Origin of the sequence: Natrinema sp. CBA1119 (genome assembly GCF_002572525.1) — an archaeon.
Lineage (GTDB): Archaea > Halobacteriota > Halobacteria > Halobacteriales > Natrialbaceae > Natrinema.
The window spans coordinates 3,668,563-3,724,545 of the sequence record NZ_PDBS01000001.1 but is presented as its reverse complement, the minus strand read 5'-3'; the positions used below and the strand labels follow the sequence as shown (position 1 = coordinate 3,724,545).

Here is a 55,983-nt window from a genome sequence, read left to right as displayed (position 1 = left end):
GTCGCGGATCGAGTTGGAGGGATTAGTATAATTAATCACGCAAGACTGTCTGGTCGCTGATTTTTTAACTGGCGTCTGGTCCGTCGGAGCAATCAGGCGAGTCACGAGGTAGAGTGTACCGAAACGGTCTGATCTGGAATAGTCCGGTAACCGCTCACCGTCTGCTGGCTATCGACGGTTACAGAGATTGGGGTGTAATTCTGTACGGTTAGCGATGGGTTCGTACGCGAGACGGTTCGTCGCGGTCGGCAAACGAACCGCCGTATTTGCCGTTCGGACGCAGATTCCTCTGTACTCGATTTCGTTCCGAATCCGCTCGGCTACTGACCGAAACGAACGATGTGTTCACGGTGTCCGAACAGGGTGTCGTATTCGTTCGTCTTCCAGTTCAAACATCCAGTTCCCGATGGGAGACACTGATCGGTCGATCAGGCGTGCAATGACTTTCAGTGGCTACTGTAGTGGTACAGACGTATCGCTGTCCCGATTGCGAGGGAAAACTCTCGTTCGAACGGCGATCGTGGGAGTGTATCGATTGCGGTCACGTTCCGCGTCACGCGGCGGATTGATCACGGATTTTCGGTACAGATCGGCTCTCTGACGGCGCAAATCGGCCGATCAGAAGCGTACACTTTTGTCGATCCGCTGGCGACACACGAGTACAACAATGGACGAAGACGCGCTCGAGTATCACCGTGCCGATCCGCCGGGTAAGATAGAAATTTCGACGACGAAACCGACGAACACGCAACGCGACCTCTCGCTGGCGTACTCGCCGGGCGTCGCCGCGCCGTGTCGAGAGATCGCCGCGGACGCGGACGACGCCTACCAGTACACGACAAAGGGAAACCTCGTCGGCGTCGTCTCGAACGGCTCGGCAGTGCTCGGACTCGGCGATATCGGTGCACAGGCGTCGAAACCGGTCATGGAGGGCAAAGGCGTCCTGTTCAAGCGCTTCGCCGACATCGACGTGTTCGACATCGAACTCGACCTCGACGAACCGGACGCGTTCGTCGAATCGGTCGCCGCGATGGAGCCGACGTTCGGCGGCATCAATCTCGAGGACATTGCGGCTCCCCACTGCTTCGAAATCGAGGAACGCCTCCGAGACCGGCTGTCGATCCCTGTCTTTCACGACGACCAGCACGGCACCGCGATCATCAGCGGGGCCGCGCTGCTCAACGCGGTCGAAATCTCCGGCAAGGACCTCGAGTCGCTCGAGGTCACGTTCTCTGGCGCGGGTGCGGCCGCGGTCGCGACGGCCAAGTTCTACGTCTCGCTGGGCGTCAAACGGGAGAACATCACGATGTGCGATATCGACGGGATTCTGACCACTGAACGGGCTGATTCCGGCGACCTGAACGCGTACAACCGGGAGTTCGCCAGCGACGTTCCCGAAGGCGGTATCGCGGAGGCGATAGCGGGCGCGGACGTCTTCGTCGGCCTGTCGGCCGGCGACATCGTCAGTCAGGAGATGGTCCGATCGATGGCCGACGACCCGATCATCTTCGCGATGGCTAACCCCGATCCGGAGATCGGCTACGAGGACGCCAAAGACGCCCGCGACGATACGGTAATCATGGCGACTGGACGCTCGGACTACCCGAATCAGGTCAACAACGTCCTCGGCTTTCCCTTCATCTTCCGCGGCGCGCTGGACGTCCGCGCCACCGAGATCAACGAGGAGATGAAGGTCGCGGCGGCGTCGGCGCTGGCCGAGCTGGCCAAACAGGACGTGCCGGACTCAGTGGTGAAGGCCTACGGCGACCAACCGCTGCAGTTCGGCCCGGACTACATCATTCCGAAGCCGCTGGACGCACGCGTCCTCTTCGAGGTCGCTCCAGCAGTCGCACGCGCGGCGATCGATTCCGGCGCGGCCCGTGTCGACCTCGACGTCGACGAGTACGTCGAAGCGCTCGAGGCGCGGCTCGGCAAGTCCCGTGAAATGATGCGGGTGGTACTCAACAAGGCGAAATCCGATCCGAAGCGTATCGCGCTGGCCGAGGGGACCGACGAGACGATCGTTCGGGCGGCCTCCCAGATCGTCGAGCGAGGCATCGCTGAGCCGGTTCTGATCGGCGACGAGGACGAGGTTCGAAGCACGGTCGCGACCCTCGGTCTCGAGTTCGAACCGGACGTCGTCGACCCCGAGAGCGGCGAGTACGAGGCGTACATCGAACACCTCTACGAGCGACGGAAGCGCAACGGCGTCACTCGCCGCGAGGCAGCGTCGATGATCCGCGACGACACCAACTACTTCGGGAGCGTTATGGTCGACCGCGGCGACGCCGACGCGATGCTGACGGGGCTGACGAACCACTATCCGTCGGCGCTCCGGCCGCCCCTGCAGGTGATCGGCACGGCCGACGACGCCGACTACGCGGCCGGGGTCTACCTGCTCACGTTCAAGAATCGCGTCGTCTTCGTGGCCGACGCGACAGTTAATCAGGCCCCCGACGAGGACGTCCTCGAGGAAGTCACTCGCCACACCGCAGCGCTCGCTCGCCGGTTCGACGTCGAGCCCCGCGCCGCCTTGCTCTCGTACTCGGACTTCGGCAGCGTCGACAACGACGGGACGCGGAAACCTCGCGAAGCGGCCCGTCGGCTCCGTGCCGATCCCGCTGTCGACTTCCCCGTCGACGGGGAGATGCAGGCCGACACCGCCGTCGTCGAGGAGATGTTGACCGGAACCTACGAGTTCAGCGACCTCGAGAAACCGGCGAACGTGCTGGTCTTCCCGAACCTTGAGGCCGGTAACATCGGCTACAAGCTGCTTCAGCGACTCGGCGGGGCCGACGCCATCGGACCGATGCTGGTCGGCATGGACGAGCCGGTTCACGTCCTTCAGCGGGGCGACGAGGTCAAGGATATCGTGAACCTCGCGGCCGTGGCGTCGGTCGACGCGCAGGAGGAGTAGCTTCCGCGAGCGACCACGGGGAGTGAGCGGTTTTTTGGTGGAGATTTTTGCACGAGCGGTGAAGGAGCGATGGGCGGTTCGAATCGAACGGAGTGAGTGAGAACCGCGCCGAAGCGAACGAACCCGAGTGGAAAAAGGTCCATGCGACATCGTGAACCTCGCGGCCGTGGCGACGGTCGACGCACAAGTCGACGAGTCCTGATCGGCGGACTGGTTCCCGTCGTCAGTCTACTCGAGCGCGACCGGTTCACCTCGTTCCGCGGAGTCGTGGAGCGCTTCGATGATACGCATGTCCTGCAAGCCGTGTCGACCGTCCGGATAGAGGTCGCCGTCGCCGAGGAGGCGGTCCGCGAAGTAGTCGAACTCCTCTTCCATCTCGCGCTCCGCGTCGAAGCTTCCGTGCTCGACCGTGACCGACACGTCGCCGCGCGAGAGGTGCAGCGAGCACTCCCCGTGGAACGCCGGCCGGAGCTCGATTCGTCCCTCGGTTCCCGTGATCTTGAGGTGCGTGTCTTCGTGGGCGTGCTGGCTCGAGGTCGAGATCATCTGCACGTCGTCTTCAAAGATCAGCAGCGACGAAGACCGCTCGTCCGGGACGTCGGCGAATGCCTCGTGGCTCGAGACCATCTCGGCCTGCACGCTGACGGGGTCGCGTCGGAGCAGGAATCGAGTCGTGTTGATCGAATAGATTCCCAGGTCCATCACCGAGGTACCGTACCCGCTCAGGTCGGCGTCGAGCCGCCATTGGTCGGGGTCGGGAATCATCTCGAGCAGCGACTGGGTGTTGTGACCGTAGACGGACACTGGCTCCCCGAGGAAGCCGTCGGCGATCAACTCGCGGGCCCGTTGCACTGCCGGATCGGTCTGCATACGATAAGCGATCATCAACGGCACGTCCGCGGCGTCACAGGTCTCCACCATCGCCTCGGCGCGCTCGACGGTCGCCTCCATCGGCTTTTCACAGAGGACCGCCTTGTCCAGTTCGGCCGCGGTCTCGGCGTACTCGAGGTGGAAGGCATTCGGCGTTCCCACGTAGACGGCGTCGTACTCGTCGACGGCCGCACCGTCGTGGAACTCGTCGTAGCTGATTCCGCTCGCGACGTCGTTCTCGTCGGCGAGTCGCGTCGCCTTGTCGGTCGAGCCGCTGACGAGTACCGACACCTCGCCCAGATCGGACGATTCGATCGCCGGCAGTGCGACGTCGATGGTCCACCACCCTAGGCCGATCAGAGCGTATCTGACGGTCCCGCTTTCTGTCGTCTGCCACGCTCGCTCCTCGTAGGTATCGATCCAGTCGCGCATACCGGTTCTATATCGCGATCTGATAAAAAATGACCGATGGCAACGTGTGACGACCGCGGGAATCCGGCCGCGACGACGTATGGTCGTCGCGGCCGAGGAGAGGGTTTCGACCGCACCGCCGGCGGACGGCTCGAGAACGGGCCGACTGATCGATTCCGCCGTCGATCCGTTCAAGAAAACCGTTCGCCGATACCGAACTACCCTACGCATGTTTCTCGACGTTGGGATCGGTGTAGTACTCCAGCAGACACAAATGAACGACCGCGAACGCCGATTCCCTGACCGATGAGGGCATCGCCTGAAAACGGTACGGGAACTATTCGTACGCGTGGGTGATTGTTTCGGTCGAAACCCCGCATCTACCCATTTTTGTCGTTATCACATAACTTCTGGAGAGTTCGTTGAAACGAGAACGTGTCCGGACGAACGATGGCCATCAGACGGCTCATAACCGGTTGAGAACGCGGTTTCCAGTCGAACCATCGATCGCTACCCGGTGCCGGCGATATTCCGATTACAGACATAGTGCTGTAAGTTACAGTGGGCGACCGCAACGACCGATCGATCCTGAGGAGATCCGATCAACTTCTATAATAGAATATCGACACTTCTCTGATAAGATACTATTATTGTTATAATATCGAGTTTGGTGTTTTTGATCACAGACGCTCCGCCGTAATATGCTGTTAGCGGCCATTTAGGGCCAATTCAGGGGCTACCAGTTCGGAGGTCCATTCCCAATTCATTGATTCCTCGTGCTGTCGGCGTTATCGCTGAGTGGCATTGGTTTTGAGCTCAAATCGGCTTGTTTCGTCTTTTTCTCCCCTCTATCGTGCGAACTTCTGTGATTGCCACCACATCGGCCGAACAAATATATAATAACTTTCATATTTTAATAGATAATCATTCAGAATAGGGTATTCGGGTCAACGCTTTCGAGGGCCAGTACGATAGCGATCGGCTCCTCGAAGCGATTCGTCCGATTCGAAGGACCGTTCCGTCCCGTACCGATATCGTTTCAACTTCACTGTACATCTGTGTCCCGTTGTCGAGATCTGTTCGCCACCGATTGGTATCGAGGGGGTTCGGCTGGATTCCCGGCCCAATCCAATTGTACAACGGGAAACAACTCACGGATAGTTTCTGACAACTGGATAGCGTACCGCCTACACTTTTATACTCGCTGCCACTACCGTTGGAACATGCGAGCAGCCGTACTCGAAGAACATGGGGAACCGCTGACGGTCAAAGACGTCGACTATCCGGAGCCGGGAGCCGATCAGGTAATCGTCGAGACAGAAGCGTGTGGGATCTGTCGAAGCGACTGGCACGCCTGGCAGGGCGACTGGAGCTGGATCGGCGCGGGCGTCCCGGAAGGACAGATCCTCGGCCACGAGCCCGCCGGCGTCGTTTCGGCGGTCGGAAGCGACGTCGAGACCCTCGAGGAAGGCGACCGCGTCGCGGTGCCGTTCCACCTGGGCGACGGCACCTGTCCACACTGCCGCGAGGGTCGGGCGAACAACTGCGAGACGGTGCTTCCGCTTGGTCTGTCGGAGTACTCACAGGGCGCGTTCGCGGAGGCGTTCCCCGTTCGGGAAGCCGACTTCAACTGCGTGAAACTCCCCGACGATGTCGGTTTCGCGGAGATGGCGGGTCTCGGCTGCCGGTTCATGACGGCCTACCACGCGCTGGCCGACCGGGCCGACCTTCGACCCGGCGACTGGGTCGCCATCCACGGTTGTGGCGGCGTCGGCCTCTCGGCGATCCACATCGCGGACGCGCTGGGTGCCCACCCGATCGCGATCGACCTCGTCGACGACAAACTCGAGCGCGCCGAGGAACTCGGTGCCCGGGAGACGGTCAACGTGACGGAAGTCGACAGTTCGGCCCAGGCGGTCCAGGCCATCACGGACGGCGGTGCCGATGTCTCGATCGACGCACTGGGCGTCGCCGATACCTGCAAGAACTCGGTCAACAGCCTCGGCACGCGGGGTAGCCACGTGCAGGTCGGACTGACGACCGGCGAGGAGGAGGGCCAGATCGAACTCCCCGTCGACATCATGACGATGCAGGAGATCGACTTCCACGGCTCCTTCGGGATGCCGCTGGTCCGCTACGAGGAACTGTTTAACCTGATCGCACAGGGCACCCTCGAGCCAGACAAGATCATCGGCGAGACACTGTCGCTCGAGGAGGCTCCCGAGACGCTCGCCTCGATGGACGACTACGGAACGGTCGGCATTCCGGTCATCACCGAGTTCTGAGCGCGAACTGGGATCATCGTCCCGCTCGTTTTTCACTGCTGGGCTCCGTCCCCGAGAGCTGCGGCTATCCGGTTTGCGTATCGTGAAACCCGGGCGGGCGGGAACCGCCCTGGGCGTGAGAGACATGAGCGTACTCGAAGCGGGGGCGAGTCCACGTCCGAGCGATCCGGGCACGAACGCACGCAATCGGCTGGTCAGCGCACAGATGGGCCGAGCGCGTACCCGGCGGGGAGTTACAACCCCGCAGGTCGAACGTTGCACGTGTTACCCATTGTTATGCATCCGCTTGGCTCCCGGTAGCGACTCCGAACCGAACGCAGGCACCGTCTACTCCGATCGTAGCACCCTGCTACCGGTTGGTACACCCCGGCCGTTGGTACTCGCTCGCGTTGACGAACGGAACGGACCTGCGTGGACGAACGGACTCGAGTAGCGGATCGGTCGAACCCTCGCCCGTCTCGAGATCGGACTCGAATGGTCGATCGGGTGGAGATACTTGCTTGCGACGCCTCCAGAGGGATGGGACTGCAGCCCGTACGGGATCGTATGAGTGATGACGACGGATCGCGGCCGATCCGGATCGGTATCGTCGGACTGGGCTACATCGGAACCACCGTCGGTGGCCAGTTTCACCGTCACCCTGACGCGACCGTCCGCGCGGTCTGCGATCTCGATGCGGCGCTCCGCGACGAGGTTGGCCGCGGGTTCGGCGTGTCCGCAGATCAGCAATACGCCGAGTACGAGGCGATGCTCGCGGAGGCGTCTCTCGACGCAGTGCTCGTCGGGACGCCCCACACCCTCCATTACGAGCAAGTCGTCGCCGCCCTCGAGCGGGGCCACCACGTCTACTGCGACAAACCGCTGACGACCGACCTCGAGCGGGCCCGCGACCTCGCGGATCGAGTCGATCGAAGCGATCGGACCGTGATGGTCGGCTACCAGCGCCACCTTCAGACGGCGTTTCGAACGGCGCGCGACCGGTTCGCCGACCGGAAACCGGAGTGGCTGACCGCCTCGATCACGCAGGGGTGGATCGACGATTCGCGAGGGACCTGGCGGCTCGATCCCGATCTGTCCGGGGGCGGCTTTCTCTACGATACCGGCAGCCACGTCCTCGACGGTGTTCTCTGGACAACCGGCCTCGAGCCGGCGTCCGTCGCCGCGAGCATGGCGTTTCACGACGACGAGCAGCGAGTCGACCGCCGCGCTCACCTCGACGTTCGGTTCGAAAACGGTGCGACGGGCACGTTTTCGTTTCACGGCGACGCGCCGTCGGTCCGCGAGCATATCCACCTCTGGGACGGTGAGGGTGCGATCTACCTCGAGGGAACGCAGTGGGGGTCTCGAAAAGTCGTCGAAATCGATCCCGACGCCGGGGAGTACGTTCCCTACATCGACCCCCGCGACGAACAGACCCGGGCTGACGCGTTCCTCGAGAGCGTCAGAAACGGAACCGAGCCGCCGGCGACGGTCCACGACGCGCTCCGGGTGACGGCGCTGACCGAAGCGGCTTACGAGGCGGCTCGAACCGGTGATCGGGTCTCCGTCGATCGATAATCGAATCTCCGTCGACCGATGATTGCCCCTCCGCTACCGTATCGATCGGTGCGTCCGTCGGCGCAAACCGGTCGCGCTTCCCTCGACCTCGAATCGCCTTTCCGCACCGGTCGTTGTCGCTCGGTTTCACCTCGATAAGTGAGACGATAACCGTTTCATTACGGCTGGAAAAGCGGCTTTTCGACGGTATGCTCGTCGTCGAGCTATCGGGACGATCCCGCCTCCGTCCCGGGGTACGAAACAGTTACTCTCGCTCGATCGGCCGCGAACGACGGGGCGAGTCGCCCGGATCCCCGTTCGATAGCGGTCGGTGGGTAAGACCCTCATAGTCGTCTTTGCCTTTCGGTTACAAGCCGGATAACTACATCTGGTGCTGGCCATCAAATGAGTATGATCACCTGCACTAACTGCGAGACCGCCCAGTTCCTGCAGATCACGCAGAGTCGCGTCTACTTCGAGGACGGCGAGATGATAAACGAGATCTCCGAGACGTACGAGTGCACCCTGTGTGGGGCGACCGGGCAGTACGTCTACGACGACGATAGCGAGGAAGAGACCGTCACTGGCGAGGTCGAGCACACGACCGAACGTCCAAAGTACGCCTGACCGTCCCCCTCTCGAGGGGAACGGAAACGAAGGAACCGAACTGGGTCGGACGGGTACAGTGCAGTAGCGCCGTTTCTCTCTCCGTCGATTGCATCGGCACGTCGTCGCTCCGTTCGATCGGCACGTCATCGCTTCGTCGATCGTCCCTCTCCTGTCAGCAGTCTCGAGTCGACAGTCTCGAGCCCGCAGTCAACTCGACGGCTCGTCTCCGGGTTCGGCGTCCTCGTGGGAGCGACCGACACCGAGTTCGTCGAACGAGTCCTCGTCGAGTTCCGACCGATCGTACTGGCGTCGGCTGACTGCCGCATTCCGGCGGGTGGCGTCCCACTCTTCGAAGAGGCCGTACTCCGTCATCGTCTCCATGCCGGCGATGGCCGCCGTGAGCTTGATCCCGACCAGCGGAATATCCGCGACGGAGACGATCACGTCCGCGCGGAGGATCGCACCGTCTCTGAGCAACACGTCGAGCACGTCGACGAGCGCATCGTCGTTCTTTTGCGGTCTCATGGCTGTGGATTCGCCCGCTCGTCCGCGGCGGTCCCGTCACCGCCGAGTTCCGGTGCGAACGTGTACGGCGGCCACGGTCCCGTGAACCTGACCTCGAGTCCGTCGTTCGCCGCCACGTCGTCGAGTATCGAGCCGATGGCTTCCTCGTCGTCCTCGTGGGCCAGCACCGTGAGCCGACAGAGGGTTTCGCCGTCACTGGACTCGTCCGATCCGTCGCTCGAGTCTCCGACCGTTTCCGACTCGGTGTCGGTTATGTCGTTCGAGAGTTTCGCGCTCGGGGATCGCTCGAGCGCGTGGACTTCCCGTGATTTTGCGGCCAGTCGCTCCTCGAGGTCGGCGGTCAGCGATTCCCGTCGTGCGGCTCGGAGTTCAGTCAGCCGCTGGTCGAACTGCTTCTCGAGCAGGAAGGCCGTTCCCTCCCCGGAGCCGCCGATCTGCTCGTCCAGTTCGCGCAGCCGTTCGTCGCGCTCGATCAGCGCCTCGTCGCTGATCGGATCGACTTCGACCACTTCGACGCGGTACTCCCAGTGGTCGGCCAGCCCAGAGAGGGCGCGCTCGAGGGTCTCGGACTCCTCGCGGAGCCACTTGCGGACGGCGGCGTCGTCGCCGCGCAGAATCGTGTCGAACTGGAACGGGATCGGCGTTCCGAAGGCCTGCCCCGCCTCGTCGACGACCGTCTGGTGGCGGACGAGCCAGCGGCGGATCTGTGTGAGGTCCGCCGAGTCGTAGATGCCGTCACACGCGTGGACGACGGCACTGATTCCGTTTTCAGTGACGATCGAGACCGGTTCATCGTCGACGCCTGTCGTCTCGAGTTCGGCGTCCTCGTCGGCCCGCACGAGACAGTACAGGTAGCGCCCCTCGTCGATAGCCGGCGTCTCGGTGTGCTCGCCGGCCGGCTGCTCGTCGAGCGCCTCGAGTCCCTTGGCGGCACCGTCACCGTCGTTCGCACCGTCGGAGCTCACTCGCCCTCACCTCCGAACACGGAGTAACCGGGTTTCTGCGTGGCGGTCGGCTCGCCGTGAAGCTGTTCGATCGCGTCGTTGACCAGCCCGTCCAGATCGCCCCGGAGATCGTCGACGCCGTCCTCGATCTCTTCGTCGGCTTTGAGCTGTTCGATCTCGGCCTCGATCGTCGCGAGTTGGCTCCCGAGGCGTTCGATCTCCTCGTCCGACAGGTTACCAGACTCCATTCGACGGACCGCCTCGCGCTCGAGGGCATCGATTAGGATTTCAACAACGGTTATGACAAGGGTAACGAGTCCCTGTCGCGCGTCCTCCCCGTCGCCGACGTCGATCGCCGTCATGAACTCTCACCCTCCGGCTCCGCTTCCGGGGTGGCCTCGTCGCTCTCGGAGCCGTCATTCTCGGAGCTGTCAGTTTCGGAGCCGTCGGCTTCCGATTCCGCGTCAGATTGGCCCTCGTCGGCCGAGTCGTCGCTGAGCAGGTCGAATCCGCCGCTGGTCGGTCTGTCGGGGTTCGGTCTGGCCCCGAGGCGTTCGCTCACCAGCGCTTCGTCGCTGCCGGCGGCGTCGCGCTCGCTCGCCTCATCGCTATCGACGTTGCGCTCGCCGCTGTCGGCGCTCGCTTCGCCGTTAGCGTCGTCTTCATCGGCGGTAACGTTGACGCCTCGAGTCGGATCGATCACCGGGTTCGGCCGGTCCATCTCCGCGAGTTCGGGATCATCGACCGCCTCGGCGACGCGGCGCATGTCCGTCCCCTCGGGGAACTCGAGGCCGTACTTCGCCGCGGTCTCGAAGGAGGCGATCGCGGCCCGGACTTGCACGCCGAGCAGTTGTGTATCTCCGATCGAGACGGCGATGTCGGCGTTGATGACGATCCCTTTTTCCAGGAGCATCTCGACGACTTCGGCGAGGTCAGCCTGCTGCCGACTGGGCTGGAACTCATCGACCATGGCGCTCACCTCCGGCGTTGCTCCGCTCGGGGTCGAAGTCAGTCGTCCTCCCCTCACAGCCGTTCGATCGCTGTAGTAATGGGTCACTCATTGTTCTTCCTCCGTTGTCGTTCCCGCTCGAGTTCGAACCGGCGTCCGTAGATCCGCTTTCGCGTCGGTGCCGTCGAGAGTTTGACCGCCTGTGGCACCGTCGAATAGCGGGTGCCGCTGCCGAGGTCGAGCCGATCGGTCGAAATCGTCGACGCCGCGGTCGGATTTCGCGAGTTCGTACTCGTATCCTGCCGGCGCATCTTCTCGCGGTTGAACTCGTAGAGCTTCTCGAACGTCTCGTGCGTCTCGAGCAGCGCCGTCCGGAAGGCGTCGATGCCTTCCATCGCCTGCTGCTGGATTGCGGCCTGATAGGCCTCCGGGTCCTCGGCGACATCGATGTCGCCGAGCGCTTCCTTCGCAGCGGAGCCGGCGTCCATTCCCGTGTCGAGCACGCCGTCCCCGTTTTCGTCTTCGTCTCCGAACAGGCCATCGCCGTCTTCGTCGCCGTTCGCGACGTCCGACACGGCGTCTTCGACCATCCCGGCGTCGTCGCCGTCCTCGAGTTCGTCGAGGGCGTCGTCGAGTTCGCGTTTGTTCTCCCAGAGGTTGGTCAGATCCGCCGCGTTCCAGGCGTTCAGCAGGTCGATCGCATCGAACAGCTCCGTGAAGTCGACGAGTTCGCTCACGCCGTCGTCCTCGTTCGCCAGCACGTCGGGAATCTCGCCGAGTTCGATGGCGTCGAGGAGTTCGTCCCCGTCGACCGCCTCCGGCAGGTCGCTGAGATCCATCGCCTCGAGCAGTTCGCCAACTTCCTCGGCGACTTGCACGAGAGTATCGACATCGCCGACGACCGTCTCGAGGGTATCGTCGTCGAGGTCGTCGATCGCCTCGCTCTCGCCGACCGTCTCCTCGAGTCGGCCAAGACTCTCCGTCGCGTCCTCGAGTAGCGCGTCGAACGTTTCCTCGGACTCGGTGTCGCTCATTCGTCGCCCTCCGTCCCGTCGGCGTCCGTCCGCTCCGCCGTCTCCGGCCTGATCTGGACGGTCAGCACCCCGTTCTTGATCGTCGCCCGGGACTCCGTCTCGGGCCAGGGGATTTCGATGCGATCGAGTTCGGATCCTTCGACGCCGATGACCAGCGTCGAGTCGTCGAAGCCCACCGTCACGTCGTCCGGATCGGCCCCGGCGACGTCCGCGGTGACGAGCAGTTCGTCCTCGTGCGTCCGGATCGCCACGTGGTGGTCGCTCGAGGGACCAGACGATCGAATACGGCGCTTTCGCGATCGATCGCTATTCCTCCCTCGCGATCCCTCGTCGCCGAACGGATTCTGCCCGAGCGACGAATCGTCCGCCGAGAGGCCGTCGCCCGATCGGATCGAGATATCGTAATCGAAGACCGTTCGATCGCCGCGGTGACGGCCCGAGCGCGACGCTGGGCCGTCGTCGAGCGAATCCAGGACGGACAGCAGGCTCGAGAGCCAGTGGTCGTCCTCGTCGATCTGACTCTCGTCGGTTCGATGCTCGTCGGATCGGTCGTCGCCGGGCGATTCGTCGCGGTCGTCGTCGGGGGAACTGTCGGTCATTTTTTCACCTCCACGCGGCCGCTCGAGAGCTGCTCGTGAACCTCGCGGGCGGTCTCGAGTTCCGACTTGAGTTCGTCCTTGCGGCGTCGATACTCCGTCTCGGAGCGCTCGCCGAGTTCGTACAGGAGCTGATTCTCTTTGAGTTCGGCCTCGAGACTCTCCACATCGTACATCTCGTCGAGTGCGATCGTGTGGAGCGCGTCGACGATGCCGACGAACGGCCGGAACAGGAGGTCGTCGAGGATGAACATGGTTACTGCTTGGCTCCGATTTTCACGTTGACGAAACTGTACGGTGCGAACGGCCCCGTGTACTGGACCATGAGATCGTCGCGGTCGTCCTCGAAGTCGGCGACCGCGTCGTCGAACGCCTCGCGTTCGGTCTCGTCGACGAGATACGATCGGTTCAGCACGAGCCGGTCGCTGAACAGGTCGTTTTCGACGGACTGTGCGGCGATGGGCTCGAGGCGGTCCGCGACGTCTGCCTCGATCGCCTCGCGGTCGACGTTGGCGTTTTCCTCGCGGACGAGTTTGAGACCGAGTTCGATCTTGCCTTCGATGTCGCTCATCGCACGTCGGAAGGCCGGTCGCGCCCCGCGAAGAACGTTCTTCAGCGCTCGATCGCTCTCGAAGGCCATCCCGAACTGCATGGGAACGACGGTCGTTCCGTCGTCGTACGCCATGATTTCTCGAAGGACATCGTCGTGAATCTGGGCGTCCTCGTCCGTCTCCTCGGGATCGGTCGTGTTGATATCCGAGACGACGGCACCGAGTCGCCGGTGTGAGATCGTGTAGACGCGGTCGGCACCGGCGACCGCGTCCGTCTCGAATTCGACGGTATCCGACTCGACGACGCCGTAGACGTACCGGTTATTCATCGGTAGATCACTCGTTGACTAATCATATCGTTGTCTCGTCGCTGACTCGAGTCCGTAGGTGACGCCCGTTCAGATTCCGTCAGTGAGACCGATGGGGTGGTGACACGCGTTCGTATTCCGTCAACTCGGTCGGTGATGGGATAGCTGGATGACATAGGGACTCCGATAGCATTGCTCCTCACGGGTACCGCACCCGCCGTGACGGGCACTCAAGTATCGTCACGGACGATTCGCTTCCGTAGCGGGTTATTGTGGTGCTTGCAGTCGCAACTTGTCGTATCACTTTGGCGGCTCGCGACACCGATGACCAGTCGCCAGGATAGGGCGACTTGCAGTCGCAGTGCAAGCCGAGTTACGAGACGCCGCTCAAACGCAAGACGGTATGTCACAACGAACACCCGATTCATCGAGTCTGGCAGAAGTACTCGACCGCGTCCTCGACAAGGGCGTCGTCATCGATGTCTGGGCGCGCATTTCTGTCGTCGGGATCGAATTGCTGACGATCGAGGCCCGCGTCGTAGTCGCCTCGGTCGACACCTTCCTGCACTACGCGGAGGAGATCGCAAAAATTGAGCAGGCCACGGCGGAGGGCGACCTCGACGAGCTCGAGGAACTCGAGGTCGAGCCTCGCCCCGAATCGTCGCCGAAATCGGCGGAATAACTCCCCATGGCCGACGACACGTCGCGCAAGCGCACGGTCCGTGGCAGGAAGATCACGGCCAGCCGCGAGCAGAAGAACGGTCGCAAAGCGAAGAAAGAGCTCGCGCGAACGGCATCGAACGCAGGCGAACGGAACGGCGACAGCTCCCTCTCCGATCCCGAGACGGTCGTCCCCGAACCGTTCGTCGAGACCGACGCGATCCGATCGCTTCGCGACCGGATCGACGGCTGGCTCGAGGCGGACCAACCAGTTCACCTGATCGGGCCGACGGGCTGTGGCAAGACGGCGCTCGCGCTGTCAGCCGCGGCGGAGCGAGGCCGGCCGGTCGTCTGGCTCAACGGCGACGAGGCGGTCGACACCGCCGCGCTCGTCGGCTCTCACGCCGGCGGCGAGCGCTACGAGGAGAACGACCAGTTCGTCAGCGGCGTCAGCAAGAAGACGGAGATCGTCCGCGAGCGCTGGGTGGACAACCCGCTGTCCGTCGCGGTGCGAGAGGGCGCGACGCTCGTCTACAACGAGTTCTCGCGCAGCGACCCCGCCGCCCACAACGTGCTCCTCTCGGTCTTCGAGGAGGGCGTCCTCGAGCGGCCGGGCAAACGCGGCGACGACCGGACGATCGACGTCCACCCTGAGTTCCGAGCGATCCTCACATCCAACGACGTGGAGTACGCCGGCGTCCACGAACAGCAGGACGCGCTGCTCGATCGGTTCATCGGCGTCCACGTCGACTACTACGACGACGAGACCGAACGCGAGATCGTCGCCGCCCACGTCGACCTCTCCGAGGACGAGATCGCGACCATCGTCGACACGACGCGGGCGCTTCGCGACGAACTCGAGATCGTCATCGGCACGCGCGCGGCGATCACGGCCGCGAAGGGACTGACCGTCTTCGACGACCGCGCCGAGACCGACGAGGACGGTGAGTTCGACGACGAGACGCTGGCGAACGTCTTCACGGACGTCCTCGCGCCGAAGCTCGTCGGCGAGAACGATGGCGACATCGACGACCTTCGATCGCGGATCACCGAGACGATCTAACCACACGGAGGCGATCGGATCGATCCGAACGAACGACAGACCGAACCAAACCCAGGCCAATGGCCGAAGCCGACACGCAATCACAGGAGCAGTGCAAGGCTCTCACCACGGACGGCGAGCGCTGCTCACGGCCGGCGCAGGATGACGGCTTCTGCTTCCAACACGACGAGAGTGATCACACAGTGAGCGACAGTCAGACAGCCCAAGAGGAAGAACAGGCCGACCAACCGGACGACACGGCCGAGAGCGGCGACGTTGAGCAGCCCCGATCCCGCGGAACGACGGCGATGACCGCGGAGGAGAAGACCGATCCCGGGGAGGTCGACGAGGAAGCCGATGTCGAACAGGAGGAGATCGCGGGCATCCTCGCGGTCCGAAACACCGTGCAGTCGACCGCCGGGCAACTCATCGGCCACGAGTTCGACGGCGTCAGCGAGATCTCCCCCACCGACGACGGCTGGCGCGCCGTCGTCGAGGTCGTCGAGCGCCGAGCCGTCCCCGACACCCAGGACATCATCGGCCGCTACGAGATCGAACTCGACACCGACGCCACCGTTCACGGCTACCGCCGACTCGACCGTTACCGACGCGGCGATACCGCCGAGTTCGAGTAACTGTGTCACGCTCGAGCGCGGGTTCGAAACGCGGTCGTCCCGGCTCGAGTGACAACGCTGGCCGTGGCTCACTGCTGTCGTCCCTTTTTTGCAGCGATAGTTGTGAACGCGACCCGCTAATCATCGGTTTTCGGGGGTTTTGAGCGATGTCTGGTTATGAATGCTGTCGTTAGATCCAGCACACTGCTGGGACATTGGGTGATCTCGCGTTCGTATACAGACAACGATCGATGGCTCGTGTGCATATTCGGAGATCATCTATCGGCGTACGACTCTATATCTGTGGTTTGGTAACTGAACAGGCAATATCCTACTAGTATATGGTATCCAAGTGCACCGATATCGTGCTTGATAATAGAACGGTTATTGGTAGAGGAAGTCTATCCTACTGTCTTCACAGGAATTGGGGCCCTTATCATTCAATATCTTAGAAATATAGGGAGATAAACAAGGGTATTGACGAAAGTAAAGTTACTGTATAGATGGGTAACTACGTGTGCATACGTATTTTCCTTCGTTTTCTGAGAAATCGGGTGTTTCTCGCATCAGAAAACGGCGAAGCAGTTTTGGATAATCTCGCCTCCTTCGGTCGCTCGAATTGCTTGCAAAAATCTACGGTAAAAAGGCCGCCTCCACGGGCTTCGCCCGTTCCGGCGGTGAACCGCTCGCTTCGCTCGCGGATGCTGGCAACGGTAAGTCCTTCGCCTGTACTTACCGCTCGGGTATGTCTAATTCTCACTCTCCGAAGCAGACTTGACAACACTGCTTCTCGAAGTCCCATCCTCTCCTACCGGAGGGTGAGAGCTGTTGTACTGTCTCGAATCGACCGGTTCAATTTTTACTATCGCGGCGCGCAGAGCTCGCACCGGGCAATTGCTCGCCCCTTAGGGGCAATACCGTTTCAAACGAATTGACCCTCGAGGCCAAATTACAATCCCGTCCAATCACAAAACCGAAGCATCCCCTCGCCGTCGAGCCACTCGTGCAATCGATCGGAGGCCACACGGTCCACGGCGTCGAGGTCGGTCCGGAAACCCGGTGTACCCACTACGACACCGACCGCGACGTGGTCGCGTTCAAATTCACCTGCTGCGAGCGCTACTATCCCTGTTTTCGCTGCCACGAGGAAACGACGGACCACGAGGCCGTGCCGTGGCCTCGAGCCCGGTTCGACGAGCCGTCCGTGCTGTGTGGCGGCTGCGGGACCGAACTCACCGTCCCCGACTATCTCGCGGCCGACTACAGCTGTCCGGCCTGCGACGCTCCCTTCAACCCCGGCTGTGCAAAGCACGCGGACCTGTACTTCGAAACGGCGGATTCGGACCGCGAGTAACCGGGCCGACTCGAGACACCCTGCACGCCTCGAGCGCCCGAACTCATACGGTCTACTGTAAGTCATTGCCTGTGGGACCGCGACCGCCCTGCGGACCCACCGGTAAATCGTTACAGCAAACCGTATCAGTCGTCGGCCGGAACCGCTCGCGAGTCGGTTTCGGCGGCCGGTTCGTCAGCCAGCGCTGCCTCGACCCGCGGCGGCAGTTCATTGACCATCGAGCGGCCGTCTTTTTTGCGCACGACGAGTCCGTCGTCCTCGAGCGCGGCGAGGTGGTGGGACACCGTGCTCGGGTCGCGCTCGAGCGCGTCAGCGAGCCGACCGTTGGGCGCGCGTCCGAACTCGGCGATCGTCTCGAGCACCTGGCGCTTTGCCGGCTCCGCGAGGGCGGCCAGGAGTTCGGCGTCGTCGTCCTCGAGGAAGTAGCGGCGCTTGCCGTTGACCTTGCGCGCGGTCACCAGTCCCTCGTCCTCGAGGACGCGGACGTGATGGCGAACCGTCGAGAGGGGTACCTCGATTCGGTCGCTGACCTCCGAGAGGTACGCGCCGGGTCGCTCCCGAACCGTCTCGTAGATCGCCGCACGGCAGTCGTGCTCGAGCGGGTCCGAATCGTCGTAGCGGCTGTACCGAAAGATCGGCAGGACCTTCCAGCAGTCCGCAGCTGCTCGTCGAAGGCGGTCCGTCTCGCGGAGGTGACGGAGCCAGCCGGCGGTCGCGGTGCTCGCACCCCCGGCGGCCCCGGACGCGCCGGCCCCGGCGGCCCCGCCTGCTCCGCCCGCTGCGACACCGGATGCGGAAATCGCACCCAGCATCCCGACGAGGATCGCGTTCGTGGCCGCTTCGCTCGTGCTCGGCGGATCGACGGGAGCGGCGGCACCGCCGATCGCTTGCTCGAGCCTCCCGTCGATGCCGGTTATTGTGTCATTGGGAGTCTCAGCCGTTTCCCCGACGGTTTCGTTGACGGCCGCCGTCGTCTCGCCGACGGTCTCATTGATCACTGCCGTCGTCTCGTTGACGGTTCCATTGACGGCTGCCGTCGTGTTCGTGACTGTCTCGTTGGCGATCGTCGTCGTGTTATTGACGGTGTCATCGACGGTCTCCGTCGTGTTCGAGACGGTGTCGGTGACCGTCTCCGTCGTCTCGCCGGTCGTGTTTTCTACGGTATCGGCCGGGTCGGTTGTCGTATTCTCGAGGCCGTCGGTCGTCTCGTTGGTCGTACCCTCGAGGCCGTCGGTCGTGTTCTCGGTCGCATTCTCCGTCTCGTCAGTCGTGTTTTCGGTGGTATTGTCGAGGCTCTCAGTCGTGCTCTCGAGCTCCTCGCTGGTGTTCTCGGTCGAGTTCGTCGTTCCGTCGTCGGTCGTTTCGAGCGAGTCCGTCGACGCCGTCGCGACCGAGCCGACGCTCGCCGCTCCGGCGACGGTACCCGTGACCGCGCCGCCGAGGAGCACGGCGGCGACGAGACACGCGAAGATGCGGACCGCGACCGGCGAATCCGACTCCATAGCTGTTGTGCACTCATGAGCGATGAATCGTAATACCTCTTCCCGTTTTGTGACAGTCACGTGATTAGATAGCTTCCGTTGCCACTGACAGTTGCTTCACACCCGATCGCACGATAGTAGCGCGGTTCGGAGCGAGCGCGGTTCGGAGCGAACGAAGTGAGCGAGAACCGCGGGAACGCGAACGGTGAGCGAAAACCGCGAACTGTGCGATCGATGTGTAAATCGCAAATCGCGTCAGTTGATACGAGAGGCTCTCGAGCCCGAAACGCAGCCGATCCAGCAAGGTATTTCAGCGTCGGGCGGCCGAATTTACGTATGGATCGGGCGCTTGGCCCTCCCGAGGAGATGGCCGAGATACGCGACGAGCTGACGCCGATGATGCGCCAGTATCACGATCTCTGCGCGCGCTACGACGACGCGATCGTCCTCTTTCAGGTCGGGGACTTCTACGAGACGTTCTGCGGCGCGGCCGAACGGACGGCACGCCTACTCGAAATCGCGCTGACCAGCCGGGAGGACAACACCGGCGAGTACCCGATGTCGGGCATCCCGATCGACAACGCCGAGTCGTACATCGAGGAGTTGCTCGAGGCCGGCTACCGGGTCGCGGTGGCTGATCAGGTCGAAGAGCCCGGCGAGACGTCGGGCGTCGTCGAGCGAGCCGTCACCCGAGTTATCACCCCCGGGACGCTCACCGAGGACGAACTGCTCGCCAGTGACGACAACAACTTCGTGGCCGCGGTGGCTCGCGGCGACGCAGCCGCCGGCGAAGACCCCGAACTCGCGCTGGCGTTACTCGACGTCTCGACGGGTGACTTCCTCGCCACGAGTTCCACCTCGAGGGAGTCGATCGTCGACGAGGTGAGTCGGTTCGATCCCGCGGAGGCCGTCGTCGGCCCGGACGCGCCCGCCGATCTCGTTCCCGATAACTGCATGGTTACGCCGTACGACGAGAGCGCGTTCGACCGCGAGCGGGCGGGCGAAAAACTCTCCGCGTACTTTCGTAACCCCGATGCGCTGCTCGCGAGCGACGCCGAGATTCGAGCCTGCGGCGCGGTGCTCGCCTATGCGGAGTACGTCCGCGGCGGCACACACGTCGGCGAACGCGGTGAAGCGGACGACGAGATCGAGGACGATTCCGGAGCTGCGGACGGTATCGAGAGTGACGACGCACACCTCGAGTATCTCACCCACCTCACGCGATACGATCCGCGGGAGTACCTGCTGCTGGACGCCGTCGCCCTGCGGAGCCTCGAGCTGTTCGAACCCCGTGCCGTTCACGGGCGGGACGAGGCGACGCTGATCGGCGTGCTCGACGACACCGCCAGCGCGCTCGGCGGCCGAAAGCTCAGGGACTGGCTCCGGCGGCCGCTGCTCGAGCCCGACCGGATCGAGGCGCGGCTGGACGCCGTGGAGGAACTCACGAGCGCGGTCCAGACGCGCGAGCGGCTTCACGACCGGTTGCGGTCGGTCTACGATCTCGAGCGGCTGATCGGACGGATCTCCCGCGAGCGGGCGAACGCCAGAGATCTGCGCTCGCTGCGGGACACCCTCGCCGTCGTTCCCGACGTTCGCGAGGAGCTCGCCGACGCGGACTGTGAGCGACTGCAACGGCTCCACGAGGCCCTCGATCCGCTGGCCGACATCCGCGAGCTGATCGAGGACGCGATCGTCTCGGACCCGCCGATCGAGATCACCGAGGGGGACATCATCGCGGAGGGGTACGACGACGATCTGGACGACCTGCGCGGGACCGCCCGCGACGGCAAACGGTGGATCGACGACCTCGAGGAGCGCGAACGCGAGCGGACGGGGGTCGACTCGTTGAAGGTCGGCTACAACTCGGTCCACGGCTACTACATCGAGGTGACGAACCCGAACCTCGAGTCTGTGCCCGAGGACTATCAGCGCCGCCAGACCCTCAAGAACTCCGAGCGGTTCGTCACGCCGGAACTCAAGGAGCGCGAGGATCAGATCGTCGGCGCGGAAGAACGCGCGGATGAACGCGAGTACGAACTGTTCTGCGAGGTCCGCCGAGAGATCGCAGACGAGGTCGAACGCGTCCAGAGGCTCGCCGAGGCGCTCGCGACGCTGGACGCGCTCGTCTCCCTCTCGAGCGCCGCGGCCCAGTACGACTACTGCCGGCCAGAGATTCTCGATCGCAACGGGAGTCAGACCCTCGAGATCGAGGGCGGTCGCCATCCCGTCGTCGAGCGCATGCAGGAGTCGTTCGTCCCGAACGACGCCCGATTCGCGCGCGATCGGCGGCTGGCGGTGATCACGGGGCCGAACATGTCTGGGAAGTCGACCTACATGCGGCAGGTTGCCCAGATCGTCCTGCTGGCGCAGGTCGGAAGTTTCGTCCCCGCTAGCGCGGCCCGGATCACGCCGGTCGATCGGATTTTCACCCGCGTCGGGGCCAGCGACGACATCGCTGGCGGGCGATCGACGTTCATGGTAGAGATGGACGAACTCGCGACCATCCTGCGGGAGGCCGACGAGCACTCGCTCGTCCTCCTGGACGAAGTCGGACGGGGGACCTCGACGGCCGACGGGATGGCCATCGCGCAGGCGATCACCGAACACCTCCACGACGCGGTCGGTGCGACGACCCTCTTCGCGACCCACCATCACCCGCTGACCGAACTCGCCGACGACCTCGCGGCCGCGTTCACGCTGCATTTCGAGGTCGAGCAGGTCGACGGCGAGGTCGTCTTCCATCACGAGATCGCGCCCGGCGCGGCGACGGGCTCGTACGGCGTCGAGGTCGCGACCGCGGCCGGCGTCCCCGACTCCGTTGTCGACCGCGCGCGGATCCTGGTCGCGGGCGAAGCGGACGATGCCCTCGAGACGGAGAGTGACGACAGGTCGACCGCTCGTGATTCGAACGAGGATGCGGTGCCCGAAGCAACCGAGATCGCGGAATCGGCAGCTACCACAGACGGAGGAGACGTGCCGACAGACGTGGCTGCAGAACTCCGAGCGCTCGATCTCGCCCACCTCACGCCCGTCGAGGCGCTGACGGAACTCGATCGGCTGAAGCAATCGCTCGAGGAGTGAGTTCGGCGCTTTCCACTCAGCCGTCGTCGACCAGGGGTTTCCGATAGACGAGGAGTTCGAAGGGGTCGTCGAACGCCTCGATCCGTTCGCGGTGGACTTCTTCGAAGCCCTGTGCCTCGTAGAGTCGGCGCGCTGCGGTTTGTTTCGCCATCGTGTCGAGGACGATCCGTGTGGCACCCTGCGACCGAGCGCGCCGCTCGAGTTCCTCGTAGATCCGTCGGCCGTATCCTCGTCGCTGATAGTCGGGGTCGACGCGCATTCGAGTGAGTTCGACTGCGCCGTCCAGCAGGCCGGGACTGACCTCCGCGATGTAGTCCGTCTCCTCCACCGGACGGAAGCCGCCCATCGCGACGATGCGTCCGTCCAGGTCGCCGACGAGGAACTCCCCATCACCGTCGATGTATGTCTCGAGAACTCGCTCGAGATCGGTATCCGGAACGGTGTCGACGTAGGCCCCCACGTCTCGCATGGCCGTTTCGTGTAGCTCACGGACCTCATCGCCGTCTTCCGGCCGATATCGACGGATCGTCGGATCGTTCCCCATATTCGAATAGGTCGAACCCGACCTGAAAAATAATATCGGTTTGGTGCGTCGTCGGGCTGCAGTGACCGGCACAACACACAACTATCCCGATGCTGTCGTGGGTTTCATGACATATCGAACGACGATCGGCTGGTCGCTCATCACCTCGGGTATCGTCACGCTGTTGCTGGCGTATCTCCCGGGGCAGTCGTGGATGTGGGGAGTCGGACTGCTGGTGCTGGGGATCGTGGTATTCGCTGTTCGCCGATAACAGCTGCGCTGACCGGAAACAGATTCGATCGCAACGATTCCAGTCGTACTGGTCGTGACCCGGAGGAACTGTAAGTTTCTTCTATTCCGGTGGTGAACGGCCGACGCGGAAGTCACACGAGGTACAAATCGACATGGAAGATTTCACACTCGAGAGTCCCGCGTTCGACCACGGCGACCGAATCCCGGAGGAGTACGGCTACACGAAAGACAACGTCAACCCGCCGCTCGAAATCGACGGCGTTCCGGACGATGCCGAGGCGCTCGCGCTGATCGTAGACGACCCCGACGCGAAGGAACCCGCCGGAAAAGTGTGGGACCACTGGGTGGTCTGGAACGTCTCGCCGGAGACGGAGACGATTCCGGAAGACTGGCAGTCGGACGAGGCGACCGTCGGAACGAACGATTGGGGAGAGCGCGACTACGGCGGTCCGAATCCGCCGGATGGAGAACACACCTACCGGTTCAAACTGTTCGCGCTGGAGACGACGCTCGAACTCGGATCCGACGCCGGCGCGGACGACCTCGAGTCGGCGATGGATGGCCACGTCCTCGAGCGAACGCGGCTCGAGGGAACGTATCCGGCCTGACGAGTGGATCGCACGCTCATCTCACCTAAAAGAACTCTCGATAAGAGACCGAAGTATGGATATTCCCGCCTTGACAGTAGATGGGGTCTTTGCTCAACCTGAGTTAGCGAGGAGACGAGGGTCGAAAACATACCAGACGATCGTCGTCAGGAGTCCAACCAGCAACGCTCTCGAAACACTCGGATAGTCGAATATAATGGCCACAAGTAAGAGGGCCATTGTGCCCGATAACCCCATGATCAACGCGGACTGTAAACGAGAGAGGTTGTCGTCCATCGTATTCCGCCACTTAATATGCTTTTCAGTGACTTGTAATACTATCAACTCGCCAGCGACGAATCATCACGTTCGCCGTCGATTCCAGCAGTGAGCTGCCCTTCGGACTCGGTGGTCGGTGCTGACTGTATTATCTAGCGGGAGGGAACCAACTCGAGAACCGAGCACGTCTCACGTCGCTCACTCGGCCGGCGGCTCGAGCGAAACGAACTCGAGGCCGTGCTCGGTCAGCAGCCGCTGGGCGCGCTCGGTCACTGACGGAGCGACCAGTATCCCGCGAACGGCCGCATCGGCGTGTAAATCACGTTCGAGGGCGTCAACGTAGCGTCGGAGTTGGCTCACGGCGTCGGGACCGACCCGGCGACGCTTCAGTTCGACCACGACCGCTCGGCCCGCCGAATCCTCGCCGTAGATGTCGACCGCACCGGCCGGCGTGTCGCGCTCGGTCGCCAGCGGCGTGAACCCCGTCTCGAGCAGCTCGGGGTCCTCGAGAATCCGCTGGCGGAGGTCCTCTTCGGTCCCCACGAGGGCGAGTTCGTTCTCGTCCGAGCCCGAGAACGCGGACACCTGCAGGACCTCCTGAAATCGGACGCGCAGCCGTTCGTCCGGCGTCGACCGCAGACTCTCGAGGACGAGCGTTCCATCCTCGCAGGACGCGTCGTGGTCGCAGCCCGGCGGCTGCCAGTTGACCGGCTGCTGACCCTCGTCGGTGTGGACCAGCGCCGCCCCGTCGGGTTTGAGCATGACGTGACGGTCGCCCGCCTCGAGATAGCTCGTCGCTCGGCCGTCGTAATCGACGGTGCAGCGACCGTAGACGGTGACGATGGCGTCACTATCGATTCCGCGGGCGATCACGTCGCGGGCCGCCGCCGGCGTCGGTCCCTGGAGGGTTTCCGTTCCGTGGCCGTACTCGGAGTCCGTCACTGGTCACGCTAGCCCGGGGACGGATAAAAGGTGCCCGCTGTCGTGCGGATTCTCCATCGATTCGTCGCGTTTGAATGCGGCCCGACGCAGAAGGTATATCCACGTTCGTCCCCGCGCAAGACACGATGCCGAACCTATCGACCCGTCGCGGGTTCCTCGCACTGACCGCCACCGGTACGGCCGCGTCGCTGGCCGGGTGCTCCCAGCTCGAGTCGCTCGCACAGAACGATTCGGAGGACGGAGGCAACGCAGTGACGGTCGCAGTCCAGCCGGACCGGGAGGCGCTGACGAGCCTGCAAGAGGAGGTGCAGAACAATGCCAGCGACGAGAACCTCAGCCAGCAGGAGGCCCAGCAGGTCTATCGAGAGCGACAACGCGAACTGGTCGCGGAGACCGCGACGGCGTTCGAGGAATCGGCGAGCGAACGCGACTTCACGATCGAGGCGTCTGAGACCGAGTACGGACTCTTCCGCGTCACCGGCTCCGACGGTGCGATCATGGACGCGCTTCGGAACGGCGACGTCACCGGGATCTATCCCGGCGAGCAGTACGAGCTACTCGTTCAGCAACAGCAGCGCCGGGAGCAACAACGGGCGATGCTCGAAGAACAGCAGCGAGCACAGGAGGGGAACGAGACGAACGGTTCCGACTCCGGCAACGTGACCAGCGGATCCGGTTCCGGCAACGAGACGGCCGAGTAACTCGAACACCGGCTGACAGTCGGATATTCCCCTCTCGACGGAGTTACCGCTCGAGCGAGAACGGACTCTCGCGTTCGGTCCAGTTCCAGCCGGGTAGTCGCTCCTGAAAGCCGGCTGCGAGCGCCGCCTCGCAGTCGTCGATACCGGCGTTTTCGCTCGCATCGCCGTGGACCTGGAGATCGGCGTAGTGGAAGGTCGCCTCGCCGAGCGTCCGCAGCGGCTGTGGGCCGGCGATCGTCGCGGCCAGTTCGCGGCCGAGGAGTTCGTCGACCACGAACCCCGGGTAATCGTTTTCCACGTCGAGGTCCCTGAGGATGGCGACCAGGGCGGCGACGTTGACGGCCAGATCGCCGTCGGCGAAGACGGCGTCGACCTCCTCACGATACCGGTCCGCCGTCACCGCGTCCACGTCGGTCCCGAAGACCTCGCCGAGGTCGTCGCGAACGTCGTTGATGAGGGGGACGACCCGATCGGTACGGTCGACGACCCAATTTCGTTCCTCGCGGACTCGAGCAGGCGTGATGTGCATGGAGGGGAGGACGATACCGGTCCCCAAAACGCTGTACCATCGGTCCTAACTGTGCCGTCGTCGAGCGCGATATAGTAGCCACTGAAACGATTCACACACTGATCGGACAGCTGTCGGTCGATCAGGCGTGCAATGACGTTCAGTGGCTGCTATAGTACCATACCACGATCTGAATGTGACCGGGTTGTGATCGCGACGCGGTCAACCGTTCAGTAACTGTCTGCCGACAGTATGCTCCCTCTGTGGTCAGGTTTTGCGAAGGCTTTTATACTACGCAAAGAATAGCCTCGAGTAAGCGGGTTCTCCCTGGAATTGTCCCGCACGAACCAGGATAACCGATCCGGGAGCGTCTTCGTCAGGTACGGAGTAGGATACGATGATTCGGGAGACGAGACGGAGTGTGAGCTACGTTGTCCTATTTGGACGACGCTCACACGTGGCGTGGCGGCTATCCGTCAGCAGACGTCACGGCACTGAAATCCGTCGACAGTCTCCTATCGCTTCTGCCCCACCCGGCGGCGCACTCGATCCCGGGCGGCGAGTTCACGCAAGCCACATTGGCGACCTATGAGCACTGTAGAGCAGCAACTCGACGATCTCGAAGCACAGATCACGAGCGAGTTACCGAGCGATATCTCGGTCTCCTCGGTGAAATACGAAGGCCCCGAACTGGTGGTCTACACGCGCGATCCGAAGAAGTTCGCCCAGCAGGGCGACCTCATTCGGCAGCTCGCGAGCAAACTCCGCAAGCGGATCACCGTCCGGCCCGACCCAAGCGTCCTCTCGCGACCCGAACAGGCCCGGGAGGAGATCATGAACGTCGTCCCCGAGGACGCGGGGATCACTGACCTTGACTTCCACGCCGACACCGGCGAGGTCGTCATTGAGGCCGAAAAGCCCGGCATGGTCATCGGCCGCCACGGGTCAACGCTCCGCGAAATCACGAAGACCGTCGGCTGGACGCCCGAAGTCGTCCGCACGCCGCCGATCGAATCCTCGACCGTCTCGAACGTCCGCAGCTTTCTCAAACAGGAGCGCGACGAGCGCCGCGATATCCTCGAGAAGGTCGGTCGGCAGATCCACCGCGAGGAGATGTCCGACGACGAGTATGTCCGCATCACGACGCTAGGGTGCTGTCGCGAGGTCGGCCGCGCATCGTTCATCCTCTCGACGCCCGAGACGCGGATCCTCATCGACTGCGGTGACAAACCGGGTGCCGAGGGTGAAGTGCCCTATCTCCACGCGCCCGAAGCGCTCGGCGCTGGGCCGCAGACCATCGACGCGGTCGTCCTCACGCACGCCCACCTCGACCACTCCGCGCTGATTCCGCTGCTGTTCAAGTACGGCTACGACGGCCCGATCTACTGTACCGAACCGACGCGAGATCTGATGGGGCTGCTGACGCTGGACTACCTCGATGTCGCGGCCAAGGAAGGCCGGAGCCCGCCCTACGAGAGCGAGCAGGTCCGCGAGGCGATCAAACACTGCATCCCCCTCGAGTATGGAGATGTCACCGACATCGCGCCGGACGTCAAACTCACTTTCCACAACGCCGGTCACATCCTCGGCTCGGCCGTCTCGCACTTCCACATCGGTGATGGCCTCTATAACGTCGCGTTCTCCGGCGACATTCACTACGACGACACCCGCCTGTTCAACGGCGCGGTCAACGACTTCCCCCGCGTCGAGACGCTCGTCCTCGAGTCGACCTACGGCGGTCGAAACGACTATCAGACCGACCAGCAAGACTCCGAGCGGAACCTGATAGAGGTCATCAACGAGACCTACGAAAAGGACGGAAAGGTCGTTATCCCCGCCTTCGCAGTCGGTCGGTCACAGGAGATCATGCTCGTCCTCGAGGAGGCGATGCGCAACGGGAAAATCCCCGAGATGCCGGTCCACCTCGACGGGATGATCTGGGAGGCGACGGCGATCCACACCACCTATCCCGAGTACCTCCGGGACGATCTGCGAGACCGGATCTTCCACGAGGACGAGAACCCGTTCCTCGCCGAGGAGTTCAACCACATCGACGCCGGCGAGGAGGAACGACAGGAGGTCGCCGACGGCGAACCTTGTATCATCCTCTCGACCTCCGGGATGGTCACCGGCGGCCCGATCATGTCCTGGCTCGGCCATCTCGGCCCCGATCCGGACTCGTCGCTCGTCTTCGTCGGCTACCAGGCCCAGGGAACCCTCGGCCGACGCATCCAGAACGGTTGGGACGAGATCCCGACCAGCGAAGTCGGTGCGATGGGTTCCGGTGACGGCCGCGGAACCCTCTCGCTGAACATGGGCGTCGAGACCGTCGACGGCTTCTCCGGCCACGCCGACCGCGCCGGCCTCGAGAACTTCGTCAAAACGATGAACCCACGCCCCGAGAAGGTGCTCTGCGTCCACGGCGACGAACGCTCCACGCAGGACCTCTCGAGCGCCCTCTACCACGACTACGACATGCGAACCTTCGCGCCGAAGAACCTCGAGACCTTTCGTTTCCTCTGAAAGCCCTCGGCGTGCTCGAAAACGCCGTCGGCGTTTTCGGCATCGGGAGAATCTTCGATTCTCCCACGAAGCCCTGGCGGGCTCGCCTCGCCCTTTTCATGTCCACCAGGACCGCACTTGCGCGGCGCGCGGATCCGCGCGCCGCGCCAGGTGACCTGCCCTTCCCCGTCACTCGAGCGCGCGCCTCCTGATCGAGGCGCGCGCTCGAGTCGGCCACTATGGACGATCGAACCGTGTAACAGACAGAGGGAGTCCAGCTGGATCAGGACCACAGTGAATCCAGCTCGGGCGATCGTCAACTGCTGTTCGACGAAACGACTGTTTCGCTATCGGTCTCGGTCGACTCGTCTGCGTCCCATCGCTCCTCGTGGACGAGCGGTTCCATCTCGAGCCGGTCGCGCCAGCCCTCCTGCTGGAGGACCGGCTCCTCGGGGAAGCCGTCCTCGGGATAGCCCAGACAGAGGTACGCGACCGGCGTCACGTGTGGTGGAATCCCGAGAACCTCCCGGACCTCGTGCGGGTAGAGGACGCTCACCCAGCCGACGCCGACGCCTTCCGCTCGAGCGGCAAGCCAGAGGTTCTGCACTGCGAGACAGGTCGAGTAGACGTCGGTCTGTGTCATCGAACTGCGACCCAACACGTGGGGAGCGCCGCGAGTCGGATCGCAGGTCACGCAGACGTTGATCGGCGACTCGCGGATCCCCTCGAGTTTCAGCGCGGCGAACTCGCTTTTCCGGGGCTCCTCGTAGCCTTCGCGAGCGGCCGCGATGGCACGCTCTGCAATCGCGGCGATGTCGGCTTTCGTCCCGTCGTCGCTGACGACGACGAGGTCCCACGGTTGCGAAAAGCCGACGCTCGGGGCGTGATGTGCCGCTCGAATCAGCCGCTCGAGGAGCTCATCCGGAATCGGGTCGTCACGAAATCGCCGGATATCGCGTCGGGCGTAGATCGTCTTGTACACCGCGTCCCGTTCCGCCTCCGTGAATGCAACCATTGATTCATCTATGAAAGAACGGTTGGTTAAAACCGCTGACTGGGCCTCGGGATGCGAACTCGAGTCCGGCGAACGCCGACGGACGCCGCTCGATCGGCCGGCCGCTCACTCGGGTGCCTCTGCGGGGTCGACGACCTCGCCCGTCGCGGGGTAGACTCCCACCTGATCGCAGCTATCGGCCATCGGACAGGCGTCGGGATCCTCGAGGCAGGCGGGCTTGCGCGCCGTGCAGTACTCGCGGCCGAACTGGATCGTCGCCGTGTGGCCGAAGCCGCACTTCGCCGCGGGCACGTCGCGCTCGAGGACGGCCCGAACCTCCTCGTGGTCCGCATCCGGCGGGGCGATCCCCATGCGCCGATAGATCCGGTGGACGTGCGTGTCGACGGGGAAAACGCCGCTGCGACCGCCCGCGAAGAGCAACACGCAGTCGGCGGTCTTCGGCCCGACGCCGCGGACCTCGAGCAGCGTCTCGCGCACCGTTTCGGGGTCCTCGTCCCTGACGAACGCATCAAATTCGGTTGCGGAGCCGAACGTCTCCACGACCCACGCCGCGGTGTCGATGAGCGTCTCGGACTTCTGGTTGTACAACCCCGCACCGCTGATCGTTTCGGCGAGAATCGACTGCTCGGCGTCCGCGAGCGATTCGGCGAGGTCGACGCCTTCGGCTCGCGGGTGCCCGCTCACGGCTTCGTCGTTCGCATCATCGAGACCCTCGCGTCGTTCGCGCCTCGCACCGCTCACACTGTTCGCACCGTTCGCGTCGCGTTGGGACGCACCGCCGTCATAGCGCTCGAGCAGCGCGTCGTGGGCCGGCTGACTCGCCTTGTCGCTGGTGTTCTGACTTAGAATTGTCCGGACGAGGCAGGTGAAGGCGTCCTGTCCACCGTACGTTTTCTGCCAGTATCGCTCGCCCAGTCGATCGACGACGCGTTCCGCGCGTGTGTCGGCCGTCGCGGGATCGAACTCCGCGGCCGCACCGCCGCCCGCCCTGCCGCCGCTGATGTTCATGGTCGGCTCAGGATCGTCGCTCATAGCCGTCCGTTCGGACTCGGCGACCAAAACCGCGACGGAGGTCGGACTCGTCCCCGCCGGTTCCGTACTGCGACCGAGCTCACTCGACGGAAATGGTCACCGTCGCTTCGGCCCCGTCGGCCAGTGCTGCGACGAGGTCGCGGTCGAACCCCTCGGCCGCAAACTCGGTACCGAGAACGATCGTTCGGTCGTCCACGTAGTCGCTCGTCCGGCCGACCGCGCTGCGCTCGCTCGTGAACTCGAGAGCCGGATCGCCGCGCCCCGTCACGGATTCCGTGTGCCCGTCGGCCTCGAGGGTGACCGTGATCGTCGCGTCGACGTCCCGGCAGGCCGCGACGAAGTCGGGATCGAAATCCGCCGGCGCGCGGTCGGCCTCGATCGCGAGGATGCAGTCGCCGGCGGCGGTGAGAAAGTCGTCCGTCGTCACTTCGAAGGTGCTCGCGTGCTCGGCGCTAACGTTCTCGTGGCCGCGAGCGTGAATGACCTCGTCCATAGAGGGCGGTTCGGTGCCGGCCGGAAAACGGGATCGAATCGGAGCGGTGGCGGTGGTGGATTACGGCCGCGACGTCGATCGATACCCCGACTGGAATTCGCGGACGCCCGCGCCGAGGACGTTTCCGAGGACGACGGCGAACAGGATCGCGACGAGCCCGCCGCTCCACTCGGCGTGCAGAGAACCGGTCCCGATGCCCGCGACCGCGACGAACGCCCCACCGGCGGCTGCGAGACGGGCAAGTCCCAGTCGGAGTCGCGAGCCAGTCCGACGCGACAGCAGGTACTGGGGCAGTCCAACGCCGACGGCCAGATAGATCGCGATTCCGACCGGCGTGACGCCGAGCACGGCCGGGCTCTCGGTGATCGCGCTAACGACGCCGGCGAGCAAGAAGGCGAGCGGCACACTCGCTCCGACGACACGAATATCACTCATTTCATCATTCATACTATCAGCCGGGATACGGACAAAAGTACACCTTCGCCTGTTCAGCGAACTGACGGGACGGCGGTCAAGCGAGACTCGTGCCGTCGAAATCGCCACGACTGTACTCGATCTCCATCAGATCGAGGATCGTCGGCGTGATGTCGAACAGATCGGCGTCCTCGATCGTCGCGTCCGGGCTGTCGATGTACAGCGACGTATCGTCGAAGCTGTGCATCCCGTTGCGCGGCCCCGTGGTAAAGATCTCGGAGTCGGCCTTGAAGCCGGATTTGAGGTCGAAGCCGTTGGTCGGAATCGCGACCAGGTCGGGTGCGATGTCGGCGTGATCACCGCGGAAGGCTTCCTCCTTCTCGACGACGCGGTCGACCACCTTGTTGCCGTTTGGCCCCTCGAGCGCCTCAAGGTCAGCTTTGAGTTCGTCGCGAACCGCGTCGTATTCGTCTTCGGGGACGGCACCGCGGGGTTCGCGGCCCTCGAGGTTGATGTAGAAACGCCCGGGGATGAACGAGTACGCCTTCGCGTCGTCGGCGATGTCGCCCAACTCTTCGGGCTCGTCGGTTCCGAAGGAGAGCCAGCCCTCCTCCCGGAGCCACTCATTGAAGTGGACCTCGTAGTCGAGGCTGGTAAAGCCGTGATCGGAGGCGACGATCAGGGTGACGTCCTCCGGCAGCGAGTCGCGCAGCCGACCGATGTAGTCGTCGACCTTCCTGTAGAACTCGATAAACTCGTCGCGGTACTCCCCGTCGCGCTCGTAGTCCTTGAACAAGAAGTGGTTGACCCGGTCGGTGGTCATGAAGACGCCGAAGAACAGGTCCCAATCGTCCTCCTCGATGTAGTGCTGGAAGGCCTCGTACTGCGCATCGACCGTCGCGTGGGCGTCCTCAATGAAATCGGATTTGTCGTCCTGATGGCCGAGTTTCGGATTGACGTCGATCCGGTAGTCGAGTGTCTCGAGGTAGTCGCGGACGTCATCGGGATAGGCCGCCTTGTCGAGGCCGGGTGAGAGGAAGCCCGACACCATCCGCTGGACGTCGCGCTGGGGCGGGAAGGTGACGGGGACGTTCATCACCGTTGCCTTGCGTCCGTTCTCCTGGACGCGGTCCCAGACGCGGTCAGCCTGGACGTCGCGGCCCATCGGGACGTACGTGTCGTAGGTGCCGACCTCGCGGTCCTGAAAGCCATACACCCCCGTCTCACCGGGGTTCACACCGGTCGTTAGCGACGGCCAGCAGGCGCTGGATTCCGGTGGAACGATGCTCGAGATTTCCTCGGCGGTCCCGTCGTCGGCGATCGCAGCGAAGTTCGGGAACAGTTCCTCGTTCTCCGAGAGGAGACTATACGGCACGCCGTCGACCCCGATAAATGCGACACGGGGGTCGCCGTCGCCCCGTAGTCGGTCGAACAGACCCATGGGCGGACGTAGTCCGACCGGATACAAGAAGCTTCGTTTCGAGACAGTCTTTTGCGAACGGCTGACACTCCGGTCGCTACACCGCCGGACGGCCGTCGGGAATTCGGGAGTCAGCCGCCGGGGATGTCGGTGATCGGTAGTTGATTAATGGGCCGGGACAGACGATCGCTGAATCGGGGCGGACGGCGGAATCGTTACTCCTCGCGGCCGTTCGCGTCCTCGGGGTCGAAGTTAGTTGGAACGACCGTGGGATGGGCCATGCCGGCGGCGGCCTCGACCGCGTCGTCGGCCGACGGAGGCGTTCGCGCGGGGTAGTCGGATGCTGCCATACACGGAGGAATAACGGGATGTACGGGGATAAAATTACCCATGCTCATAATGCATGTCCCGACCGGCCGCGGATTACTCACGGGAATCAACGGGAGTATCGTCGCTACTCGGGCGTTTCGTAATTCACGACTCGGTCGTGTCTCTCGGTCCTGTATTCCGACTTGATGGCCATCTCCGATACACCTTATCAGCGTCCCGCGAGAACAAACAGATCGAAACGCAGATCGCACTGCAGTTCGGTCCGTCGCTAGAAGTTCTCGTCGTAGAGATCCTGGGCGTGTTCGATCGCGTCGTAGGCCGCCTGTTTGTCCTCCCAGCCTAGCGTCTCGACTTCCTTGCCCTCCTCGAGGTTCTTGTACGTCGAGAAGAACTCGTCGATCTCGTCGAGTTCCTGTTGTGGGATGTCGTCGAGATTCTGGATGTGGTCGTAGCGCGGGTCCTCGCTCGGGACGGCGATGACCTTGTCGTCTTGCTCACCGTCGTCGTCCATCTTCATCAGTGCGACGGGACGGGCCTCGATAACGCACCCGGGGAACGTCGCATCCTCGACGAGCACGAGTACGTCGAAGGGGTCCTCGTCGTCGTAATAGGACTGCGGGATGAAGCCGTAGTCGCTCGGATAATGGACGTTGCTGTGCAGGACCCGATCGAGGACGACGCCCGGAACGTCCTTGTCGTACTCGTACTTGTTTCGCTCGCCCTTGAGACACTCCACGACGGCGTAGATCTCTTCTGGCGGATTCGGTCCGGTCTCGAGGTCTTCCCAGAGGTTGACCATGTACCTGAGAGTTCACGGTCGATCAAAAAGTACTTTCGTAATCGAGTGTCACGAACTACGTGACGGTTGCCAGATATCCAAAAGACACGAATCAGGCACATACACCCGTATCCGGCGGTATTGTGGCTGGTAGCAGGTTGTACACCGGCTGATACGAAGGAATAGTTGACAAGTCTTAAATACTCTGGTAACATTTGCACACGTATGTCAGAGGCACAATCAATCACCGGCGAACAGAGTATTGCACGCGAACTCACCGCCTTCCAGAACAACATCCTCGTCATCCTCGCGAAGGAGCCGATGTACGGCCTGGCGATCAAGCGAGAGCTCGAGGACTACTACGGGACGGAAGTAAACCACGGACGACTCTACCCCAACCTCGACGAGCTCGTCGATCTGGGCCTGGTCGAGAAGAGCGAACTCGACAAGCGAACGAACCAGTACTCGCTGACCGACGACGGCTACGACGCCGTCCTCGACGGCATTCAGTGGTCGCTCTCGAAGGTCGTCACGGGCGACGACCGCGCCGACGAGATCCGCGACATCGTCGAGAACAGCTACTAGAACTGGCGCTTCGGGACCGGCTCGGTTGCCGCCTCGAAGACGAGTTCGATCGACTCCGCCAACACATTTTGCTGTTTTTCGGACGGCCAGGCGTTCCTGACGACGTATTCCGTCCGAAACTCCGCGAGTTCGTCACCCGTTAGTTCATCCATCGGCTTCGCGTAGTGATTGCCCGCGAAATCGGCCAGCATCGCCGCGTTGTCGCCGTGCACGTCGCCGTGATCCGCTCGGACCGCCGCGACGAGGTCGCGGTTGTGCTCGTCGACTGCTTCCCAGTCGTCCGGACTCTCGGCCCCCTCGAGCGGAATCTCGACCGCGCGGTCGATGTCCTCGATGCGATCGGTTCGGATGACGCCGTCCTCGTGCCACTCCTCGGGATGGAGTACCAGAACATCGTCGCCGTCTTCGTTGCGGATGCGGGACGTGAAGTCGTGCTCGTCGAGCAGTTCATCGGATCGATTTTCGTAGGCCTCAACTTCGTTTTCGTCGACCGCGGTGCGCTCGAGCCGGGTTAGTCGTTCGACTTCGTCGACGACCTCTCTGGGGATGTCCGACTTGCTCGGATCGGTGGCATCGTCTCCGCCCTGCTGGTCACCCGAAGCGTCGGCGTCGACTGCGTTCGGATCGGTCATGGGAGAGCGTACGCGCTCGAACGGTTTTCCCCTTGCTGATTCACTCCGAGTGAGCACAGCGAAGAACGAGTTGGGAATGGAACAGTAGGTGCTGATGGAATATGGTAAAAGAAGCGTCCTACTATCGTGGCAACACGGAGAGGCCACACCCTCCCCAACCGATTCGCTCACTCCCTGCGGTCGTTCGCTCATCCACCGTCAGAGCAAGCTCTGACAAGCCTTCGCTCACAGAGTTCGCGAAGACCTCGCACGGCTTCGGGCCGCGGCTCACACGGCTCACGGCTCCCTGCGGTCACCGTTCGCTTTCTGAGGCGCTCACTTCGTTCACGCCTCGCCTCCGTTCGCCGCGGCACAGCGCGCGCCACCATTCCGATTGACCAGTCCGAAGTGATACGTCGTTCCCCCGAATTGAGCGACCCTAGGCCTGATCTAGAGCCTCGTTCACGAGGCCGTCAGCGCGGTCGTTGGCCTCTCGAGGGACGTACTCGAGGGTCCACTCGTCGAACGACTGCAGCAGCTCGTGGACGGTCACGCGCTTCTCGCGGAGTTCTGGGTTGTTCGTATCGTACTCGCCGCGGACCTGCTTGACGATGAGTTCGGAGTCGCCGCGGACGTGTACCTCGTCGTAGTCGTAATCGCGCGCGGCCTCGAGGCCCGCGATCAGCGCCTCGTACTCGGCCTGGTTGTTCGTGGCCGTCCCGATCGTTTCGCCGTTCTCGGCGACGATTCCGTCGCCGGTGACGATCACCCAGCCGATTCCGGCGGGACCGGGATTGCCACGGGAACCGCCGTCGAAATAGACGTGGGCGCGTCCGCCGTGCTCGCGGAGCAATGCCTCGATATCCCGCGGGTCCGATCCCTGAATCACAATCTTGTCGTCATAGGCGACGGCCGTGGCACCGCCGCGGCTCGCCCGCCAGCGCTCGTGGTCAGTGTTTCCCGAGTCGACGGCGACGTCCGCCTCCTCGAGTCGTTCGCGGGCCGCCTCGACGTCGCACTCGATGACCGGCATTCGTCTCCGTGATCGGCCAGAATCGGATAAAGGTTTTCCGGTTCCGTTTCGTAAAACTCGGGAGTATACCCTTGAGTCGGCTGTTTTCGAGCGATACGGAGCACCAGCCGAAACCCCCTCCCAAATCTTTATGTACCATAATGAGACTACTATAAAAGTGCGATGACACGGTCCACCCGCCAGCGGGAGCGAACGCGCGAGACGGACGAGACCGAGGAACAAGAGGGGGAACGTGCCTGCCCCGAGTGTGAATCGGACAATCTCGTCAAGGACTCCGACCGGGGAGAGCTCATCTGCGAAGACTGTGGGCTCGTCGTGGAGGAGGAACAGATCGACCCAGGCCCGGAGTGGCGGGCGTTCAATCACTCCGAACGGCAAGAAAAGTCCCGCGTCGGCGCGCCGACGACCCAGACGATGCACGACAAGGGGCTGACGACGACAATCGACTGGAAAGACAAGGACGCCTACGGCCGCTCGATTTCTTCGAAAAAACGCAGCCAGATGCACCGGTTGCGCAAGTGGCAAGAACGCATTCGAACCAAAGACGCCGGCGAGCGGAACCTCCAGTTCGCGCTCAGCGAGATCGATCGGATGGCATCCGCGCTCGGCGTCCCGCGCTCGGTTCGGGAGGTCGCGTCGGTCATCTATCGGCGCGCGCTCAAAGAAGACCTCATCCGCGGACGATCGATCGAAGGGGTCGCGACGTCCGCGCTGTACGCCGCCTGTCGCAAGGAAGGGATCCCGCGAAGCCTCGAGGAGATCTCGGAAGTCTCGCGCGTCGAACGCAAAGAAATCGGTCGCACGTATCGATACATCTCGCAGGAACTCGGCCTCGAGATGCGTCCCGTCGACCCGAAAAAGTACGTCCCGCGCTTCTGTTCTGAACTCGAACTGTCCGAAGAGGTCCAGACCAAGGCCAACGAAATTATCGAGAAGACGGCCGAGGAAGGACTACTTTCGGGCAAGTCACCGACGGGGTACGCCGCGGCCGCGATCTACGCTGCGTCCCTGCTCTGCAACGAGAAGAAGACCCAGCGCGAGGTCGCCGACGTCGCACAGGTGACCGAGGTGACGATCCGGAACCGCTATCAGGAGCAGATCGAAGCGATGGGCATTCACGGGTAGCCGAAGGCGAACTCGGTACCCTCTCTCGACTTTATCGCATCACGTATTCGATCCAGCGACTGCGTCCGTCGGCTAGTCGTCCTTGCCGACGCTGATGACCTGCAAGAGCGAGTAGACGGGGACGCCCTCGAGTTCCTCGAGACCCTGTTTGTCGGCGATGACGACGCAGGCGAGCGGTTTGCCGCCCTCGGCGCGGATCGCCTCGATCGTCTCGCGCATGGTGGTGCCGCTGGTGATTGTATCGTCAACGATGTAACATTCCCGATCGCGGATACCGGCGAAATTCCTGGAGAACGTGCCACCGAGATCCTCGATGTCGCCTTCCTCCCACTGGTGTTTCGCGGGGGTGTAGGTCCCGAGATCGGTCTCGAGTTCACGGGCGACCAGCGTCGCGATCGGGCCGCCGGCTTTCTCGATGCCGATCGTCAGATCCACGTCTTCGCCGTGTTTGGCGAGCATGTCGGCCATCGCCGAGGCGATGGCGCTCATCCGTTTGCTGTCCCGGCCGATCGCGGACCAGTCGACGTGGATGTCCTGTGGGCCGCTCGCACCGGGGGTTTCATCGGTTCGCTGGGGCGGTTGTTCGGTCGCCTGCGGGGTCGTTCCGCTACGCTCGACGAGCCAGCTTGCGGTCTCCCGGGAGACGTTCAACTCGTCTGCGATCTCTCCCTTCGAGAGACCGCGAGCCGCGAGCTCGGCCGCGCTCTCGATCAAGTCGTCGACGTTTTTCATATGGATGCGAATTCGACCGCCGTTTTTATAGTCGTGTCGTCATCCGCCCCCGCCGTCGATGCGTGTCCGGCCGCCGGGACGCGCGCGGTCGCCTTGGGGAACGCCCGATCGACCGACTCGAGGTCGTAGACGCCGGTCACGGTCGACTCGAGCACCCAGTCGGGAAGGCTCGAGAGCGTCTCGATTGCCCGCTCGAAGTGGCGGCGGTTGGAGTTGACGCTGCCGACAAGTGCCTTGTTGTGCAACACGAGTTCGCGGTGCAGTCGGCCGCCGTCGACTTCGAACGACCAGTCGGCGGGGACGCCGAGCAGGGCGGCGACGCCGTTGGGGGCGAGCGCGTCGATTGATTCGAAGGCGTGTTTCGCGTGACCGGTCGCCTCGTAGACGACGTCCATCGGCTCGTACGCGCCCGTGATAGCGGAGACCGGCGTCTCGCGGGAATCGATGTAGGTCGCGCCGAGTCGCTCCGCGATGTCGATCGTTGGGTGTGGTCGATCCTTCCGCCCGAGACAGTAGACCCGCTCGTAATCGAGCGTCTCCGCGAACATCGCGACGGTCAACAGCCCCAGCGAGCCGGTGCCGAGGACGAGCGCGGATTCGGGCCGCCAGTCGAACGCTGAGCGCGTCGCGCGAGCGTGTTCGATCGCCTTTTCGGTAATGCTGATCGGTTCCACGAGAAAGCCCCACTGCGCTAGCTCGGCCGGAATCGGAACGAGATCAGCTGCCGGGCTTGTAATGTACTCCGCCATGAACCCGTGTGCGCCGACGATACCGCGTTCGACGTACTCGCCGTCGGGGGCCATGTCAGGCTCGCCCGCCTCGAAGTAGTCGTTCGTCTCGGCGCCCGCTGGCGGCCGTCGCACCGTCGGGACGACGTACTGTCCGTCCTCGAGGTCGGTTCCGTTCGCGTCTTCGACGATGCCGACGGCCTCGTGTCCGAGGATCAGCCGGTCGTCTCCGTCGGGAACGCTTCCGTGGTCCCCGTCGATGACCTCGTAATCGGTCCCGTCGATACCGACGCGACAGATCCGTACGAGCGCTTCGCCGGGAGCGGGTTCCGGAACGGGTCGGTCGACGACCTCCGGGAGACCCGCTCCGGGCTGGACTGCGATGGCCTTCATTGTCTCCCGGTAGGAACCGTGACGTTAAATATTTATTCCTACTCGAGTAAATATCATCATGCTCGGATATCGGAGACGTGAGATCGTCCGGCCGGGATCGATCGAGCGGCGAACTGACTGCGATCGGAACGACTGCGATCGAAACGGTTTCGGCCAGAACGACTGCGACCGGAAACGGTTATCCGTCCGCCCATGCCTGTAGCCCACATGGAACGGTACGATCTCGTCTATCGGCTCTACGACGAGCACGACACGGCGACGTTGCGGGAGTACCAGGAGTTCGTCGACGTCTTCCCGGCGGTCGACTCCAGAGTCGCGCTCGAGCACTGGCAGGAGGCGACCGAGGAACTCGAGGATCGTAAGGACGAGATCCGGTCGGCGTTCGCGGCCGGCGAGACGTTCGCGGAGATCGCCGCCCGCACGACTCGCGATCAGGCCTTCACCGCGCTCGACCTCGAGGCGAAGTACGGCCGCGCGGTGAACGTCCTCGTGCTCGACGTCGACGAGACGCTGCGCTCCGCCGGTGGAACGGACAACGAGATCCCCCGGGAGACGCTGCACTTCCTGACGGAGTTCCACGAGGCCGGCGTCCCGATCGTCATCTGCACGGGCCAGACCTTAGAGAACGTCAAGGGCTTTGCGATCCAGGGGCTGGGGAGTGAGATCGTCCACTCGGGGAACCTCTCGATCGTCTACGAGGCGGGGACGGGCGTGTTCACGCCGGGCCACGGTGCGGAGACGAAACAGTTGCTTTACGAAGACCTCGATGAGTCCATTCGAACCGTCTTCGACGACGTCCGGTCGCGCGTCTTACCGGAGGCGCCCGAGGAACTCCGCCGGGGCTGCCACCTCCAGGGCAACGAGTTCAACGTCACGATGAAGCCCAACTACGAAACCGGGTCCGCGGACGCCCGCGAAATCATCGACGAGGCGCTGGTCTATCTCATCGATCTGCTCGCCGATGCCGTCGGACGGGTGCTCGAGGATGCAGGCAAGGAGGTGAACGGTGAGAACGGGGAATCAGCCACCGGCGGCGAGAGTGAGCTGACGCCCGGCGACGAAACGATCACCGACTGGACCCGCGCCTTCTACGCCGGCCAGGACCCGGAGATCAGGGCGGTCCTCGAGGGCGAGGGGGCGTACCCCGACCTCGCGACCGACGACGTCCCCGACCGGCTCGAAGCGACCCTCGAACGGATCGACGTCGCCTACTACGAGGCCGATGCGGCCGAAATCGGTAGCCTCGAGTTGAATAAGGTGGTGGGCGTCCAACGCGCGCTCGACGTACTCGGAGTCGAGAACCCCTTCGCGCTCGTGATGGGCGACTCCAAGAGCGATCTGCGCGTGATGGAGTGGGTCGCCGACACCGACGCCGGGATCGCGGCCGCCCCGGAACACGCCTCGCAGGAGACCCTCCAGCACGTCCTCGAGACGGACGAACTCGTCTTCGATCGCGGGAAGAGCGTCGACGTGCTCCGGACGGTGTACGCGCTCAATCGGCTGGCGCATCTCGGGTGATCGATCGTACTCGTTTCGCGCGTACAGTGTCACCCGATCCGGATCCGAACTGCCGTCCGTTCGACATTGCCGTCCGATAGATCCCGTCGACATTCCGTCTCAGTCACGTGATTCTGACCGTCGTCAGACGCGACTTACTCTCTTAAACGGCCGGAATACAAAGGCCCGCTCATCAAGCGTATCCGAGTTGTTCCTTCTCTCAGCACGATCCGGTGAGCGTACTGTCGACGGCGCCCTCACAGCCGCAATGGACGAGGCGTTCGCGACGACACCGAGCGGATCGGCTGGAGATTTATGAGACGAATCGAGTCCCAGCACCACGACAGCGGCGTCGTTCACCGACCGGACTCGAGCCAGCGCTACGAGGTGATCCACCAATGACGACGATCGCAGAACTTTCGCTTTCGACGGACGAGTTCGCACTCGCAGAGACCCTCCAGCAACTACCGTCCCTCGACGTCCGCGTCGAAAGCGTCGTCGCGGAAGGGCCGACCCGGACCGTCCCGCTCGTCTGGTTTTCGAACGTCGACCGCGACGACCTCGAGACGGCTCTCGAATCGGATCCGACCGTTGCCGAGTACCGACGGCTGCTCGGGAACACCGAGGACGGCGAACTGTTCTACCGCTTGGAGTACGCGGCGACCGTCGAGTCCGTCTGTCAGTGCGTCTACACCGACGGCGGGACGGTTCTCGACGCGCAGGTGACCGACGGCCAGTGGACGCTCCGGCTCCTCTTCCCCCACCGTGAGGAGCTGTCGGACGCTGTCTCAGCCATCGAGGACTGCGGCGTTCGGGTCGACGTGAGACGCATGGTCGAGGCCGGACAGGACGAGGAACTCGAGACGACGGCGGCGCTGACCGAGCCCCAGCAGGAGGCGATCGCCGAGGCGTATCGGCAGGGCTACTACGACGTCCCGCGGGAAATCTCGCTCGAGGAGCTCGCGAACGAACTCGACATCTCTCATCAGGCGCTCTCCGAGCGGCTCCGTCGGGCGAACCGCGTCCTCGCGGGCGAGCAGTTGGAGAGCCCGTCGGGCGAGGTGGCGACGCCGGACTGACTCGAGGTCGGCGGGGCGTCGTTCGCTCGCGTTCGGCGACCGGTGGCTATTCGAGCGGTCGAGCGAGTCGCGGCGGCAGGCGTTTTTTGGCCGTCCCCGACGGAGTGTGTTGCATGGCGAATCACGATTCCGGCGCCGCCGACCCGCTGTCGCTTCGCGGCGTCGTGCCGCCGACCGTCACCGCGTTCCGGGAGGACGAGTCCGTCGATTACGAGACGACGGCTGCACACGCCCGTTTCGTCGTCGACCGCGGGGTACACGGCGTCTTTCCGCTCGGAACCAACGGCGAGTTCCCGCTGCTCTCGGGCCCGGAGCGCGACCGGATCGTCGAGGCGGTCGTCGATGAAGTCGGTGATGACGTGCCAGTCATCGCCGGCGTCGGCGCTCCCAGTACCTATCGGACAGTCGCCCACGCCGAACACGCCGAATCCGTTGGCGCGGACGGCATCGTCGTCGTGACGCCGTACTACTATCCGCTGGACCACGACGGTGCCCTCGAGCACTATCGACGGGTCGCCGAGGCCGTCGACGTACCGGTCTATATCTACCACATCCCGAGCAAGACCGGCAACGAACTGTCGCTCGACACCCTCGCTGCGCTCGCAGATATCGACAACGTCGTCGGCTGCAAGGACTCGAGCAAGGACGTGCCGTGGCTCGCCCAGGCGATCGACGCCCACCCCGACCTGACCTTCCTCGCGGGGTCGGACTCGCTGATCTTCACCGGGCTCGCCGTCGGCTGTTCGGGCGCGGTCAGCGCGGTCGCAAACGCGTTCCCGGAACTCGTCGTCGACTGCTATGACGCCTACGACGCGGGCGACGACGAACGAGCGCGGGAACTCCAGAGCGAAATATTCGATGTGCGAGACGCGTTCAAGACCGGCGGCGCGTACATGTCCGGCGTCAAGACCGCACTCAGAATGCGGGACTTCGACGCCGGCCCGTTGCGGAGCCCGCTCCGGCTGAAGGATGACGACTCCGCACGGGAGATGCGCGAGGCGCTTCAGGCGCTGGAACTCGATGTGATCTGAGTTCCACTCGCCGCACTCGCGACGAGCGTCCGACACCGGGACTTTTGCGACGGCCGTCCAATGGCCGCTATGGAACTCACTGCGGAGCAGGAAGCGGTCCGCGAGGCCGTCCGGGAGTTCGCGCGCGAGGAGATCAGGCCGACCGCGCTCGAGGCCGACAGGGAGCAGGAGTTTCCCGAAGCCGTCTGGGACGGCCTCGCCGACCTCGATCTGACGGGGCTGACGGTCCCCGCCGAGTACGGCGGCTACGAGGCGGATCCGGTGACGGCCGCCGTGGTTAACGAGGAAGTCGCGTACGGAATGCTCTCGGTGGCGACTGCCCTTTCAGTCCACTCGCTGGCGACCTCCTGTATCGCCGAGTTCGGGAGCGACGCCCAGCAAGAGCGGTGGCTACCCGAGATGGCCGCGGGCCGCCCCGTGGGCGCGTTCGCGCTCTCGGAACCCCACGCGGGGTCGAACCCGGCGGAGATGTCGACCGAGGCCCGCAGAGAGGGCGACGAGTACATCATCGACGGCGAAAAGCAGTGGATCACCAACGGCGAGCGCGCGGGCGTCTACGTCCTCTTCGCGAAGACCGACCGCGACGACCCCGGCTCGGTCACCCAGTTTCTCGTTCCAGCCGACGTGGACGGCCTCTCGATTGGCGAAAAAGAGGACAAACTCGGTCTGCGCGCGAGCGATACGACGGGCCTGACCTTCGACGATGTTCGGATCCCGGCCGAAAACCGCCTCACCGAGGAAGGAAAGGGGCTCTCGGCCGCGTTTCACATCCTCACCGGCGGCCGGATCGCCATCGCCGCCCAGTCGGTGGGCCTCGCACAGTGTGCGCTCGACGAGGCGCTGGCTTACAGCCAAGAGCGCGACCAGTTCGGCGGCCCCATTTCGGACATCCAGACGATCCGGCACAAACTCGCCGAGATGGCGACCAAAATTCGGGCCGCGCGCCTGCTGACTCGAGACGCTGCCCGAAAGCGAGCAGCCGGCGGCGCGGCACTCGAGGCGAGCATGGCGAAGTACTGCGCGAGCGAGGCGGCGATGTTCGTGACGAACGAGGCGGTCCAGATCCACGGCGGCTACGGCTACGTCACCGAGGGCGAAGTCGAACGGCTCTATCGCGACGCCAAGATTACCGAAATCTACGAGGGGACGACCGAGATCCAGAAGACGGTGATCGCTCGGGAACTGCTCGAGTAAGAGAGCGGGTAGAGCGCGGTGGCGAGTGAAGTCCAGTACCGAGTCGGTGGTTCGCGGCGGGCGACACGGCGAACAGTATATTCGCGTCCCGCACGTATTGGCGGTCGTGACCGGGTACGAGGCCATCGTCTACGATCTGGACGGAACGCTCGTCGATCTCGACGTCGACTGGAACGCCGTCGCCGTCGACGTCCGCGAGGTGTACACCGCCGCGAACGTCGACCCGCCGAGCGACGGGCTCTGGGACATGCTCGAGGTCGCGGCCGACGTGGGGCTGGCCGATGAGGTGGAAGCCGCTATCGCGGCCCACGAGCACGACGGGGCGCGGACCTCCGTTCGACTCGCACACGCCGACGAACTGCTCGAGCGGGCGCTGCCGGCGGGCGTCTGTTCGCTCAATTGCGAGCAAGCGTGTCGGATCGCGCTCGACGAACACGCGCTCGACGACGCGGTCGATGCCGTCGTCGGTCGCGACACGGTCGACACGTGGAAGCCGGATCCGGAACCGTTGCTTGCGACGGTTCGAGCGCTCGAGGTCGAGCCGGCGGCGGCGCTATTTATCGGCGATTCCGCGCGCGACCGACACGCCGCAGAACGAGCGGGAATGGACTTCGAGTACGTCGGCGAGGGGCCGTCGGGCGTCTGAGCGCTCGGCTCGAGAGCGACTCGAGCCCGTTAAGTCTGCGTTCGCTTCGCGTAGGCGAAGACGACGATAGACGTGACTAACCAGACGGGTGCACCGACTCGGATCGCGAACTCGACCCGGTCGGCCCACGTCGGGAGGGTCGCCGCCGTGGATAGCAGGACGACGACCGGCGCGCCGACCAGAATGGTTGCGACGAAGGTCGTCTGCATCACCCAGCCGTAATCGACGCCGTCGGGCGAGGTCGTTTCGACGGGTTCTGGCACGCGTGAGTATCGCGACCGACTCCTCTTAAGCGCCGCGGATACGGCCCCAGCGGACGCTCGGCCGTCAGTGGCGGAAGAACAACGCTGTTTAGTTCTCGGCGGCTAAGCTGTGGGTATGCCTACCGTGCGGGATCTCAGAGCGAAGGCCGGTGAGGAGCCGATCACGATGCTGACCGCGTACGACGCGCCGACGGCGGCGGTCGTGGACGAGGCCGGCGTCGACATCATCCTCGTCGGTGACAGCCTTGGAAACACCAATCTGGGGTATGAGACGACGCTCCCGGTTACCGTCGACGACATGGCTCGCCACACCGGTGCGGTCGCCCGCGCGACCGACGACGCCCTCGTCGTCGCCGACATGCCGTTTCTCTCGATCGGGGTCGACGAGGCGGCGAGCGTCGAGAACGCGGGCCGGATGCTCAAGGAGGCTGACGCTCACGCGGTCAAACTCGAATGCGGTCCCCACACCGTCGAACTGACCGAGAAACTGGTCCAGCTCGGAATCCCCGTGATGGCCCACCTCGGACTGACGCCCCAGCACGTCAACCAGTACGGCGGCTATCCGCGGCAGGGGACGGATCGGGACGGTGCCGAGCGCATCCTCGAACTGGCCGAAGCCCACGAGGCGGCCGGGGCGTTCTCGCTCGTCCTCGAGCACGTGCCGTCGAATCTCGCGGCCGACGTGACGGCGGCGCTGGACACCCCGACGATCGGGATCGGTGCCGGCCCGGACTGCGACGGACAGGTGCTCGTCGTCGACGACGCGATCGGGCTCAGCGAGTGGTCGCCCTCCTTCTCGAAACGGTTCGGGAACGTTCGTGCGGAGATGGAGTCCGCGGTCGGGGAGTACGTCTCGGCGGTCGAATCCGGCGAGTTCCCCGCCGACGAACACAGTCACGAGGAGAGCGATCTCGAGGACATTTACTGAGCCGTCGTCGCCTCGGTCCGACAGCTGTCTCGAGCCGACTCTCAGTACCAGTCTCGATTTCGGTCACCGGCGATCTCGGATAGGAATTCGTCGACGACCGTGTTGAACGCGGACGGGCGTTCGATCATCGCCAGGTGTGCGGCGTCCTCGATCTCTGCGAGTCCGGCCTCGTCGATTTCGTCGGCGAGGTACTCGTGAAACCACGGCGGGGTCAACTGGTCGTACTCTCCATACACTGCGAGCGTGGGTGTGTCGATCTCGTCGACGCGGTCGCGGACGTCGAACTCGTGGCAGGTCAGAAAGTCCCGGCGCGTGACCGCCTGGCCGGTATCGTACATCCGTTCCATTGATCGCTCGCGGAGATCCGAGTCGGGGTCGTGAAAGAGCCGATCCGGGCCGTGGAGGAATTCGACCGCGCGCTCGAAATCGGACCGAAGCCACGCCAAGAGATCCTCGAGCACGCCGAGTCGAGCGCCGGTCCCCGTCAGGACGGCCGCCGCGGGATCGAACTCGCGCTCGAGCAAGATGTGGAGGACGACGGCACCGCCGAGGGAGTTTCCGACGAGCACCGCCGCGTCGGTCGCCTCGACGACGGCCAGCACGTCGTCGGCGTAGGCCGACAGCGCCGAGTACCCCGCGCTGGCATCGATGTCGTCCGACTCACCGTGCCCGCTGAGGTCGACCGTGACGAGCGGTGCGTGATCCGCGAGCGGCCGCTGTCCGTCCCAGACGTCGTGAGATCCGCCGCTCCCGTGGATACAACAGATAGGTGGTCCGTCGCTGCCCCGGTCGACGACCTCGTACGCCGTCTCCCGTCCGTAGTGTGTTACCGTTTCCATACGGAACGACACAACCGGAACCGGCATAAAGACTCGATTCGGTGGAGACCGGAGTACGCCAGCAACGAGGATATTATCGTTCCGAACCAATCGAGTATCACTGGACCGATCGAATAACCGCATAAACTCTCACTGTGAACGTGAACTACGAACAATCACTTTCCAGCCGATACGCCGCCCTCATGCGGTCTACCGGCGAAACATATATATGTGAGTGGCGCTTACCTTGGGTTAGTTACAGCATGACTCTCGAACAATTCACCCTCGATGAGGGGCAGGTGGCCCGCCAATACGAATACGACGACAGCACGGTGATGGCTGTCGACTTCGGTACCGAAGAGGCCGATGCGTCGGTCGACGTTGTCGACGACACGGTTATTGTCGTCCTCACCGACGATCAGTACGAAATCGAACTCCCTGCGAATAGCGAGAACCCGCACACGTTTATCAAAAACGGCGTTCTCACTGTCGAACTGGAGGAGGAACGATGAAACTCACTGTCAAACCACTGAAACAGAAAGACGCCGGCCGCGGACTGGCCGCGATCGACCGCGTCTCCATGAACGAACTCGACCTCGAGAACGGGGACTACATCGTCATCAAGGGCAAGAGCGAGGCACAGGCTGTCGCTCGCGTCTGGCCCGGCTACCCCGAAGACGAGGGGCGCGGTATCGTCCGGATCGACGGCCGCCTGCGTCAGGAGGCCGACGTCGGGATCGACGACAACGTCACCATCGAACCCGCTGACGTCAAACCCGCCAAATCGGTCACCGTGGCGCTGCCACAGAACCTGCGGATCCGCGGTGACATCGGGCCGCTCGTCCGCGACAAGCTGAGCGGGCAGGCCGTTACCGAGGGCCAGACGGTACCGTTCTCGCTCTCGTTCGGGCCCATGGCCAGCTCCGGTCAGTCGGTTCCGCTGAAGATCGCGAGCACCTCACCGTCGGGTACCGTCGTCATCACGGACTCGACGAGCATCGAAATTTCCGAGACGCCCGCTGAGCAGGTCCAATCCGGCGGCGGTGCGTCCGCGGAGGGCGTCCCGAACGTCGCCTACGAGGACATCGGCGGCCTGGACGACGAACTCGACCAGGTCCGAGAGATGATCGAACTGCCGATGCGCCACCCCGAGCTGTTCCAACAGCTGGGCATCGAGCCGCCGAAGGGCGTCCTCCTGCACGGCCCGCCGGGCACGGGGAAGACCCTGATGGCCAAGGCCGTCGCAAACGAGATCGACGCCCACTTCGAGACGATCTCCGGGCCGGAGATCATGTCGAAGTACTACGGCGAGAGCGAAGAGAAACTCCGGGAGGTCTTCGAGGACGCCGAAGAGAACGCTCCCGCGATCGTCTTCATCGACGAACTCGATTCCATCGCCGCCAAACGTGAAGAGGCCGGCGGTGACGTCGAACGACGTGTCGTCGCCCAACTGCTCAGCCTGATGGACGGCCTCGAGGAACGGGGCCGCGTCACGGTCATCGCCGCGACCAACCGCGTCGACGCGATCGATCCCGCGCTCCGGCGCGGCGGTCGCTTCGACCGCGAGATCGAGATCGGCGTTCCCGACAAGGAGGGCCGCAAGGAAATCCTGCAGGTCCACACCCGCGGGATGCCCCTGGACGAGGAGATCGACCTCGATCAGTACGCCGAGAACACCCACGGCTTCGTCGGTGCCGACCTCGAGTCGCTGGCCCGCGAGAGCGCGATGAACGCGCTCCGTCGCATCCGCCCCGAACTCGACCTCGAGTCCGAGGAGATCGACGCCGACATCCTCGAGTCGTTGGAGGTCTCCGAACGGGACTTCAAGGAGGCGCTCAAGGGCATCCAGCCCTCCGCGATGCGCGAGGTCTTCGTCGAGGTCCCCGACGTCACCTGGAACGACGTCGGCGGGCTGGGCGATACCAAAGAGCAGCTCCGCGAGACGATCCAGTGGCCGCTCGACTACCCCGAGGTGTTCGAGCAGATGGACATGCAGGCCGCCAAGGGCGTCCTCATGTACGGCCCGCCGGGCACGGGGAAGACCCTGCTCGCCAAGGCCGTCGCCAACGAGGCCCAGTCGAACTTCATCTCGATCAAGGGCCCCGAACTGCTGAACAAGTACGTCGGGGAGTCCGAGAAGGGCGTCCGCGAGGTCTTCGAGAAGGCGCGGTCGAACGCACCGACCGTGATCTTCTTCGACGAGATCGACTCGATCGCGGGCGAACGCGGCCAGCGTCAGGGCGACTCCGGCGTCGGCGAACGCGTCGTCTCCCAGCTCCTGACGGAACTGGACGGCCTCGAGGAACTCGAGGACGTCGTCGTGATCGCCACGACCAACCGGCCGGACCTGATCGACAGCGCCCTGCTCCGTCCCGGTCGACTCGACCGCCACGTCCACGTGCCGGTCCCCGACGAGGACGCTCGTAAGGCTATCTTCGAGGTCCACACCCGCGACAAGCCGCTGGCCGAATCGGTCGACCTCGAGTGGCTCGCCGGTCGGACGGACGGCTACGTCGGTGCCGACATCGAAGCGGTCTGCCGCGAGGCCTCGATGGCCGCCAGCCGCGAGTTCATCAACTCGGTCGACCCCGAGGAGATGGCCGACACCATCGGGAACGTCCGCATCAGCCGCGACCACTTCGAGCACGCGCTCGAGGAGGTTAACCCGAGCGTCGCCCCCGAAACCCGGGAACAGTACGAGGAGCTCGAAGAGGAGTTCCAGCAGGCCGAACCGGGCCAGGACGAACAGCTCGGCCGCACCTTCCAGTAAGGTTGACGGCCGCAGCCGTCGTTCGGTCCGCGACTAGCAATTCTTCTTTACGAGTAATCGTCCCCGCTTGCAGTCGGTGACCGCCGGTCATCGTCTGCACGGCGGTCAGCGACTGGCAGCGTACCACGAGGGACCTACATATTCCGTTCGCTCGTAGCTCTCCCAGCGGAACGCGAGCCGATTCCAATGCATCAATCCAAAGCGGAGCTGAGGAGTTCATCCTCTTTAGCCCGCACGAGGAGCACACGGACGTCTTCGATCATATGGCGGCCAAAATGGGTGAATAACGATGGCGACGACACAAAACCAAAAGATTGCGGCGATACCGTGTCCATACTGCGAGCAGGGTATGTGTTTACCCCGAAGTCTCGACAGCCGGCACAGCGTGAGCCCGTAAGATCATCTCATTGTTGCTGACGACTCGACGAAGTTCTTCGTAGGGATTGCGTCCCTGCTGGCGCCATGTCGCCAGCAGGGACAAGAGCGTCTCGTGAACGAACATACCTCGGTCGTTACGGAGTGTGCCGATGATTTTCCGGAGAACGACTGGTTCACGCAGTGCGTTCTCAGCTGCGTTGTTCGTCTGGGAGACCGCTGGCTCACCGACGAAGGTGAGCCAGTGGTCGATCCCTCCTTCGATCTTCCCGAGTAGTGTTGCCACTGTTTCGTCGGTTACTGACCGCTCAACGAGCGATCTAAGCCCGTTCTGGCATGATCGGTGCATCTGTGCTCTCTCACGAGGACTCGGGTCGGTCTCCAGCCACGACTGGAGACCGACGAACATCTGTTTGAGATACCGGTGAACCGGCTCTGCCTCCTCGTGGTCACTAGCAATGTCCTCGGCTTCCCGGAGAAGATGTGCCCAGCACCGCTGAAGATTACTGGTGAACGCTGGATACGCCGTCCACCCATCGCAGATGACCGTTCCCGCGAAGTCCTCTCCGAGGACTTCCGCGGGGACATCGCTCCCACGACTTTCTCTTACGGCGTACAGTGTGTGCTCTCTCGTCCGAAACGTCCAGATCCACGCTTGCTCACCCTCGCGTTTGATACCAGTTTCGTCGACGTGAACGATCTCTGCTTGCTGAATCTGTCTTCGAATCTGTTCATATTCGTAGCGACCGGCGCGCGCAGCGCGCTCGGTCGCGTGCCACGCGGACGCGCCTGAGAGTTCTAGCCCGTGCAGTTGCTCGAAGCGATCAGCGATTTTCCGGTAGGGAAGGCGGTGATCGTACCGAGAAAGTGCTGCTTGAGAGATGACGTTCACCCCGAACTGCCCCTCATTGGGGCAGTCGGGGTGTGTAGCAACAGTTTCTGTTCCACAAGAGTCGCACTGGTAGCAGTGGCGGTTGTACTGGGTGACTTCAGGAGGCTGCGGATCAGGAACCTCCTCAACGAGTCGGGGGCTGACGCCCACCGACTCGTCGAAGTGTTTGCCACATTCGGGACAACAGTCACGGGTGACTTCGATCTCTTTGTCGGGACCAGCTGTTACACGCCACTCTGGATCATGACCGTCCTTCCGTCCAGGAGTGCCGCCGTCGGTTCGAACATTCTCGTCTTCGTCGTCCTGCGAGGTCGGGGACTCGTCAGTCCCCGACCGTCGCTTACTGGGTGGCGTGTGCGGATTTTCGTACTTGCGAAGACGTGTTTCGAGTTCTTCTATCCGCTCGTCCTTCTGATCGACTTCCTGTTGAAGTTCTTCGACTTGTTGTTCAAGTTGAAGAAGTCGAGAAAGGAGCTCTTCTTTGGTGAAATCGTCTGCGTTCACAGACTCCACCAACGAGTTATGACAGCAGAGGCAACGGGATGGGCTCCGCAGTGGAGCCCATCCCTGAGAGTCGTATCCGATGTCTGCTGCCTGTTCATATCGTGTCCGTTGAACGCTTCCTACGAGACAGTACCGAAATTAGCTCGGGCTAAACACGTACCGAGCAGGAAACGACCATTTCGGTTCCGGACGGAGACGTAGTACTCGAGGTCAGACGATCCGTCACACTCTACGGCGATCATACGACCGTCGAGTGTTCTGCCGGTCACAGGTTCTGGGTGTACTTCTGCTGATGGCCAGCACTCGTGAGCACAGTCTCTGAACCCTGCATGCGGTCCCCGGTGGATAGCGAGGGTGGGCTGCGTGATTCAGCCAACTCGCAAGCGGCTTCCTCAGTGTGTGACGTCGACCGGTTCGAGATCCGCCAGTACCTCGTCGGCGTGGCCCTCAGGGGAGACCCCTTCGTACACCGCTTCGATCCGTCCGTCCGGACCGACGAGGTAGGTGTTCCGGAAGACGCCGTCGAAGGTGTTGCCGAACATCTTTTTCTCGCCGTAGGAGTCATACAGCGTCGCGACTTCGCCGAATTCGTCGGACAGTAAATCGAACTCGAGATCGTAGTCGGCCGCGAAGTCCGCGAGGTCGTCGACCGGATCGTCGCTGATCCCGACGACCGCGGCGTCGCGGTCCGCGAGTTGCGAGAGCGCGTCGTTGAACCCGCAGGCCTCGGTCGTACAGCCCTCGGTGTTGGCACGAGGGTAGAAGTAGACGACGAGTCGCTGCCCCTCGAAATCGGAGCGCCTGACCGTCTCGCCGTGTTGATTGAGCAGTTCGAACTCCGGTGCCTCGTCGCCGACATCGAGCATGCACGGGAGTTAGCGAGCGCTCATGTATGCGTTGCGATTTCACACTGGGGTCCGCGAAGAGCGAGTCGTCGCGACGAAACCGTCCATCATAGTGGGGCTCGAGGTGCGCTCACTCGAGGCGCTCGGCAGCTTCCCGATCGACGAGAGGGGCGGCGTTTTGCTCCGGGAGCGTGACGACGTCATCGCTGCTCAGGGTGTACTCGCGGTCGTCGACGCCGAGAATGTCGCCGATATCGCTGGTGATCCTGACGGTCGTGCGATCGACATCGTCGGCCTGCCCGCCGGCACCGGAATCGGCGGCGGACCCCGTCGGTTCCGAATCGGGGCCGGCATTCGAGCCGGGGCCGTCCGCTGACTGATCCTGTCGGGCGGTCGTCGGATCCGGTGCGTCGTTTCCATCGGTTCGGTCCGCCTCGTCGACCGGTGGACCGTCTTCGCCCGGACCGTCTCCGCCCAGCCCCTCTCCACCCATGACGTCCGCAGGGGAGACGCCACCGGAGTCCCCCGTCCCCGGATCCACGTCGGCGGCGGGATCGGCGTCCGTCGATCGATCTTCGGGCGGTACCGATGGAGCGTCGTCCGCGGGCGATCGGCCGGATGACTGTTCTCCGGGCCGGCCCGCCGGATCACCGGACTCACCGGCCGGTGTCGGTCCGGTATCGGTCGCCGTGGCTGCGTCGGTCCCCGAACCGGCAGCGCCACCTTCGGCACCCTCGAGGACGTCAAGGACGCGCGTCTTGTTCGAGCCGATTCGGTCGACGAGATCGTCGAAGAGGTCGGCTTCTTCCGCCGTCAGCCCCTCGTCGTCGGCCGCCATGCCGGCCGCGGCGAGGCTAGCCTGCTTGACGAGTTTTCCCATCCGTCGCTCGTAGATCGCCTCGACGACGTCCTTCGCGGTCTCGATCTCGTCGGTCAGCTGGCCGACCTCGGGCGCGGAAAAGGGGTTATCGGCCCGCTCGGCGGCGCGGTCGCGTTCGTCCTCGAGGTCGGCGATGTAGTCGCCGACCTCCTGGTAGAACGAGGGGCGCAGATTCTGGAGGCTATCCTTCTGGCGCTCCTTGCTCTGGACCGAACGCAACTCGTCTAGATTCATTCTTTCTCCTTCTCGGCGCGGCCGCGTGCCATCAGGAACACGGCAACGTACTCGGGTAGTGACTGGTCTCCCTCGGAGACCGTAAAGCTATCCCCACCGAGTTCGATCTCCCCGCCGTCGGTGACGTCGACGGTGATCTCGTGGCCCGTGAACGTCTCGGGGACGGCGTCGACGAGCGGATCGAAGTCTGCGATCTCGTCGCGCTCGAGGCGGACCGTTTTCAGCCCGCTCCCGCCGTGGAGGCTCCCGGGCAGGCGAATGAGGCGGTTCGTGTCGGTGGTGACCGGCTCGTCGATGGGCGCGTTGTCCCGCTCGACGGCCTGACTCGCGAACCGTTCGGCCAACTGCGAGACTGCAGTGTGGACGGTCACGTTGCCGGCCTCGAGTTGCTCCCGATTGTTGCGGGCCGCGTTCAGCGTGGCCGCTGCCTTCCCCTCGCCGATGCCGTCGAACTCCTGCAAGCGCTCGAGGGCGTCGTCCTCCTCGAGTTCGAGCAGTTCATCGACGAAGGCCATGAAGTGGTCGTGCGTCCGAGCGCCCCAGCCACCCTCGATCTGCAGGGTGCGTCGCTCCGTGGGTGTCTTCCGACCCAATCCGGCGACGGTCTCGGTCTCGATCAGTTCGTCGTACTCGAGGCCGATGCCGCGGACGTAGTCGACGATTTCACGGCGGTGTTCCCGCTCTAAGTGCAGGACGTTTTTGTCCCGGACGTGAACGTGATAGCCGCGGCCCCCCGAAAAGACGATCTCGAGGTCCTCGAACGCGAAGTCATCCTCGAGGAACTCGAGCAGTCGAAACAGGGCGTCCTTGCACTTCGCGAGCATCTCGGCGTACGTGTCCTCGCCGAGCGTGACGCTCGGCAAGTGGTCGGCGTCGAGGTCGAAGACGAGATCCGCGGACTGCCAGTCCTTCTCGCTCATCGAACTCGCGCCGGGATCGCGAAACCGGCCCGCGGAGAAATACACGTGTCGCGGGCGCTTTCGGACGAGAAACTCCGAGAGATCGCCCAGCTCGAGGAGCGAACGGTGGCGGACCATCGTCGTGTCGGGACCGTCCGTCCAGGGGATGAACCCCCACTCGCGTTCGTTGGCCGCGGGCGGTGGCGTGATCTCTGTCCGCCGGTAGTGATCGCGGAATCGCCCCCGAAGATAGGCCCTCGTTCGCTCCTCCATGCGCTTCGAGTAGTCGTCGGTGGGGGTGTATAATCCTGCCGAATGAAGCGACAATCGAGCCTTCGCGAACGGCGGGTGAAAAACTGAATACAAACCGGGTCCGGTTCGCAACCGATCCGCTCGTTACCGCCGGATCAGGTCGGAAATCCGATCGGCGATACCGACATCCGAGCCGAGTTTCAGGTAGTAGGCGTCGCCGCCGTCCTCGTAATAGTCGTCGATCCGCCGTTTGATCTCGAAGCCGAGATACTCGTAGAACTGTAACGCGTTTTCGTTGCTCGTCCGGGCGTGACACGTAATCGTATCGTGGTCCTCCGCGACGTGGGCGACGAGCCGTTTGCCGACGCCCTGGCCGCGGAAATCGGGGTCCACGGCCAGAAAGAGAATGTACCCGTCGCGTCGAACGGCGGCGAATCCGACGAGGTCGCTGTCTTGGACGTAACAGTGTACCTTCGACCGGCGATACGCATCAGTAAAGAAGTCGTACCGCTGTTTGAGCACATCCTCCTGACGGTTGATCTCCTCCTTTAGCTGCCAGGCTTCGTCGACGTAATCGTCGCTCCCCGGGGCGACGACGCGACTGTCGATGTTGACGCTCACTACCACAGTATACCATCGTCGCCAATATAATTCCACCGGCAGTCAACGCTCCGGAACGTCAGACAGCAATGTATTCGCTGGCAGTTCCACCTGAACGTGATTCCCGACCAGAAGAATCTGCGGGCGATGGGGCCGAAACGACGGACATAGGGGGCCGGACGTAAAATCCCAATTCGACATGGGATTCGAACTCCGCGATCATACGGCCGATATCGCGGTCTCGGCGACCGGCGAATCGCTCGAGGCGGTTTTCGGCTCGGTAGCCGACGGCCTCGCGGCCGCGTCGTGCGACGAGATTCCGGACGAGGCCGGCGATCGGTTTTCGGTGACCGTGACCGCGGAGAACCGCGAGGCGCTGTTGTTCGACTACCTCGACGAACTGATCTACCTGCGAGACACTCGAGTGGAACTCCCCGTCGACCATCGGGTCGAGTCGATCGAAGTCACCGAGTCGGCTGACGGGTCCGAGGCGTTCCGTCTCGAGGCCAGCGCACGCGGCGTCCCACTCGCCGAGATCGACGCACGAGAAGTAAAAGCGGTGACGTATTCGGAGATGCGCCTCGAGCGAACCGACGACGGCTGGGAGGCGTACGTCGTCTTCGACGTCTGACCGGTCGGTGGATCCGGCGACGCGAGAATCGACCGCCGGGAGGATCCTAATCCGCGACGCGAGACGAACATCTTTCATCACTGCGGTCCGAGTTTCGCGTATGACCACGTTTGACGCGAACGGCATCACGCTCGAGCGGGTGCGCGAGTACGTCTGGGAGATCCCCCAGGAGGGCGACATGCGCGTTCCGGCGCGGGTACTGGCGAGCAAAGCGCTGCTCGAGGAGATCAAGGAGGACAACTCCCTCGAGCAAATCAAAAACACGACCCATTTGCCCGGAATAACCAACCACGCGATCTGTATGCCCGACACCCACCAGGGATACGGCTTCCCGGTCGGCGGGGTGGGCGCGCTCGACGCCGAGAACGGCTGTATTTCGCCGGGAGCGGTCGGCTATGACATCAATTGCGGCGTCCGGATGATGCGAACGAACCTGACCTACGACGAGGTACAGGGTCACGAGGAAGAGCTCGTCGACTCGCTATTCGCCAACATCCCGTCAGGTCTCGGCGGGGGCGGCATCGTCGAAGCCGGCGTCGATACGATCGACGAAATCCTCGCCCGCGGCGTCGACTGGGCGCTCGAGAACGGCCACGCCGTCGAGGACGACTTGCTGCACTGCGAGGACGAGGGGATGCGCGAGGGCGCGGACCCGGACAAAGTGAGTCAGAAGGCCAAGGACCGCGGGAAGAACCAGATCGGCTCGCTGGGCTCGGGGAACCACTTCCTCGAGGTCCAGCGCGTGACCGACGTCTTCGATTCGGGCGTGGGCGAGGCCTACGGGCTCGAGGAAGACCAGATCGTCGTGTTGATCCACTGTGGCTCCCGCGGACTGGGCCATCAGACCTGTAACGACTACCTGCGGAAGATCGAGCAACAACACAAGGGGCTGTTG

56 protein-coding genes and 1 pseudogene (1 of these 57 only partly in view) are annotated in these 55,983 nt (G+C 63.5%); 26 read left to right on the top strand and 31 right to left on the bottom strand.

The genetic code is table 11. The features are described from left to right. Nucleotides 1-667 precede the first annotated feature (667 nt). Nucleotides 668-2,917: an NADP-dependent malic enzyme gene (locus tag CP556_RS18345; protein WP_098726928.1), complete on the top strand. Its 2,250-nt coding sequence runs from the start codon at nt 668-670 to the stop codon at nt 2,915-2,917. A 228-nt stretch (nt 2,918-3,145) separates the two neighbouring features. On the opposite strand, the gene gfo6 is transcribed toward CP556_RS18345, so the two are convergent. Then, nucleotides 3,146-4,219 carry a D-xylose 1-dehydrogenase Gfo6 gene (gene gfo6, locus CP556_RS18340; RefSeq protein ID WP_098726927.1) on the bottom strand — a complete coding sequence of 358 codons (1,074 nt, stop codon included), beginning with the start codon at nt 4,217-4,219 and terminating at the stop codon, nt 3,146-3,148. Nucleotides 4,220-5,421: 1,202 nt separating this feature from the next. Between gfo6 and CP556_RS18330 the strand changes: the two genes are divergently transcribed. The 3 genes from CP556_RS18330 (at nt 5,422) to CP556_RS18320 (ending at nt 8,646) form a co-directional block, all read left to right on the top strand. Continuing rightward, on the top strand, nt 5,422-6,483 hold the full coding sequence (locus CP556_RS18330) for a zinc-dependent alcohol dehydrogenase family protein (protein ID WP_098726925.1): 1,062 nt from the start codon (nt 5,422-5,424) through the stop codon (nt 6,481-6,483). A gap of 546 nt (nt 6,484-7,029) precedes the next feature. Further along, nucleotides 7,030-8,040 (top strand): Gfo/Idh/MocA family protein, encoded by a 1,011-nt coding sequence (locus tag CP556_RS18325; protein WP_098726924.1) that lies wholly within the window; start codon nt 7,030-7,032, stop codon nt 8,038-8,040. A 390-nt stretch (nt 8,041-8,430) separates the two neighbouring features. Next, nucleotides 8,431-8,646 carry a hypothetical protein gene (locus CP556_RS18320; protein ID WP_098726923.1) on the top strand — a complete coding sequence of 72 codons (216 nt, stop codon included), beginning with the start codon at nt 8,431-8,433 and terminating at the stop codon, nt 8,644-8,646. A 189-nt stretch (nt 8,647-8,835) separates the two neighbouring features. On the opposite strand, the gene gvpM is transcribed toward CP556_RS18320, so the two are convergent. The 8 genes from gvpM to CP556_RS18280 form a co-directional block, all read right to left on the bottom strand. Continuing rightward, nucleotides 8,836-9,153 (bottom strand): gas vesicle protein GvpM, encoded by a 318-nt coding sequence (gene gvpM, locus CP556_RS18315; RefSeq protein WP_098726922.1) that lies wholly within the window; start codon nt 9,151-9,153, stop codon nt 8,836-8,838. Then, nucleotides 9,150-10,118: a gas vesicle protein GvpL gene (gene gvpL / locus CP556_RS18310; RefSeq protein WP_098726921.1), complete on the bottom strand. Its 969-nt coding sequence runs from the start codon at nt 10,116-10,118 to the stop codon at nt 9,150-9,152. The genes gvpM and gvpL overlap by 4 nt, the downstream gene beginning before the upstream one ends. Next, nucleotides 10,115-10,459, bottom strand: coding sequence for a gas vesicle protein K (locus tag CP556_RS18305; RefSeq protein ID WP_098726920.1), 345 nt, complete (start codon nt 10,457-10,459; stop codon nt 10,115-10,117). Before CP556_RS18305 ends, gvpL begins: the two co-directional genes overlap by 4 nt. Then, complete coding sequence (gene gvpJ / locus CP556_RS18300) at nt 10,456-11,067, bottom strand: gas vesicle protein GvpJ (RefSeq protein ID WP_176548239.1); 612 nt, start codon at nt 11,065-11,067, stop codon at nt 10,456-10,458. The genes CP556_RS18305 and gvpJ overlap by 4 nt, the downstream gene beginning before the upstream one ends. Before the next feature lie 83 nt (nt 11,068-11,150). Next, nucleotides 11,151-12,080 carry a hypothetical protein gene (locus tag CP556_RS18295; RefSeq protein ID WP_098726918.1) on the bottom strand — a complete coding sequence of 310 codons (930 nt, stop codon included), beginning with the start codon at nt 12,078-12,080 and terminating at the stop codon, nt 11,151-11,153. Beyond that, nucleotides 12,077-12,679, bottom strand: a complete 603-nt coding sequence (locus tag CP556_RS18290) for an Hsp20/alpha crystallin family protein (protein ID WP_098726917.1) — start codon at nt 12,677-12,679, stop codon at nt 12,077-12,079. Before CP556_RS18290 ends, CP556_RS18295 begins: the two co-directional genes overlap by 4 nt. Beyond that, nucleotides 12,676-12,930: a gas vesicle protein GvpF gene (gvpF, locus tag CP556_RS18285; protein WP_098726916.1), complete on the bottom strand. Its 255-nt coding sequence runs from the start codon at nt 12,928-12,930 to the stop codon at nt 12,676-12,678. Before gvpF ends, CP556_RS18290 begins: the two co-directional genes overlap by 4 nt. 2 nt (nt 12,931-12,932) lie before the next feature. Beyond that, nucleotides 12,933-13,556, bottom strand: coding sequence for a GvpL/GvpF family gas vesicle protein (locus CP556_RS18280; RefSeq protein ID WP_098726915.1), 624 nt, complete (start codon nt 13,554-13,556; stop codon nt 12,933-12,935). Nucleotides 13,557-13,938: 382 nt separating this feature from the next. On the opposite strand from CP556_RS18280, the gene gvpA reads away from it, so the two are divergent. The 4 genes from gvpA (at nt 13,939) to CP556_RS18260 (ending at nt 17,205) form a co-directional block, all read left to right on the top strand. After that, the gene (gvpA, locus tag CP556_RS18275) at nt 13,939-14,217 is read left to right on the top strand and encodes a gas vesicle protein GvpA (protein WP_098726914.1); all 279 of its coding nucleotides are present in this window, start codon (nt 13,939-13,941) and stop codon (nt 14,215-14,217) included. 6 nt (nt 14,218-14,223) lie between these two features. Further along, on the top strand, nt 14,224-15,258 hold the full coding sequence (gvpN, locus tag CP556_RS18270) for a gas vesicle protein GvpN (protein WP_098726913.1): 1,035 nt from the start codon (nt 14,224-14,226) through the stop codon (nt 15,256-15,258). Between the two features lie 59 nt (nt 15,259-15,317). After that, nucleotides 15,318-15,872, top strand: coding sequence for a gas vesicle protein GvpO, halophile-type (gene gvpO / locus CP556_RS26810; RefSeq protein ID WP_098726912.1), 555 nt, complete (start codon nt 15,318-15,320; stop codon nt 15,870-15,872). 982 nt (nt 15,873-16,854) lie between these two features. Beyond that, nucleotides 16,855-17,205 (top strand): CHY zinc finger protein, encoded by a 351-nt coding sequence (locus CP556_RS18260; protein WP_098726911.1) that lies wholly within the window; start codon nt 16,855-16,857, stop codon nt 17,203-17,205. A 125-nt stretch (nt 17,206-17,330) separates the two neighbouring features. Here CP556_RS18260 and CP556_RS18255 read toward each other — a convergent pair whose 3' ends face one another. Then, nucleotides 17,331-18,707 carry a winged helix-turn-helix transcriptional regulator gene (locus CP556_RS18255; RefSeq protein ID WP_098726910.1) on the bottom strand — a complete coding sequence of 459 codons (1,377 nt, stop codon included), beginning with the start codon at nt 18,705-18,707 and terminating at the stop codon, nt 17,331-17,333. A gap of 315 nt (nt 18,708-19,022) precedes the next feature. Between CP556_RS18255 and mutS the strand changes: the two genes are divergently transcribed. Then, complete coding sequence (mutS, locus tag CP556_RS18250) at nt 19,023-21,767, top strand: DNA mismatch repair protein MutS (RefSeq protein ID WP_098726909.1); 2,745 nt, start codon at nt 19,023-19,025, stop codon at nt 21,765-21,767. 16 nt (nt 21,768-21,783) lie between these two features. Here mutS and CP556_RS18245 read toward each other — a convergent pair whose 3' ends face one another. Further along, nucleotides 21,784-22,311, bottom strand: coding sequence for a GNAT family N-acetyltransferase (locus tag CP556_RS18245; protein WP_098726908.1), 528 nt, complete (start codon nt 22,309-22,311; stop codon nt 21,784-21,786). 106 nt (nt 22,312-22,417) lie between these two features. On the opposite strand from CP556_RS18245, the gene CP556_RS26100 reads away from it, so the two are divergent. Continuing rightward, entirely contained in the window at nt 22,418-22,561 is a 144-nt protein-coding gene (locus CP556_RS26100; protein WP_176548238.1) for a hypothetical protein, read from the top strand. A 133-nt stretch (nt 22,562-22,694) separates the two neighbouring features. After that, on the top strand, nt 22,695-23,150 hold the full coding sequence (locus CP556_RS18240) for a YbhB/YbcL family Raf kinase inhibitor-like protein (RefSeq protein WP_098726907.1): 456 nt from the start codon (nt 22,695-22,697) through the stop codon (nt 23,148-23,150). A 456-nt stretch (nt 23,151-23,606) separates the two neighbouring features. Here CP556_RS18240 and nucS read toward each other — a convergent pair whose 3' ends face one another. Further along, nucleotides 23,607-24,350 (bottom strand): endonuclease NucS, encoded by a 744-nt coding sequence (gene nucS / locus CP556_RS18230; RefSeq protein WP_098726905.1) that lies wholly within the window; start codon nt 24,348-24,350, stop codon nt 23,607-23,609. Nucleotides 24,351-24,475: 125 nt separating this feature from the next. On the opposite strand from nucS, the gene CP556_RS18225 reads away from it, so the two are divergent. Then, entirely contained in the window at nt 24,476-25,051 is a 576-nt protein-coding gene (locus CP556_RS18225) for a hypothetical protein (protein WP_098727472.1), read from the top strand. A gap of 43 nt (nt 25,052-25,094) precedes the next feature. Here CP556_RS18225 and CP556_RS18220 read toward each other — a convergent pair whose 3' ends face one another. Beyond that, nucleotides 25,095-25,580, bottom strand: a complete 486-nt coding sequence (locus CP556_RS18220; protein WP_098726904.1) for a DUF7984 family protein — start codon at nt 25,578-25,580, stop codon at nt 25,095-25,097. Between the two features lie 567 nt (nt 25,581-26,147). Between CP556_RS18220 and CP556_RS18215 the strand changes: the two genes are divergently transcribed. Then, nucleotides 26,148-28,082, top strand: coding sequence for a beta-CASP ribonuclease aCPSF1 (locus tag CP556_RS18215; protein WP_098726903.1), 1,935 nt, complete (start codon nt 26,148-26,150; stop codon nt 28,080-28,082). 295 nt (nt 28,083-28,377) lie between these two features. Here CP556_RS18215 and bluB read toward each other — a convergent pair whose 3' ends face one another. From bluB to CP556_RS18185, 7 genes are all read right to left on the bottom strand, one after another. Beyond that, on the bottom strand, nt 28,378-29,076 hold the full coding sequence (gene bluB, locus CP556_RS18210; protein ID WP_098726902.1) for a 5,6-dimethylbenzimidazole synthase: 699 nt from the start codon (nt 29,074-29,076) through the stop codon (nt 28,378-28,380). Between the two features lie 105 nt (nt 29,077-29,181). Beyond that, on the bottom strand, nt 29,182-30,108 hold the full coding sequence (locus CP556_RS18205) for an endonuclease III domain-containing protein (protein ID WP_098727471.1): 927 nt from the start codon (nt 30,106-30,108) through the stop codon (nt 29,182-29,184). A gap of 79 nt (nt 30,109-30,187) precedes the next feature. Then, complete coding sequence (locus tag CP556_RS18200) at nt 30,188-30,601, bottom strand: DUF371 domain-containing protein (RefSeq protein ID WP_098726901.1); 414 nt, start codon at nt 30,599-30,601, stop codon at nt 30,188-30,190. A 60-nt stretch (nt 30,602-30,661) separates the two neighbouring features. Continuing rightward, nucleotides 30,662-31,036: a hypothetical protein gene (locus CP556_RS18195; RefSeq protein ID WP_098726900.1), complete on the bottom strand. Its 375-nt coding sequence runs from the start codon at nt 31,034-31,036 to the stop codon at nt 30,662-30,664. A gap of 76 nt (nt 31,037-31,112) precedes the next feature. Continuing rightward, complete coding sequence (locus CP556_RS18190) at nt 31,113-32,456, bottom strand: alkaline phosphatase family protein (protein WP_098726899.1); 1,344 nt, start codon at nt 32,454-32,456, stop codon at nt 31,113-31,115. Between the two features lie 194 nt (nt 32,457-32,650). Further along, nucleotides 32,651-32,785 carry a hypothetical protein gene (locus CP556_RS26805; protein ID WP_255291500.1) on the bottom strand — a complete coding sequence of 45 codons (135 nt, stop codon included), beginning with the start codon at nt 32,783-32,785 and terminating at the stop codon, nt 32,651-32,653. A 248-nt stretch (nt 32,786-33,033) separates the two neighbouring features. Continuing rightward, nucleotides 33,034-33,564 carry an inorganic diphosphatase gene (locus tag CP556_RS18185; protein ID WP_098726898.1) on the bottom strand — a complete coding sequence of 177 codons (531 nt, stop codon included), beginning with the start codon at nt 33,562-33,564 and terminating at the stop codon, nt 33,034-33,036. A 204-nt stretch (nt 33,565-33,768) separates the two neighbouring features. Between CP556_RS18185 and CP556_RS18180 the strand changes: the two genes are divergently transcribed. Next, entirely contained in the window at nt 33,769-34,128 is a 360-nt protein-coding gene (locus CP556_RS18180) for a PadR family transcriptional regulator (protein ID WP_098726897.1), read from the top strand. On the opposite strand, the gene CP556_RS18175 is transcribed toward CP556_RS18180, so the two are convergent. Together CP556_RS18175 and rnhA are read right to left on the bottom strand one after the other, a co-directional pair. Beyond that, a complete protein-coding gene (locus CP556_RS18175; protein WP_098726896.1) occupies nt 34,125-34,760 on the bottom strand; it encodes a DUF7108 family protein in 636 nt (211 codons plus the stop codon). The two genes, CP556_RS18180 and CP556_RS18175, sit on opposite strands and share 4 nt — an antisense overlap. A gap of 418 nt (nt 34,761-35,178) precedes the next feature. Beyond that, a complete protein-coding gene (rnhA, locus tag CP556_RS18170; protein WP_098726895.1) occupies nt 35,179-35,772 on the bottom strand; it encodes a ribonuclease HI in 594 nt (197 codons plus the stop codon). Between the two features lie 162 nt (nt 35,773-35,934). Here rnhA and CP556_RS18165 point away from each other — a divergent pair, with 162 nt between their 5' ends. Next, on the top strand, nt 35,935-36,897 hold the full coding sequence (locus tag CP556_RS18165) for a transcription initiation factor IIB (RefSeq protein WP_098726894.1): 963 nt from the start codon (nt 35,935-35,937) through the stop codon (nt 36,895-36,897). 72 nt (nt 36,898-36,969) lie between these two features. Here the strand turns inward: CP556_RS18165 and gfcR are convergent, their stop codons facing one another. Both gfcR and CP556_RS18155 read right to left on the bottom strand, forming a co-directional pair. After that, nucleotides 36,970-37,629, bottom strand: a complete 660-nt coding sequence (gfcR, locus tag CP556_RS18160; RefSeq protein WP_098726893.1) for a transcriptional regulator GfcR — start codon at nt 37,627-37,629, stop codon at nt 36,970-36,972. Next, nucleotides 37,626-38,750 carry a glucose 1-dehydrogenase gene (locus tag CP556_RS18155; RefSeq protein ID WP_098726892.1) on the bottom strand — a complete coding sequence of 375 codons (1,125 nt, stop codon included), beginning with the start codon at nt 38,748-38,750 and terminating at the stop codon, nt 37,626-37,628. The genes gfcR and CP556_RS18155 overlap by 4 nt, the downstream gene beginning before the upstream one ends. 207 nt (nt 38,751-38,957) lie before the next feature. Here CP556_RS18155 and CP556_RS18150 point away from each other — a divergent pair, with 207 nt between their 5' ends. The 5 genes from CP556_RS18150 (at nt 38,958) to CP556_RS18130 (ending at nt 44,197) form a co-directional block, all read left to right on the top strand. Next, nucleotides 38,958-40,268 carry an HAD hydrolase family protein gene (locus CP556_RS18150; protein ID WP_098726891.1) on the top strand — a complete coding sequence of 437 codons (1,311 nt, stop codon included), beginning with the start codon at nt 38,958-38,960 and terminating at the stop codon, nt 40,266-40,268. A 377-nt stretch (nt 40,269-40,645) separates the two neighbouring features. Then, complete coding sequence (locus CP556_RS18145; RefSeq protein ID WP_098726890.1) at nt 40,646-41,326, top strand: helix-turn-helix domain-containing protein; 681 nt, start codon at nt 40,646-40,648, stop codon at nt 41,324-41,326. Between the two features lie 113 nt (nt 41,327-41,439). Next, nucleotides 41,440-42,357, top strand: coding sequence for a dihydrodipicolinate synthase family protein (locus CP556_RS18140; protein WP_098726889.1), 918 nt, complete (start codon nt 41,440-41,442; stop codon nt 42,355-42,357). Between the two features lie 69 nt (nt 42,358-42,426). Continuing rightward, nucleotides 42,427-43,551 (top strand): acyl-CoA dehydrogenase family protein, encoded by a 1,125-nt coding sequence (locus CP556_RS18135; protein ID WP_098726888.1) that lies wholly within the window; start codon nt 42,427-42,429, stop codon nt 43,549-43,551. 106 nt (nt 43,552-43,657) lie between these two features. Beyond that, nucleotides 43,658-44,197 carry an HAD family hydrolase gene (locus tag CP556_RS18130; RefSeq protein ID WP_098727470.1) on the top strand — a complete coding sequence of 180 codons (540 nt, stop codon included), beginning with the start codon at nt 43,658-43,660 and terminating at the stop codon, nt 44,195-44,197. Between the two features lie 29 nt (nt 44,198-44,226). Here CP556_RS18130 and CP556_RS18125 read toward each other — a convergent pair whose 3' ends face one another. After that, nucleotides 44,227-44,460 carry a DUF5822 domain-containing protein gene (locus CP556_RS18125; RefSeq protein WP_098726887.1) on the bottom strand — a complete coding sequence of 78 codons (234 nt, stop codon included), beginning with the start codon at nt 44,458-44,460 and terminating at the stop codon, nt 44,227-44,229. Between the two features lie 115 nt (nt 44,461-44,575). Here CP556_RS18125 and panB point away from each other — a divergent pair, with 115 nt between their 5' ends. Further along, a complete protein-coding gene (panB, locus tag CP556_RS18120; RefSeq protein ID WP_098726886.1) occupies nt 44,576-45,388 on the top strand; it encodes a 3-methyl-2-oxobutanoate hydroxymethyltransferase in 813 nt (270 codons plus the stop codon). Between the two features lie 41 nt (nt 45,389-45,429). On the opposite strand, the gene CP556_RS18115 is transcribed toward panB, so the two are convergent. Next, nucleotides 45,430-46,227 (bottom strand): alpha/beta fold hydrolase, encoded by a 798-nt coding sequence (locus CP556_RS18115; protein WP_098726885.1) that lies wholly within the window; start codon nt 46,225-46,227, stop codon nt 45,430-45,432. 242 nt (nt 46,228-46,469) lie between these two features. Between CP556_RS18115 and CP556_RS18110 the strand changes: the two genes are divergently transcribed. Together CP556_RS18110 and CP556_RS18105 are read left to right on the top strand one after the other, a co-directional pair. After that, complete coding sequence (locus tag CP556_RS18110; protein WP_098726884.1) at nt 46,470-46,718, top strand: DUF7127 family protein; 249 nt, start codon at nt 46,470-46,472, stop codon at nt 46,716-46,718. Beyond that, nucleotides 46,715-48,976, top strand: coding sequence for a CDC48 family AAA ATPase (locus tag CP556_RS18105; protein ID WP_098726883.1), 2,262 nt, complete (start codon nt 46,715-46,717; stop codon nt 48,974-48,976). Before CP556_RS18110 ends, CP556_RS18105 begins: the two co-directional genes overlap by 4 nt. A 355-nt stretch (nt 48,977-49,331) precedes the next feature. Here the strand turns inward: CP556_RS18105 and tnpC are convergent, their stop codons facing one another. Next, nucleotides 49,332-50,747 carry an IS66 family transposase gene (tnpC, locus tag CP556_RS18100; RefSeq protein ID WP_098727245.1) on the bottom strand — a complete coding sequence of 472 codons (1,416 nt, stop codon included), beginning with the start codon at nt 50,745-50,747 and terminating at the stop codon, nt 49,332-49,334. A 173-nt stretch (nt 50,748-50,920) separates the two neighbouring features. On the opposite strand from tnpC, the pseudogene CP556_RS27580 reads away from it, so the two are divergent. Further along, nucleotides 50,921-51,040, top strand: a pseudogene (locus CP556_RS27580) (hypothetical protein); the annotation flags it as partial. A gap of 99 nt (nt 51,041-51,139) precedes the next feature. Here the strand turns inward: CP556_RS27580 and bcp are convergent. From bcp to CP556_RS18080, 4 genes are all read right to left on the bottom strand, one after another. After that, complete coding sequence (bcp, locus tag CP556_RS18095; protein WP_098726882.1) at nt 51,140-51,613, bottom strand: thioredoxin-dependent thiol peroxidase; 474 nt, start codon at nt 51,611-51,613, stop codon at nt 51,140-51,142. Nucleotides 51,614-51,722: 109 nt separating this feature from the next. After that, entirely contained in the window at nt 51,723-52,706 is a 984-nt protein-coding gene (locus tag CP556_RS18090; protein ID WP_098726881.1) for a DNA replication complex subunit Gins51, read from the bottom strand. After that, on the bottom strand, nt 52,703-53,878 hold the full coding sequence (priS, locus tag CP556_RS18085; RefSeq protein WP_098726880.1) for a DNA primase small subunit PriS: 1,176 nt from the start codon (nt 53,876-53,878) through the stop codon (nt 52,703-52,705). Before priS ends, CP556_RS18090 begins: the two co-directional genes overlap by 4 nt. Nucleotides 53,879-54,001: 123 nt before the next feature. Beyond that, complete coding sequence (locus CP556_RS18080) at nt 54,002-54,478, bottom strand: GNAT family N-acetyltransferase (protein ID WP_098726879.1); 477 nt, start codon at nt 54,476-54,478, stop codon at nt 54,002-54,004. A gap of 178 nt (nt 54,479-54,656) precedes the next feature. On the opposite strand from CP556_RS18080, the gene CP556_RS18075 reads away from it, so the two are divergent. Both CP556_RS18075 and CP556_RS18070 read left to right on the top strand, forming a co-directional pair. Further along, entirely contained in the window at nt 54,657-55,088 is a 432-nt protein-coding gene (locus tag CP556_RS18075; protein ID WP_098726878.1) for an archease, read from the top strand. Between the two features lie 100 nt (nt 55,089-55,188). Then, nucleotides 55,189-55,983, top strand: the 5' portion of a protein-coding gene (locus tag CP556_RS18070) for an RtcB family protein (protein ID WP_098726877.1). The gene runs 672 nt beyond the window's last position; 795 of the gene's 1,467 nt are visible here — the first part of the coding sequence; its start codon is at nt 55,189-55,191; its stop codon lies beyond the right edge, outside the window.

Excerpts from the sequence above, each read along its gene's own strand:
- CP556_RS18345 (WP_098726928.1), top strand. The coding sequence starts at position 668 with ATGGACGAAGACGCGCTCGAGTATCACCGTGCCGATCCGCCGGGTAAG.
- gfo6 (WP_098726927.1), bottom strand. The coding sequence starts at position 4,219 with ATGCGCGACTGGATCGATACCTACGAGGAGCGAGCGTGGCAGACGACA.
- CP556_RS18330 (WP_098726925.1), top strand. The coding sequence starts at position 5,422 with ATGCGAGCAGCCGTACTCGAAGAACATGGGGAACCGCTGACGGTCAAA.
- CP556_RS18325 (WP_098726924.1), top strand. The coding sequence starts at position 7,030 with ATGAGTGATGACGACGGATCGCGGCCGATCCGGATCGGTATCGTCGGA.
- CP556_RS18320 (WP_098726923.1), top strand. The coding sequence starts at position 8,431 with ATGATCACCTGCACTAACTGCGAGACCGCCCAGTTCCTGCAGATCACG.
- gvpM (WP_098726922.1), bottom strand. The coding sequence starts at position 9,153 with ATGAGACCGCAAAAGAACGACGATGCGCTCGTCGACGTGCTCGACGTG.
- CP556_RS18305 (WP_098726920.1), bottom strand. The coding sequence starts at position 10,459 with ATGACGGCGATCGACGTCGGCGACGGGGAGGACGCGCGACAGGGACTC.
- gvpJ (WP_176548239.1), bottom strand. The coding sequence starts at position 11,067 with ATGGTCGATGAGTTCCAGCCCAGTCGGCAGCAGGCTGACCTCGCCGAA.
- CP556_RS18295 (WP_098726918.1), bottom strand. The coding sequence starts at position 12,080 with ATGAGCGACACCGAGTCCGAGGAAACGTTCGACGCGCTACTCGAGGAC.
- CP556_RS18290 (WP_098726917.1), bottom strand. The coding sequence starts at position 12,679 with ATGACCGACAGTTCCCCCGACGACGACCGCGACGAATCGCCCGGCGAC.
- gvpF (WP_098726916.1), bottom strand. The coding sequence starts at position 12,930 with ATGTTCATCCTCGACGACCTCCTGTTCCGGCCGTTCGTCGGCATCGTC.
- CP556_RS18280 (WP_098726915.1), bottom strand. The coding sequence starts at position 13,556 with ATGAATAACCGGTACGTCTACGGCGTCGTCGAGTCGGATACCGTCGAA.
- gvpA (WP_098726914.1), top strand. The coding sequence starts at position 13,939 with ATGTCACAACGAACACCCGATTCATCGAGTCTGGCAGAAGTACTCGAC.
- gvpN (WP_098726913.1), top strand. The coding sequence starts at position 14,224 with ATGGCCGACGACACGTCGCGCAAGCGCACGGTCCGTGGCAGGAAGATC.
- gvpO (WP_098726912.1), top strand. The coding sequence starts at position 15,318 with ATGGCCGAAGCCGACACGCAATCACAGGAGCAGTGCAAGGCTCTCACC.
- CP556_RS18255 (WP_098726910.1), bottom strand. The coding sequence starts at position 18,707 with ATGGAGTCGGATTCGCCGGTCGCGGTCCGCATCTTCGCGTGTCTCGTC.
- mutS (WP_098726909.1), top strand. The coding sequence starts at position 19,023 with ATGGATCGGGCGCTTGGCCCTCCCGAGGAGATGGCCGAGATACGCGAC.
- CP556_RS18245 (WP_098726908.1), bottom strand. The coding sequence starts at position 22,311 with ATGGGGAACGATCCGACGATCCGTCGATATCGGCCGGAAGACGGCGAT.
- CP556_RS26100 (WP_176548238.1), top strand. The coding sequence starts at position 22,418 with ATGACATATCGAACGACGATCGGCTGGTCGCTCATCACCTCGGGTATC.
- CP556_RS18240 (WP_098726907.1), top strand. The coding sequence starts at position 22,695 with ATGGAAGATTTCACACTCGAGAGTCCCGCGTTCGACCACGGCGACCGA.
- CP556_RS18225 (WP_098727472.1), top strand. The coding sequence starts at position 24,476 with ATGCCGAACCTATCGACCCGTCGCGGGTTCCTCGCACTGACCGCCACC.
- CP556_RS18220 (WP_098726904.1), bottom strand. The coding sequence starts at position 25,580 with ATGCACATCACGCCTGCTCGAGTCCGCGAGGAACGAAATTGGGTCGTC.
- CP556_RS18215 (WP_098726903.1), top strand. The coding sequence starts at position 26,148 with ATGAGCACTGTAGAGCAGCAACTCGACGATCTCGAAGCACAGATCACG.
- bluB (WP_098726902.1), bottom strand. The coding sequence starts at position 29,076 with ATGGTTGCATTCACGGAGGCGGAACGGGACGCGGTGTACAAGACGATC.
- CP556_RS18205 (WP_098727471.1), bottom strand. The coding sequence starts at position 30,108 with ATGAGCGACGATCCTGAGCCGACCATGAACATCAGCGGCGGCAGGGCG.
- CP556_RS18200 (WP_098726901.1), bottom strand. The coding sequence starts at position 30,601 with ATGGACGAGGTCATTCACGCTCGCGGCCACGAGAACGTTAGCGCCGAG.
- CP556_RS18195 (WP_098726900.1), bottom strand. The coding sequence starts at position 31,036 with ATGAGTGATATTCGTGTCGTCGGAGCGAGTGTGCCGCTCGCCTTCTTG.
- CP556_RS18190 (WP_098726899.1), bottom strand. The coding sequence starts at position 32,456 with ATGGGTCTGTTCGACCGACTACGGGGCGACGGCGACCCCCGTGTCGCA.
- CP556_RS26805 (WP_255291500.1), bottom strand. The coding sequence starts at position 32,785 with ATGGCAGCATCCGACTACCCCGCGCGAACGCCTCCGTCGGCCGACGAC.
- CP556_RS18185 (WP_098726898.1), bottom strand. The coding sequence starts at position 33,564 with ATGGTCAACCTCTGGGAAGACCTCGAGACCGGACCGAATCCGCCAGAA.
- CP556_RS18180 (WP_098726897.1), top strand. The coding sequence starts at position 33,769 with ATGTCAGAGGCACAATCAATCACCGGCGAACAGAGTATTGCACGCGAA.
- CP556_RS18175 (WP_098726896.1), bottom strand. The coding sequence starts at position 34,760 with ATGACCGATCCGAACGCAGTCGACGCCGACGCTTCGGGTGACCAGCAG.
- rnhA (WP_098726895.1), bottom strand. The coding sequence starts at position 35,772 with ATGCCGGTCATCGAGTGCGACGTCGAGGCGGCCCGCGAACGACTCGAG.
- CP556_RS18165 (WP_098726894.1), top strand. The coding sequence starts at position 35,935 with ATGACACGGTCCACCCGCCAGCGGGAGCGAACGCGCGAGACGGACGAG.
- gfcR (WP_098726893.1), bottom strand. The coding sequence starts at position 37,629 with ATGAAAAACGTCGACGACTTGATCGAGAGCGCGGCCGAGCTCGCGGCT.
- CP556_RS18155 (WP_098726892.1), bottom strand. The coding sequence starts at position 38,750 with ATGAAGGCCATCGCAGTCCAGCCCGGAGCGGGTCTCCCGGAGGTCGTC.
- CP556_RS18150 (WP_098726891.1), top strand. The coding sequence starts at position 38,958 with ATGGAACGGTACGATCTCGTCTATCGGCTCTACGACGAGCACGACACG.
- CP556_RS18145 (WP_098726890.1), top strand. The coding sequence starts at position 40,646 with ATGACGACGATCGCAGAACTTTCGCTTTCGACGGACGAGTTCGCACTC.
- CP556_RS18140 (WP_098726889.1), top strand. The coding sequence starts at position 41,440 with ATGGCGAATCACGATTCCGGCGCCGCCGACCCGCTGTCGCTTCGCGGC.
- CP556_RS18135 (WP_098726888.1), top strand. The coding sequence starts at position 42,427 with ATGGAACTCACTGCGGAGCAGGAAGCGGTCCGCGAGGCCGTCCGGGAG.
- panB (WP_098726886.1), top strand. The coding sequence starts at position 44,576 with ATGCCTACCGTGCGGGATCTCAGAGCGAAGGCCGGTGAGGAGCCGATC.
- CP556_RS18115 (WP_098726885.1), bottom strand. The coding sequence starts at position 46,227 with ATGGAAACGGTAACACACTACGGACGGGAGACGGCGTACGAGGTCGTC.
- CP556_RS18110 (WP_098726884.1), top strand. The coding sequence starts at position 46,470 with ATGACTCTCGAACAATTCACCCTCGATGAGGGGCAGGTGGCCCGCCAA.
- CP556_RS18105 (WP_098726883.1), top strand. The coding sequence starts at position 46,715 with ATGAAACTCACTGTCAAACCACTGAAACAGAAAGACGCCGGCCGCGGA.
- bcp (WP_098726882.1), bottom strand. The coding sequence starts at position 51,613 with ATGCTCGATGTCGGCGACGAGGCACCGGAGTTCGAACTGCTCAATCAA.
- CP556_RS18090 (WP_098726881.1), bottom strand. The coding sequence starts at position 52,706 with ATGAATCTAGACGAGTTGCGTTCGGTCCAGAGCAAGGAGCGCCAGAAG.
- priS (WP_098726880.1), bottom strand. The coding sequence starts at position 53,878 with ATGGAGGAGCGAACGAGGGCCTATCTTCGGGGGCGATTCCGCGATCAC.
- CP556_RS18075 (WP_098726878.1), top strand. The coding sequence starts at position 54,657 with ATGGGATTCGAACTCCGCGATCATACGGCCGATATCGCGGTCTCGGCG.